Here is a 53,868-nt window from a genome sequence, read left to right as displayed (position 1 = left end):
ACCCGGCCCAGGCGGCCAGCCGACCGACCCCGGCCACGACCACGGTCAGCCCGGATACCGGCCCGCACCCTCCCCAACGCCCCGTTCCGGCCACCTGCCGGTCACCGGCTGACCCGCTGCTGTGGTCCGCCAGCAACCGGCGGACCACAGCATCCACCCGACGTGACGCCCCTCCCCCGTCACCGCAGCAATCCCAAACCCGCGGGAGGAACCATGACCGCTACACAACCCGAAACACAGTCCGCAGACGCCACGAACCCCACACGCACCATTCACTTCGTCGGCTCCCTGCCGCCGCAACTCGCACCGACACCGCAAGCGGGCATGCAGTGGATGCTCGACCAGACTCGCGACCACACTCTCGGAAGTCTTCCCTGCGACGCCGATCCGCGGTGGATCGTCGACTGGCTCTACGCCCTCGAACACGTCGACGCGCTCGAACCCGTCCGCACCGGCGACGCCACCAGCTACGACGACTACCCCCGATACCGCATCACACCCGGCCGGAAACTCGCACCCGAAGACGTGTCCCTCCGCCGGACGAGCCACACCGCCACCGTCATCGCCGCCCGCCAAACCCTCCACAACCCACACGAGCTGCCACCGGCACAGGTATCAATCCCCGGGCCGCTCGACCTGGCCTACATCTGCTTCGGTGCCCCGTTCCGCACCCTCGCGAACGTCGGTGTGCTGCGCGAGGCCCTGCTGCACGACATTAACGAGATCCACCACCGCTGGGGAGACGAGATCGTCTTCCAGCTCGAAACCCCAGCCTCCCTCACGCTTCTCGACCGCGCCCCCCGATCCCTGCAAGCCGCCGCAGCAGGTCTCCTAGCCGAGCAGATCACCCGCATCATCCGAGACAGCCCAACCAGCGCGAAGTGGATCCTCCACCTCTGCCATGGCGACCTCAACCACGAGCCGCTCGTCACCCCTCCCAGTCTCGCGCCTGCCGTGCGCATTGTCCGGACCGTCCACCGGCAGCTGACCCAGCTCGGGCTGCCCATACCGCGCGTGCACATCCCCATGTGCACCGGCACGAGCGCGCCATCCACTAACGCCGCCTACTACCGCGCACTCCGCCGAGTGCCCGATGACGTCGAGATCGTCGCTGGACTCGTCGACGAGCACCACGCTTCCGAGTCAGCCCGCGCACTTGAACTAGCCGAGAACGCCCTCGGACGTCCGTTCACCGCTGTCGCCGCCGCATGTGGCCACGGCCGCCGCACTCCCGACGATGCAGAAGCCAATGCTGCACTCGCCCGCGAACTCGCTTCCGCGCCGCACCGCACCTTCGCGCGGCACGGCAAGCCAGGGAGAGCAGCATGACCACTCCGAACAATGCCGTGCTCTGCCGACCAAACGGAGCGAATACTCGTCCGCTACCAGCCGGAGGGCTGACCACCTTGGTGCTGCATGCACCGCCGGTACCTGTGCGAGGTTTTTCCGCAGCACGGTTGCTCCTGCCCGGCGCACGAGCAGTGCCGCCGCGACGCCATCGCACCGCCGAAAGCGCACTCGTTGCGCTGAGCGGATCTGCCGCCGTTCTGTCGGGCCAAGGAATGGTCCCCGTTCTTCCGGCGGCTGGCGACGTTGTCTACATCCCGGTCGGCACGCCCTACGCGATAGTCAACCTCAGCCTCAACGCGACGGTGCTCTCCCTCATGATCACCACCGACCCCGCATTCGACAGCGACGTGGTTCCGCTACCCGAACTCGCCGAACTGGCAGCCACTCGCGCGAATGCCCTTCGCACCGAACATCTGCGCCGGATAAGGGCCGCCCCAGCCAGCAGGCTCCGCACACGGCGGCAGTAAGGGACCACCTGCTTTGACTGTCGGCGGTCGCAACCGCCTCACTCAGCCCTCCCTGCTGGCCAAGGCTCTCGGCATCCAGCCGATGGCGTCGTCTCAACCAGGGAGAACACAGTGCGCGACCAAATCTTGCGCGCAGCTCGCGAGTTGCTCACAGCACAATCACCAGCCTCATTGCCGCCAGTCACCCTTGACGAGATCGCCGCTCAAGCTGGGATCACCAGGACCCAGCTTCGCGCCTACTACACCTCCGTCGCGGCAATCGAAAACGATCTCCGCGCAGACGCCGGCGGACGGTACTGAGATGCAGTGGTCATCCGTCCACATCCGTGGGATCGGCGCCACGCTGGGCAAGCTTGTCCCAGTCGCTCCAGGCCATCGGACTGGACAGCAATCCATTTCGATCGCGGATCAGAGCACGGGCATGGACCTCGCAGTCAGCTCCGCGAATGCCGCGCTCTCCGCTTTGGCTCAGATCACGAACGGCCCCTTGCCGGTCCCCGAACTGCATCTGCACAGCGCGATATGGCGCGGCAGCCGCGGCATCGACTTCTGGTCCCGCGCCAACTACATCCGTGCCAGACTCGGACTGCCTCCCGGACCAGGCATCACCGCCGAACTGAACGCCATGTCGAACTCCCTCGTCGGCGGCATCGACCTCGGTTCCCGAATGCTCGCTGGCAGCGCCGACCTCAACCACATCCTGCTGACCGGCGGTGAAGTCTTCGGCCCACCGGCGTTCGACCACCTCGACGCCGACCACGGCATCGCCTACGGCGACGGCGGCTCTGCCCTCATCCTCGGAAGGCTCCCTGGTTTCGCCCGCATTCTGTCCACCGCCTCCTACACCGACCCCACGCTCGAGCAACTCCACCGAGGACACAGCCGCTTCCCACCGGCTGGCACGACGGACTCGGGGCCTGAACGCGTCCGCGAACGCAAGCGCCAGTACCTCGCAGCCGTGGGTGCCAGCTCCATAGACCTCCGCAACGCGCACGGCATTCGGCACGCCTTCAACCACGCTCTCGCAGACGCCGACCTGATCGCTGACCAACTCGCCTGGATTCTCCTGCCGCACTACGGCCAGCATCTGCTCGACGCTCATTGCCTCCGGCCCCTGGGCATTTCGGCCGAACGCACGCTCAGCCAAGATGGCAGTCGTTGGGGCCATATCGGTCCCAACGACCAGATCATCGGCCTGGCCCGGCTTCTCGCGCGCGCCGATGTCCGAACCGGCGACCACGTCGCCTTGGTGGGCGTCGGCGTCGGCATGACTTGGACCGTTGCCGTCCTGCGGATCGAAAGGGTTCCAGGGAACCCCCATTTCCAGGCGTCCCTGTTCCACGACGCCGAGCAGCGCGACGACCTTCCGCCGGTCCTCGCGCGCCTGCCTCACACCGCGCGGCTGTGACAGGCGACGCGATGAATCCCCCAGCTGGAACGCGCAACGTTCGACCACACGACCTGGACACCATCGGCCCGCCTCAACAAGTCGACAAAGAGTCTCCGCTGTCACCGATCATCGAAGCTCTGACCCCCGACGTCCGTGAACGGGGCAGGTCACGAGTTGCCGAGCCCCTTCCGATGATTGCACTGATCAGCGAAGCCAACTCGTCTTCCATCGCCTATGCGATCTGCCGCATCGATGAGTCGGGCAGGTTTCACGACAAGGACATCATCGAGACCGCGTCCTGGTTACCTGGAGAGCGGCTGCAGGTCCAGTTCATTCGCGGTGTCGCAGCCTTCACACCGACACCATACGGCCCCCTCTCCGTACCGCGACGCCGAAGCGTTGCCGTTCCCTCGCACACCCGAAGACTCCTCGGACTCGAACCGAGAGACAAAGCGCTCCTTGCCGCCGCACCTGAATCACGCATTGTCATCGTCTACCCGAAATCGGCGATCGATGAGATGGTTCGCCGCTTCCACAGCACCGGGCTAAACCGATGACCGCAGAAGCGGGGTTCAGCGCGGCCCATGAAGCGAATTCGCACGTCGCAGACGTAGTAACAGCACAAACCGTTCTTGAGCGTCTGCAGGTATCTCCGCTCGAACTGATCGAGACGCCCGCCAAGATCTACATTCCGACGTTCACCGAGTACGTTCCCGTCGTCACCGCCGCTACTTCCCCAAGTTCCGTGCAAACATGGAAACACTACTGGCGAGTGCTCACGAAAGAATGGGGCGACCGAAGGATCGACGAGCCGACCTCCACCGAAATCGCCAAGCTCGCCAACGACGTGCAACAGACCTCATCCCATCGGAACAATTCCCGGGACGGACGGGGCGCGAAGATGACTTTCATCGACGCGGTCCGGGCTCTCTACAACCACGCGGTCAGCGACAAGCTAATCGGACAGGCCGAGAACCCCGCCGCAAGCGTGAAGAAACCGCGCCGCCACAACAGCCTTCGCCGAGCGCTGTCATACCAACAGCTTTCCGATATCAATGAGGTCGCAGCCACGACAGGGAACGACCCGCACCTGGACACGCTCTTGATCCGGCTGCACACCGAAACGGCCTGTCGCCGCGGCGGAGCCCTCGCATTACGGCCAGTCGATCTCAATGACGCCGACTGCACAGCCCGGCTCCGCGAAAAAGGCGGCACCAGCCGCGAGCAGCCAGTGTCGCCTACTCTCCTGGCCGCCCTGACCGAGCACACAGCACTGCGCAACCCGGACGGCACCAGCGGCGAAAGACTGCTGCGCACACGCAAAGGAACGCCCATGCGGGCGTCACGGTACGACGCTCTGTGGACGAGACTGGGCCAGCACCTCCCCTGGATCGGCGCAGCCGGAATCACCGCTCACTGGCTTCGCTACACCACGCTGACTTGGGTCGAACGAAACTTCGGCTACGCAGTCGCGGCCGCCTACGCAGGCCACGCAGCCGGATTCCAGACCGGCACCACACTCACGTACGTCTCGGCGACGATCGAAGAGATCGCCACCGCACTTGCAGCGCTGACCGGCGAGCCGCATCCGCTCGCAGCCTGAGGCTCGTCATCCCCTCAGACATCCGATGAATGCGGCAGGACTGCACATCCGACTCGGCCTCGATGCCGGTGGTCCATGGGCGAGCCTGTCGACGGCGGAGCAGACCCAAAGGTGCTATTTCCAGCCTCATCAGCCCGGACAGCGGTTAGGCTAATCGGCATGACATCCCCGAATCAGGGATGCATCACCGGTTCTCTGCCTAAAGCGGCCGCTTAGTCGCAGGATAACGGCGAGGCTCGCATACGCAACCTCTGGCCGCGACATCGACGGTCACAACACAGTGAGTCACCCGGGTTCGAGACTCTGCGTATCCGGTGAAGATCGTCGCCACCGGCACCGTCGCCGACCGGAGCCGCTCGGCAGCCCGGGGCATTACTCCCTCGGTCCGGCCGACGCCGCCGCCATCACTCGCTCCCGGATCGCGGGCCGTAGGAGACCTGCATCCGTGCGTCGCGTTCCAGCTGCCGTAGCGCGGTTTCGAGTCCGAGTGCGACGGGCAGCCGGCCGCGGCCGAGCAGCATCACGCCGTCATCCTCGACGCGCTGGGCGACGGCGAACAGGCCGAACCCGCGCTCCATCGAGCTGGGCACCGGCATCACGGACACCAGCACGGCGTCGTCGGTCCGCTCGAGCACCCGCACGCCGGCCAGTGCGGCGAGCGCAGCCGTGAAGTCGGCGTGCGCACCCGGCCCGGCCAGCTGGCTGACCACCGAGGCGCCAGACACGAACCCGGCCAGCGAACAGGTGGCCATCGCCGACCACAGAAAGAGGCTCGTCATGACCACGAGCCCGATGATCAGCACCGTCACGGGTCAGCCCGCCACGGACGCGGAGGCGTCCAGCCGCTGGACGTGCGACAGGAAAGCGTTCATCCGCCAGCGCAGGGTGTAGGCCTTGGTCGCACCGCCGAGCACCTTCTTGGAATAGCGCGTGACCGCGAGGTTCGCGACCGACCGCCCGTTGTTCTCGACAACATTCAGCGCGATTTGCTGGCGAATCCCGGCAAGCAGGGCGGACTGAGCCACCATTGGATTCCCGTCGTCCACAATGGACCAGCCGTGCCCGGCCACCTTCTCGGCGAAGATGCCCCGCAGCTGCTGGGCACTCAAGCTGGTTTCGACCCGGCGCGGCCGGAACCCGCGGGTCTTGAACGTGTTGTAGCCAAGGCAGAGACCTATGAGGACAATCAGGACGACGATCCCCAATGCGACGTTTCCGCCCTCGGCGCCCGCGGCGATTTCCATGTCTTCTCCTCCGATTGCCGGTACGACAACCGGAGCAATCGAGGCGAGGGCCGGCGATGTTGCAAGCGAGTGGTTCTTGTCCAGGAATTGTCCGTTAACCGGAAACCGGTCTTCCAGCTTACCGGGCGGTCGGTACCGCATTACAGGTCAAATTCTTGACAGTTCCCTCCGCTGAACGGAAAGCGGTAGCAAAACCGCGCCGTGGGCCGACCCACCGCCTGTATTGCCGCTGAACACCTGGACCCTCATGCCCCATGAACGACGCCGCCGGAGTCGCCCGATGACGGATCCCGATCTGCCCGGCACTCGCACGGCGGACCGATTCGCCGTCTTCTTGTGTTTCGCCCGCGATCGCCGGTTACCGCGTGCTGGCGATCAGCCCGGAACCCGGCACCGGGCGCCGGTCGAGCGCGCGGACGCGAAGTTCTTCAGCGGCCCAGTGAACGCCGGGACGACGGCCTCCGCCCCGGCTCGTCGCTCGCTGCCCGGCGCTGCGGGCCGTCCACAGTGCACCGCGCGCGGCGGAATTTCCCGGCGCGACCGTCGAACGGCTGATCCGGCCGGCCGCAAGAAAGGCGAATGACCATGGAACGTCCGCTGGCCGACCGCTACCGCCTCGGCGCCCTCATCGGCCGGGGTCCGCTCGGCGAGGTCGTCGCAGGCACCGGTCCCGACGGCCGCGAGTACGCCGTCAAACTCCTCGACCCGGCCCTGACCGGGAACCAGGAAACCGTCGGCCGCTTCCTGCGGGCACAGGCACCGCTGGTGGGACTGACGCACGAGCACCTGGTGACCTTGCACGACCTCGTGGTCGAGGCCGGCGTGGTGGCGTTGGTGGCGGACCAGGTGCCGGGCGGCTCGCTGCGCGACCGGCTCGAAGCGTCGGGCACGCTGCTGCCCGCCGAGATCGCCCGGATCGGCGCCGGGATCGCGGCGGCCCTGCACGTGATCCACGAACTCGGAGCGGTGCACGGCGACGTCAAGCCGTCCAACGTGCTGATGGACGACACCGGCTCGGTCCGGATCCCGAAGCTGACCGACACCGGCCTCGCGCTCCTCGCCCCGCCACGGACGCACACGTCGCTGGCGACCGCGTCGAAGTACGCCGCGCCCGAGGTCGTGCGCGGCGAGGAACCCGGGCCTGCCGCCGACCTCTACTCGCTGGGGGTCGTGCTCTACGAGCTCTACTGCGGGGTCGCCCCGTTCGCCGGCGGGTTCGTCCGCGACGCCGGCGAGGGCCCGGGACGGCCAGGGGAAATCCCGGCTCCGCTGTGGGACCTGATCCGCCTGCTCCTGGCCGTCGAGCCGGCGTTGCGGCCGCTGGCGGACCCGGTCGCGACCGTGCTCGCCGCGATGCTGCCGGACCTCGTCGGGGCCCCGGTCGGACAGCGGCTCGACCGGCCCCCGCCCACCGAACCCGCGCAGCGGCACCGCACCGCGGCAACCCCGATCGGAGACCAGATGTTCGGCGAACAGTTGTACAGCCCGCCCCCGAAGAAGCGGAAGAAGTGGATTCCGGTCACCGTGGCCGCCACGGTCCTGGTCGCTGCCGGCGTCACGACGGTGGCACTGGTCAGTTCGGGGAGCGCTCCCGCGGCCGGGCCCGCCGCCCCGGTAACCGTGACGGCCGCGCCGGGCACCGCCACGGTGACCGCGTCCGTGCCGTCCAACGCCGCCGCCGCGGCGTCGACGACGGCCACCGCGCCGACTGCGGCAGACTCGGGCGCGACCGTCGAGCAGTACCTCTCCGAACTGCGACCGGTGGAAGGCACCTCCGCCAACGACCACGAGACCGGCAACGTCGCGGGCAAGGCGTATCCGCACACTGTCGCGGCGTCGCTTTACGAATGCTCCGAAGCGGAGACCGTCGAGTACAACATCTCGAAGGGCTACCGGAAGTTCGTCGCCTCGGCAGGCCTGGACGACAACTCGTCGGATTCGGCGCTGAAGGCGCAGCTGGAAGTCTTCGGCGACGGCAAGAAGCTGATCTCGACGACCCTCGAGATCAACAAGCTGACTCCCCTCGACGTCGACGTGACCCAGGTGCTGCGCCTCAAGATCAGCTGGCAGCCGGTCAAGTCCGGGGAGAACTGCGGCCCATCCGGCAACTACCTGGACCTGGGCGAGGCGAAACTGCTCGGCGTGCCGGGAGAGGTTCCGACCTCGCCGATCCCGACCAGCTGAGCCCGGTCGCGGGGCCGGGCTGAGCCCGGCTCCGCGGGCCGTCGGACGCTGCGGGCGAATCGAGCGGCCAGGTGCTGGAACCGGACGGTCACCTGGCCGCCATCGCGAATGCCGCAGCGAACGGATCGGGATTCCCTTTCTTCGGGTCAGCGAAAACAGGAAACTCCTTGTCATCCTTCCCCGCCAACCGCATTCTTGGCGGGCCGCAACGATTCCGCGGCGAGAAATCGGGAGACTGCGGGCATTCCCGGGCCGCCAGTGCGCACTTCCGGTGTTCCGGCTCCATCACCACGGCCCCTGGCGGCCCTCAGACCAAGGCGGTGGCCGATGAGCGGGCCAGCAACGTTCGGCGCGGAACTGCGCCGGCTGCGCCGGGCAACCGGCCTCTCCCTCGCCGAACTGGCGGACCGCGTCCACTACAGCAAGGGCTACCTGAGCAAGGTCGAGACCGGGCTCACCAGGCCCAACACCGCGCTGGCCGCCCTGTGCGAAGCCGAGCTGAACGCGGCTGGGGCGCTCACCGCGTTGCTCCCCCGCGAGCCGGTGCGACGGCGCACCCGCCCGGATGTCCGGCCGTCCGGGCTGCCGCCGGCGGCCGCGGACTTCACCGGCCGCTCCGCCGAGCTGCGGGCCGTCCGCGACGCTCTGGAAACCGAAGCCGGGGTGTGTGTCGTCTCCGGGATGGGCGGGGTCGGCAAGACGGCGCTGGCGGTCCGCTGCGCCCACCGGCTCGAAGCGACGTTCGCCGACGGGTGCCTGTTCGTCGACCTCCGCGGTCAGGGCGACACCGCCGTGCCGCCCGCGGCGGTGCACGACCGTCTGCTGCGCGTGCTGGGCGTGCCCGCGGAACAGATTCCGGCCGATCCGGACGACCGCGCCGCGCTCTACCGCTCGCGGCTGCGCGGGCGCAGCCTGCTGCTCGTCCTGGACAACGCCGGCTTCGCTGCCCAGGTCCGGCAGTTGCTGCCGGCCGAACCGAAATGCCGGGTGCTCGTCACCAGCCGGTCGCGGCTTAGCTCGCTCGACGAGGCTCGGCACGTCTCACTCGACGTCTTGCCGCCCGACGCCGCGGCCGAGTTGTTCGCCGCGCTCACCGGAGCGAGCGCGGACGACGCGGCGCGGGTCGCCGTCCGCTGCGGCCGGCTGCCGCTGGCCATCAGGATCGCGGCGGCCCGGCTGCGAGCGCACCCGGCGTGGGACGTGGCCGAACTCGAGCGCAGGCTGGCCGTCGAAACCGACCGGCTCGGCGTGCTGGACGACGGCGAGCGCAGTCTGTCCGCGGCCTTCCGGCTGTCGGCCCGGCACCTCAGCACGGCCGAAGCGCGGTTGTTCGGTCTCCTCGCCCTGAACCCGGGCAGCGACCTCGACGTCCACACGGCGAGTGCGCTGAGCGGGCTCGAACCGCGGGAGACCGACCGGCTGCTGGACCGGTTGCACGACGCGTACCTGGTCACCCAGCCCGCCGCCGATCGTTACTGCTTCCACGATCTCCTCCGCGCGTTCGCCGCCGCAACCCCGCTCGAACCCGGTGAACGGGAGGACGCCGTACGCCGGCTCACCGCGTTCGCCGTCCGAGAGGCCGAGCAAGCCGACCGGATGCTGACTCCGCAGCGCTACCGCCCGGAGATCAGCTATCCCGGCGAGGTTCCCCAGCCGCCGCCGCTCGATGACGCGGTGGCGTGGTTCCGGGCCGAGTGGCCGAACCTGGTCGCGTTGTGCCGACAGGCGGGCGAACTCGGCCAGCACGACCGGTGCTGGCAGCTGGCGTTCTGTCTGCGCAGCTACTTTTTCCTGGCCAAGCTGTGGGACCCGTGGGTCGCCACGCACGAGTGGGCCCGCGCGGCCGCGGAAGCGGCGGGCGACCGGTGGGCACTCGCGACAACGACGGTCAACCTCGGCATCGCCCTGGTGGATCGCGGTGATTTGGACGGCGCGGTCGGGTGCTACCGCAAAGCCCGGCGGGAATACGGCGCGATCGGCGACGAGCACGGCGAAACCACGGCGCTCGCGCATCACGCTTGGGCCGACCATTACCGCGGCGAGCACGCGGCGGCCCTCCGGGATCTCCGTACGGCGCTGGAGTTCTACGAACAGACAGGCGATCGCCGCGACACCGCCATCACCACGCGGGGCATCGCGCTCGTGCTCGTCGCGCTCGGCAAGGCGGCCGAAGCGGCGGCACTGGCGGCGGGCACCCTCGCGGAGTTCGACGAACTCGGCCTCGACTTCGACGCGGCGATGGCGCTGAACTGCGTGGGCTGGGCCCGGTTCCACACCGGCGAGCACGACCTGGCGACGGCCGCCTACCGGGAAGCCGCGGCACGAGCGGAAGCCTGCGAGAGCGATCACGAGGCGGCACGCGCGTATGCCGGTCTCGGCAACATCGCCGCGGCTCGCGGCGCAGCCGGGGAAGCCGGGTCGCTGTGGGAACAAGCGGACGAGATCCGCCCCGGTCTCGATCCGGCTGTGGTCGGCGAAGCCCGCGTCCGGCTGGTGTAACAGGAATCCGGGCCTCATCGACTCTGGTGTCGCCCACGACCGCACGGAGGAAACCGGTGCCGAGCCGCCCCCGCGTCTTCATCTCGTACTCCCACGACGACGAGGACCACAAGACACTCGTACGCCGCTTCGCCGAGTTCCTCTACAAACACGTCGGCCTCGAAGTGCACCTCGACCAATGGGTCGACGGCGCCCGGATCGACTGGTCGAAATGGGCGCTGCGACAGCTCAAAGCGGCCGACTACACCCTCGCGATCGCATCGCCGTTGTACCGGCGGCGCACCGACGGCGAAGAGCACCCGCACGTCGGCTGGGGCTCGCAGTTCGAGGGCGCGGTGCTGCGCGATCAGCTGACCGGCGACATCGACGAGTACACCGCGCGGATCCTGCCGATCGTGCTTCCCGGGCGGGCGGTCGAGGAAATCCCGCAGTTCCTCAACCCGCATTCGACGACGCACTACCCGGTCCGCCGATTTTCGGCCGACGACGACGGCGTGCGGAGTCTTGTCCGCGCGATCGCCCGGAAGCCCGAAAACCCCGGCCCCGCCGAGGAACCCGGGGTCTTCGTCGGCGGAACGTTCACGCCGTTCCCTGCCCGCCGGAAACTCCTGCTCACGACCGAACTCAAACCGGTGGCGAAAGGGCCGGACGTCCGGCTTTCGGCGGTCCGGCTCAACGGCGTCCACTACGGCAACGGCATCTCCTACCGCTGCTCGATGTTCTGCAGCGAACCGCGAGGCCAAGTCGAATACGACCTCGGGCGGCGCTACCGCGCATTCGAAACCACAGTGGGCGTGCTCGACGACGCGGCGGACGCCGGACAGACCGGCCACTTCGAGGTGTTCCTCGACGACGTCGCGCAGCCGGGAGCCGAGGTGAAGCTCGGCTCGCCGGCCACGCTCACGCTCGACGTGTCCGAAGTGCTCCGGCTCCGGCTCGTCGCCTACCGGACCGACACCACGGAGCACCCGATGCTCGCGGGTGCGCGCATCGCAGGCGGGCTGTCGAACGGCCTGCCCGAACTCGGCTGGGGAGATCCGGTGCTGTACACGTGATCATGGTGCCTGACTGCGGATTCCGGCCAGCACGGAATCGGCGAACGCTCCCCCGGTGTCGTCACTGGTGAGGTCTAGGCGGGCAAACCGTCGCGGTCCGTGCCGTCTTGGCAACCCTTGCGCAGACGCCGCATCGGCTCGCCTTGGCTCCTCACCGCCGACGGCGCCCGCTGCCGCCGGGATCCTGCCTGTCATTCAGGCGATGACGTCGAATGGTGACCGGCGTCGGCCGCCATTCGATATGGATACGCGCGTCGTAAACATTGATCGTGTCGCCGACGTTCGCGACACAGGACGCCCCGTCGTGCGCGCAGAGATGCACGGTGCCGTTGCCTCGGCTGAAACCGGTTTCACCCACGGGTCCTCAGTGGACGGTGAACCCACCATCCACCGGAAGCGCTGTCCCGACCACGAAACTGGCACCAGGACTGCACAGCCACAACACGGCCGCCGCGACCTCTTCCGCTTTGCCCAACCGCCCGATGGGCTGTTCCTTGATGATCCCGGCCATGGCCTCGGCCTGATTCTCGATCATGTCGGCGACCATCGGGGTGTCGATGACCCCAGGGCACACCGCGTTGATGCGAACACCCCGAGGCGCGTACTCGACCGCGGCGCTGCGGGTCAATCCGATGACCCCGTGCTTGGACGCGTGGTAGGCCGCCCGCTCGGGCAGTCCGACGAGACCGCCCAGGGAGGAGCAGTTGACGATGGCACCGCTCCCCTGCTCGCGCATCTGCTGCAGTTCGTGCTTCATCGCCGCCCAGACGCCGCGCAGGTTGACGGCGTTGACCTGGTCGAAGGCGTCGGCGGTCTCGTCGGCCGCGTCGGTCGGCGGCACCTGGATGCCGGCGTTGTTGAACGCCATGTCCAGGCGGCCGAACTCCGTCACCGCGCGGTGCACCGCCGCTTCGACCTGCTGTTCGTCGGTGACATCGCAGACCACGCCGATGGCCCGCGACCCGATCTCCTCGGCTGCCTTGCGGACGGCATCCTGGTCGCGGTCGGCCAGAACCACTGCGGCGCCGGAGTCGGCGAAGGCGCGGGCGGCGGCCAGGCCCATGCCGGAGGCGGCACCGGTGACCAGGGCTACTTGCCCGGAGAAATCGTAGGTGGGGTTCATGGTGTTCTCCTTGGGAAAAGTCAGGGCTTGAGCAGGGTTTTGACGGCGCGCCGCTCGTCCATCGCCCGGTAGCCCTCGGCGGCCTCGTCGAGCGGGAGGGCGAGGTCGAAGACCTTGCCCGGGTCGATCTCGCGGTCCCAGACGAGCTGGATCAGCTCAGGCAGGAACCGGCGCACCGGAGCGGGGCCGCCCAGCAGATGCACCTCGGCGAAGAACAGTTCCTCGCCCGGAAGCTCCACGCCGTGCGCCACCCCGACGTACCCCACGTGGCCGCCGGCGCGGGTCGAGCGGATGGCCTGCATCATCGATTCCTGGGTGCCGACGGCCTCGATCACGCTGTGGGCGCCGTATCCGCCGGTGAGTTCCTTGATCCTGGCGACGCCCTCATCGCCGCGCTCCTCGACGAGGTCGGTCGCGCCGAACTCGCGGGCGAGCTTCTGCCGCGAAGCGTGCCGCGACATCGCGATGATCCGCTCCGCGCCCAACTGCTTCGCGGCCAGCACAGCGAGAAGACCCACGGCACCGTCGCCGACCACGGCCACGGTCTTGCCCGGCCCGGCCTCCGCGGCCACGGCGCCGAACCAGCCCGTTCCGAGCACATCGGACGCCGCCAACAACGACGGGATCAGGTCGTCGTCCGGCATTCCGGGGGTGGCGACGAGAGTGCCGTCGGCCAACGGCACCCGCAGGTACTCCGCCTGCGCCCCGCCCGCGCCGACGTATTCGGCATGCACGCACCGTGACTGATAACCGGCTTCGCAGATTTCACACGTGTTGTCCGAGGCGAAGAACGATCCCACGACAAAGTCCCCGGCCGCGATGTTCTTCACCTCGGCACCGATCTCGGTGACCACGCCGACGTACTCGTGCCCCATCGGGGTCGGCTCGGTCACTTCGTTGACGCCGCGGTAATCCCACAGGTCAGAACCGCACACACAGCTCGCCGACACCCGGACGATCGCATCCGTCGGCGCGACGATGGCGGGGTTTTCGCGCTCTTCCACCCGGACCTCGCCCGGGCCGTACAGGACAGCTCCACGCACTTGGCACATTCCTTTTCAGACAGTTCTTCTGGGTGCCTGTTCACCGTCCGTCATCTCGCGGCCGCCTGCCAGGTCCTGTCAAGGACCCCCAGAACCGGAATAGGCGGCTTAGCCTGGGGGCATGGAGTTTCACCAGGAGATCAGGGGCTTCCTGATGAGCCGCCGGGCGCGGATCACGCCCGCGCGGGCCGGGCTGCCCCACGTCGGAGGCGACCGCCGGGTCAAAGGCCTGCGCCGCGAGGAGGTCGCGATGCTCGCCGGCCTCAGCGTCGAGTACTACACCCGCCTGGAGCGCGGCCAGCTCGGCGGCGCGTCCGAGAGCGTTCTCGACGCGATCGCCCGTGCGCTGCAACTCAACGACGACGAGCGCGCCCATCTTTACGACCTGGCCCGCAATGTCGCGCCCGGCTCGCGCCGCAAACGCGCCAAGCGCACCTCGCCGATCACCGCGTCCGTGCAGCAGGTGCTCGACTCCATGAGCGTCCCCGCCGTCGTGCAGAACGGCCGCCTCGATCTCCTCGCGGCCAACGACCTGGGCCGCGCGCTGTACGCCGACCTCTTCGAGATGGCCAAGCAGCCGCCGAACTTCGCCCGGTACGTCTTCCTCGACCCGCGTGCCGGGGATTTCTACGCTGACCTCGACGAGGCGAAGAACCAGCTCGTCGCGATCCTCCGCGCGACCGCCGGGCGAGACCCGCTGGACCAGCAGACGACCGAACTCATCGGCGAGCTTTCCGCGCGCAGCAACGATTTCAGTGCTCGCTGGGCCAAGCACAACGTGCGCCGCCACTCGCGCGGACGCAAGACCGTCCACCACCGGGCCGCCGGGCGGATGGACCTCGCGTACGACGACTTCGCGCTGCCCGGCGACCCGCACGTCTCCATCACCACCTACACCGCGGATCCCGATACGCCCAGCGCTGACGGTCTCACCCTGCTGGCGGCCTGGGCCGAGACGCGGAAGCAGCCCGCGCACCCCCGCGAGTCACGCACCGCCACGAAAGATCAGATGTAAAGTTCGCCATCACCCACCAGGCGAAACCTCTCGCGAACTTTGCCAAGCGCGGGCAGTTCCACCCGAACATGCTTGATTAACAGCCACTTCCCCACCTCCGGAGAACACCCGGAGGACTCCTTGACGCCCGATGCACCCTCCTGCATAGTCTCCTAGACATCGGATGTCCTGGCGTTCAGGACCTGCGATGCCTGGTCAAGGAGGACCTGAATGGCCAACCGCCGGCTTCTGAGCATCGTCCTGTCCGCCGTCGCCGGGTTAGGCGGCACGCTCGCCCTCGGCCCGCCTGCCGCCGCGAGCGGGCCGCCGCCCATGACGGTCTACGCCGCTCCGGGTGCCGACGCTCCGCCTGGGAATCCCTGCGCTCAGCCGCGGCCGTGCTCGCTTTCGCAGGCGCAGCAACGGGTTCGGCACCTGCTCAACACCGGCGTCGGCAACCATCGGGACATCGTGGTGAAGCTGGCCGGAGGCTCCTACTACCTTTCCGCTCCGCTGGCGTTGGGCCCGGAGGATTCCGGACGCAACGGCCACACCGTGACCTGGCAGCCAGCGACCGAAGCACCGGTGACGATCAGCGGCGGCCGACCGTTGCGTCCGGCCTGGCAGCCCACGGCTCACGGCAGCAAGATCATGGCCGCGACCCTCCCCGCCGGACTGGACTTCGACGGCCTGTTCGTCAACGGGCAGCGCCAGATCCTGGCCCGCTATCCGAACTACGACCCGAACGCGGCCCGGCTGCAGGGCTCGACCTCGCTGGCCGACCTCGAGCGGGAATCGGCGAAATGGTCGGATCCGTCGACCGCGCTGGTGCGCGCGATGCATTGCGGCGACTGGGGTTCCGTCTCGTTCACCGTCAGCGGGCGCACCGGCAGCGGTCTCGGCCTGCACTACGTCGGCGACAACAACCGGCCGCAGGATTGCGGGCTCACGAAGGGCAACGGGCCCGGCCGGATCGGACCCGCGATGGTCGAGAACGTCAAGGAGGAACTGGACGCGCCCGGCGAGTGGTACTACGACCGGGCGAGCGGCCAGCTGCTCTACTACCCGCCGGCCGGTGCGGATCTTTCCGCCGCGACGGTCGAAACCGCGGAACAGAACCAGCTGATCACCCTCGCCGGGACGTCGGCAGCCAACCCCGTCCACGACATCGCGCTGCGCGGGCTGCACTTCACCGCGACTCACCGCACGCTCTTCAACAGCCCCTTCGAAGCCGACGCCAAGGGCGACTGGGCAGTTGTCCGCAAAGGCGCGGTATCTCTGAAGAACGCCGCTGACATCTCAGTCACCGGGTCGTTCTTCGACCAGCTCGGCGGCAACGGCGTCTTCATAGACGGCTACAACCGGCACAACACGGTCAGCGACAGCAAGTTCGAGTCCGACGGCGCCAGCGACGTCCAGATCGTCGGCTCGCCGAGCGCGGTGCGCGACTACTCCGGCAACTACTACGACAACGTGGCGGTCACCGACACCGCGCCCGGGCCGAAGACCGACGACTATCCCCGCGACATCCTCGTGCGGAACAACCTCATGCAGGACATGGGCCGGTTCGAGAAGCAGTCCTCCGGCGTCAACATCTCGATGAGCGCGGACGTGACGGTCGACGGCAACACCATCTCCGACAGCCCGCGCGCGTGCCTCAACATCGAGGACGGCACCTGGGGCGGGCACGACATCAAGAACAACGATCTTTTCAACTGTGTCGAGGAAACCGGCGACAACGGGTCCGTCAACGTGTGGGGCCGCGGCCGGTTCTGGGCCAGCTCCGGCAACAACACCCTCGCGCCGGGCACGAGTTTCGAAGGCTCCACCGGCACCGCGCTGACCAACGCGCAGGCGAGGCACCTGATGAAGCTCGACGTCGTCCGGCCGATCACCATCCAGCACAACCGGTTCTGGCACGCCGGCGACTGGGCCATCGACCTCGACGACGGATCGTCCAACTTCCGCCTGCTGGACAACCTCGTCCTCAAGGGCGGCATCAAACTGCGCGACGGCTACGAGCGCACCGTGCGGAACAACCTGCTCGTGGACGGCTCGGTCTACGAACAGGTCAGCCATTCCGATTGCGGCGACGTCATCGAGCACAACATCACCCTCGGGCCGCAGGCGTACAACAACGTGCTGAACAATCCGGCCACCGCCAAGTACGGCGTCGACCGGAACCTCTTCTGGAACGACCACTACCCGGTCTACGTCAATCCAGACGGCAGCGGCAACGAGGCGCTTTCCGCGGACGGCGCGACGATCAACCCGCAGTCGGCCTGGGTTCGCGCAGGCATGGACCCGCATTCGCTCGTCGCCGACCCGAAATTCTCCGCGGCGGACCCTCTCGGCAGCTACGACTTCACCGTCGCCGCCGACTCGCCCGCGGTCAGCCTCGGGTACGCCAACTTCCCGATGACCGGCTTCGGTTCCGCGGGCGCACCGCTTCCGCCCAAGGCAGTCTTCGCCTACGGTCCCGGCTCCGGCGGGCCCGCCAACGGGATGATCGTCCAGCCCGAAATGCTGATGGGAGCCACCGCCACCAACATCCCGTCCCTCGCCGTCCAGTCGTCGCTTGGCCTGACCAAGCCGTACGGCCTCTACCTCCCCACGGTGCCGCCGGGCAGCTACGCGGCGCAGAACGGGCTCAGGTCCGGTGACGACATCACAGCCGTGAACGGCACCTCGGTAACCGACGATCGCAACACTTTTTGGCTCAGCTACAACAAACTCGCTCCGGGCGCGCCGATCACGCTGACCGCGCGGCGCGGGCAGGCCGACGTCACCGTCCGCCTCGCCAAGACGCAGGAATCCGAAGTCCTCAACAACACCTCCGGCGTCGTCTACACCAACACCGGCGCCCCGTCGACGGGGTGGATCTGGCGCGGCAGTTCGGCAGGGGGCGCGAATTCCTATCTCAACGACATCTGGGCGACCCAGAACGTCGGCGATTCGTGGAGTTTGACGTTCTATGGAACGGGAATCGATATCATTTCCGAAACCAATACCGACGAGGGCGACGTCGACCTCGCTCTCGACGGAGCGCCTTATCGGACGGTCAGTTTCGTCACGCCGACCCGGCAGTACCAGTCGACGGTGGCGGCTGTTTCCGGCCTGCAGCCGGGGGTGCACACGATCAGCGGCACGATGAAGAACGGCAGTTACCTGATTGTGGATGCTTTCCGGACGCATCCGTAGGCGCCTCAGGCGGATGCCGTGCTCGCACGGCACCCGCTTTATGTTTCTGAGCAGCGCCAGGCCCCGCCGTGTCCGCGGGACTCAAGGTGCAGGCTGTCACCGCCGCAGCGATCAGCACCAGCGCCCGCGCACCCAGCACTGATCTTCGGATTCTCAACTCAGTCATGGCAAATCCCCGGCCGGATCTTCGCGGTCCGGCTATGGAGAGAATGGCGCGCAGCCTCCGAGAGGTTGCGCGCCACCCAACCCGCCAACCCAGTCCACAAAGGACAGATCACCGCACCCGCAGCCGCCGCCGGGCAAACGCCAGCGCACTGAGGCTCACCACCGCCAGCACCATCACGTAGTAACTCGGCGCGAGATTGCTCCCGGTCAGCTGAATCAGCCAAATCACCACCAACGGCGTGAAACCGCCGAACAGCGAAGCGGTGATGTTGTAGCTGACCGACAACCCCGTCGCGCGGGTCCGGGTCGGGAAGACGTCGGCCATCATCGTGCCCAGCGGGCCGACGTACCAGACCTTGACCAGCCCGATCGCGGCCATCACCGCCGTCATCACCGCGAACGTCGGCTGGCTGTTCAGCGCGAGGAACAGCGGGAAGATCGCCAGCAGCATCACCGAACCGGCCGCGGCCATCAGCGGGATCCGGCCGGTCCGGTCGGACAGGCGCCCGGCGACCGGCGCGAGGACGGTCAGCACGATCTGGGTGACGATCGTCGTGGTGAAGGCCAGCGATTTGGGCAGGCCGAGGTTCCGGATGGCGAAGGTCGGCATGTAGATGATCAGGTAGCTGATCGCGGTGGACACCGCCATCGCGCCCATCGCGACCAGGATCCGGGTTTTCTGCGAGCGCAGGACCTCCCGCAGCGGGGCCTCGGCGGCCTCCTCCTCGAACGCCGGGGATTCCTCCACGTGCCGCCGGATGTAGTAGCCGATCGGCGCGATCAGCAGCCCGAAGGCGAACGGGATCCGCCAGCCCCACGACCCGAGCTGCTGGTCGGTGAGCACCGCGCTCAGCACCGCGGCGAACACGATGCCCAGCAGCGTGCTCAGCCCCTGGCTCGCCGCGCCCCAGCTGCCCATGAACCCGCGCCGTTTCCGGTTGCTCTCCACCAGATACGCCGTCGCGCTGCCGAATTCGCCGCCCGCCGAGAAGCCCTGCAGCAGGTTGGCGAACACCAGCCCGATCGGGGCCGCGATCCCGATCGTCGCGTAGTTCGGCATGATCGCGATCAGCAGCGAGGCCACCGCCATGATCCGGATCGACACCACCAGCGCGGCTTTGCGGCCCACGCGGTCGGCGTAGGACCCGAGGATCATCCCGCCGAACGGGCGGATCAAATATGCGACCGCGACGCTGGCGAAAGCCAGCATCAGCGAAACCGCCGGGTCCGACGCGGGGAAGAACTGTTTCGCCAGGACGTCGGCGAACAAGGTGTAGGCCCCGAGGCTGAACCATTCCAGGGTGTTGCCGACCGTGGCCGCGAGCACGATCCGAGACGAGCGCGGCGAGGGAACTTCTTCGGGAGGATTGTCTTTGGTGGCGGGGGAATCCGGAGCGGGAATCGACATGGTCGCCTCCGAGGCGGTGCGTCAGCGGTTCGGCATCATTGGTGAATCGCGGCTCCGGGCACACCGGCCCGGAGCAACCATGTGCGGGAATTCAGCGGAGCTTGCCGAGTTCGAGCAAAACGTTGGCGGCGGCGGTGATCCCGGCGTGGAAACGAGCGAGTTCGAAGTTCTCGTTGGGGCCGTGGTTGTGCTCGTCGACGTTCGCCAGCGGGATTCCGTAGCACGGCAGCCCGAGGCCGTCGGACAGCGCGGCGATCGGCAGGCTGCCGCCCATCGCGGGCACCAGCAGCGCCGGACGTCCGGCAGCCGCGCTGACCGCGTCGGTGATCACCTGGGTGTAGGGCGATTCCGGCAGCGTCCGGGACGCTTCCATCAACCCGCCCGGGACGTGCAGTTCGGCGTGCGGCAGGTGTTCGGCGAGGTGCGCGCGCAACGCCTCGATGACCGTCGAGGCGCGCTGGCCGCCGACCGTCCGGATGTCGCAGCGAGCGACGGCGGTGGCCGGGATGACCGTGCGGTGGTCGCCTTCGTCCAAACAGGACAGTGAGTTGATGCTGAACGTCGGCAAGGCGAGGCGATCGTTGAAGCCGACGCCGTCCGGCACGTCCATCCGGTCCAGCCCGACTTCGGCGAGCGCGGCGGGCACGTCGACCGGGAGCGCGTCCAGCGCGTCTCGCTCCGACGGGCTCAGCGGGACCATGCCGTCGGCGATTCCCTTGACCAGGACCTCGCCTTCCGGAGAGCGCATCGTCGACAGCAGCCACACCAGTTCCCACGCCGGATTCGGCCCGACGCCGCCCCAGTTTCCCGAGTGCAGCGCCGCGGGCGCGCCGTGCACCCGAATCTCGAACCGGACCGCGCCGCGCACGCCGAGGCTGACCGTCGGCTCGCCGCTGTCGTGCACCGGGCCGTCGCTCCACAGCACCAAATCCGCGTCCCATTCGTCGCGCAGACCGGCGAGCGCGGACTCCAGGTTCGGGCTGCCGATTTCTTCCTCGCCGTCGAGCAGAACGGTCACGCTGCACGGCAGTTCGCCGGTTTCCGCGAGTGCCCGCAACGCGAGCAGTTGCGCGAGGTGCTGGCCCTTGTTGTCGCCGGTGCCGCGCCCGTACATCCGGCCGTCCCGAATGCTGGCCTGGAACGGCGGGCTGTCCCAAGCCGCCAGTGGCCCGGCCGGTTGGACGTCGTAATGGCCGTAGATCACCACGTGCGGAGCGCCCGCCGGGCCTTCCGCGCGCCCCACGACCAAGGGCCAGCCACCAGTTTCGACCTGCCGCGCTTCGAGCCCGCTTCGCCGCAGCAACGCGCACGCGAATTCTGCCGCGTCGGCCATGCCCTCGCCGGTCGCGCTCACGCTGGGAACGGCGATCCACTCGGCCAGCTCCGCCTCGTGCCGCTCCCGGTACTGCTCGACGTACGACTCGATGCGGCGCACCCGACCTCCAGTGATTTCACTTTCTGATATCGATACCATCGAAGCAAATCGGCTAAGCTGCTGTCAATGGACGACCGTCTCCCGCGCCAGGCGACCGCCGACGACCTCCGCGCGCTCGCCCACCCGCTGAGCTGGCGGATTCTGCGGCTGTGCCTCGACACCGCGCGGACGAACCAGCAACTGGCGAACCGGCTCGAAGAATCCCCCGCCACGGTCCTGCGCCGGGTGCACGCGCTTGCGGAAGCCGGATTCCTGGTCGCCGAACCGGCTCGCCGCAGCGACCTCGGCGCCTGGGAACGCCCCTACCGGACGACGCGGCGGACCTGGCACCTCGACCTCGACCAGGCGGGCGATCCGGCGCTGACCGCACGCGTCGAGTTGGCGACTTTGGACGCGCACCGCGCGGAAATGCTCGAAAGCGACCCGGCGTCGATCCAGCAAACCCGCCGCGGCGTGGTCCGGCTCAGCGAAGAGGCGGCGGCCGAACTCCACTCCCGGCTGGACGCGCTGCTGGACGAATTCGTCGCGCGCGAGGAGCCGACCGGGCGCAGGCATTCGTTCCTGTGGAGCGTGGTCGAACGCCCGGGGGAACCCGACACTGCCGAGGACTGACCGGCACCGCTCGGATTGTGACCCACCTCACGTCCGCTTTGTCTGATTACCGGACCCTCCCGCGAGGCCATGCTTCAGCTCCGAACCCGAACGTGAGGAGCTTCCATGACCGACGGCGAAACCTTCCCGATGGCGCGGGCGGCGGGGTGTCCCTTCGCCCCCGCGCCCGGATTGACGAGCCGGGCACCGGTGTCGCGCGTGCGGCTGTGGGACGGCACTGAACCCTGGCTGATCACCCGGTACGCCGAGGTCCGTGCGGTGCTGGCGGATCCGCGAGTCAGCGTCGACGTCACGCAGCCCGGTTTCCCGCACACCAACGCGGTCAGCAAGGCGCGCGACGCGCAGATGAAAACGTTGATGCAGATGGATCCTCCGGAGCACACCGCGCAGCGGCGGATCCTGGCCCCGGAGTTCACCGTCCGGAAAATGGCGGCGCTGCGGCCCCGCATTCAGCAGCTGGTCGACGATCTCCTCGACCGGCTGCTCGCCGGGCCGAACCCGGCCGATCTGGTCGAGGCGTTCGCGATGCCGCTCCCCTCGCTGGTGATCTGCGAACTGCTCGGCGTCCCTTACGCGGACCGCGATTTCTTCCAAGGCGTGGCCCGAACGCTCGTCATGGACGACCCCGATCCGGCGCGAGCCGTGGCCGCCAGCGAAGAGCTGAACGCGTATCTGGAGGACCTCGTCGCCGCGAAAGCCGCCGAGCCGGGCGATGATCTGCTCAGCAAGCTGGCCGTCGAACAAGTCGGCACGATGACCCGGCACGAGATCGCTGTGCTGGGTCAACTTCTTCTGGTGGCAGGTCACGACACCACTGCTGCCATGATCGCGTTGGGCACAGCGGTGCTGTTGACGCATCCGGAGCAGTTCCGCGACGCGTCAGCGGACCCGGTGGAAGAACTGTTGCGCTATCTGTCGATCACGCACACCGAAGCGCGCCGAGTCGCGTTGGAGGATCTGGAGATCGGCGGGCAGCTGATCCGTGCGGGCGAGGGCATCGTCGCGGTGAAGAGCACGGCGAACCGGGATCCGCTGGCTTTCCCGGATCCCGACCGGGTCGACGTCCGCCGGTCCGCGCGCCACCACGTCGCGTTCGGTTACGGACGGCACCTCTGCCTCGGCGCGCCGCTGGCCCGGCTCGAACTGGAGATCGCGTACTCCGCTTTGCGCGGGCGGGTGCCGACGCTGGAGCTGGCCGTGCCGCTGGACCGGTTGGAGTTCAAGGAGAACGCGATCTTCTACTCGGTGCGCGAACTGCCCATCACGTGGCGAGGTGGGCGAGCACGTTGACGACCGTGCCGCCCGGATCCTCGACGAAAAACCGCCGCACGCCCCAGGATTCGTCGGTGAGCGGATAAACGACGCGCAGCCCGCGCCGGACCGCTTCGGCGTGGGCTCGCTCGACCGCCTCCGGTTCGCCGAGGTCGATCCCCCAGCGCGGCACGGGATCGATGCTGCCTGGCGCGAGGACGAGCACCTGGGCGGCCGGGTTGTCGCTGCTGCGGAGGCCGAGAACGGGATTGTCCATGGCGACGTCGAGTCCGAGGACGTTGACGTAGAAGTCGCGGGTCTCGGCGTCGTCGGAGCCCTCGGCGTAGGCGATGATGCGCTTGATCACCCGGTCAGCGTCGCAGATCGATGCGCTGGGGGCTTGGAGAAATGGGAGCTAGCCGCCGGCGGAGTAGGCGATCCGGCGGTGCCGTCCAGGGCGTTGGACTCGCCAATGCCGCCCGCGCGACGACGACCGGCCAGAGCCGCGAACCGCCGCCAGCGCCAGGTTCCGCGCGGCGAACTGTTCGGCGGTGATGCTCATCAGGACCGGATACTTGATCTCCCCGCGCAGCAGCTCGGCGTCGCGGAGCCGGGCCTCTTCCCGGAAGCCCAGCTCGCCGTGCAGCGACAACGAAGCGAAATTGCTGCCGTTGACGCTGACCTCGCACGCGCGGTACCGGCACCGGTCGAACATGAACGCCAGCAGCAAAGCGACGGCGTCGGCGGCGTAACCGCAGCGGCGGTGCTGCGGGCCGATCCCGATGCCGTAGCTGAACCGGGCGGTGAACGGATCCGTTTCGACCCAGACGGAGCCGACCAGCGTCCGGTTGTGCAGCGTCTCGATCGCGAAGTGGAAGCCGTCCGGCGTGGCGTGCCCGCGATGGGTCGCCCAGTGCCGGTAGCCGCCGACCTGGGGATCCTGGACGCGCACGGAGTCCCGGTCGAATCCGGCGAGGGTGCGCTGGTCGCCGGGGCGGACCTCGCGCAGCCGCACTTTGCGCCCGACCTCGTCGACCCGCCACGGGGCGACGGCGCCGGACCAGGACCGCCGAGACACATTCGTGATCATCGGGAGTGATGGTACCGGGCCGCGCCCCGGCGGCTTCGAGGAGAATCCCCGATCGGTTCCGGGCGTCGTTACTCTGTGCAGTTTCCCTTGACCGAAGCGGGTTTGCTCGGATCGAACTGCCCCGGCTCCGGCTTCATCGAGGGACCGGTGAAGTACGGGTCAGCGAACGCGGGGGCGAGCAGGCTCTTCTTGGCGGCGTCGCACGCGGCGCCGGTGGTGTACCCGCCGAACTCGCCCAGCCACAGGCCGCGGCTGCCGGGTCCCCAGCCCGTGCCGCTGCGCATGACGTAGTCGGCGTCGGTCCGCACGAACGGCTCCAGGTCGGCCGGGCCCTCGATCACGTGGCTGCCGGGGTCGAAGGCGTAAGCCACCACGTACGAGACGTGCAGGTACAACTCCCCGGCCTTGCCCGGCCGCACGGTCATCTTCCCCGTCATCCTCGGCCGCACGGGCAGGAGGTGGTAGCCGTCCTCGAGGTAGGGCAGGTACCGCTGCGGGTCGACGTGGAGATCCGCCCGGGAGTCCGGCGCGAAAAGCCCGATGTAGCCGTCCGGGTGGTGCCCCTCCAGGACGTCCTTGTCGAACTGCGCCAGCTCGACCGCGTGCTTGACCTGTTCCTGCGCGTCGCCGACCTGCTTCTCCGAGAACGAGCCGACCTTCGCCGGGGCCGGGACGGTCAGCCCGGCGATGCCCTCGGGCCAGTTCTGCGCCGGCGTGTTGTCGAACGGCCGCTTCAGGTCGACGTGCCCGGAGTCGGGAAGGTCGGTCGGCGCGGGTGCGGTGGTGGTCGGCGTGAGCACGGCCGGGCTGCTCCCGGCGATCTCCTCCGGGCTCGTCCCCTGCTTCCACAGGTAAAACCCGGCCGCCGCCACGACGATCACCACCGCGGCCGAGATGGTGACCAACCTGCGCCGCCGCGCCCGTCGCCGGTTGCGGCGCAGGCCGGTCCAAGCTTCTTTCTCGGCGTGCCGCTGCCAGTCCGGATCCATCAGGTCCGGGTGGTTTTCGATGTTGTGCTCGTCCACTCGCTCCGCCTGTCTCGTCGATCTCGCAACGAAAGATCGACAGCCGGGAGCAGGCGTTACGAGCGGCGGGCCTTCGCAATCAATTCGGAATCCAAACCGGGTCTCAAATCAATTTGCACGGAATGTCGGCATTTTCGTCCAGGTGATACGAAGCGCACACGCGGTGGTAACCGTCCGCGATGACCAGATCGTCGGCCGTCGCGAAGCCGGGGTGGCCGTGCCCGCGGACGAGCAGGACCGGCGAGAGAGCCTTGCCGTCCTTGACCTTCTCGAGGTCCTTCGCGACGTGCGCGTTGTCCTCGGGCAGCAGCTTCAATCTGCTCGCCCGCAGGATGTCCTTCGCCTTGCGGTGCGTCAGTTCCGCCCGCTTCAGCTGATCGACCAGTCCGGTCACGGTCTCCTCGGGCGTGACGAGCGTGAGATAGTCGAATGCTGCCGGATAATCATGCTCGTCCGGTTCGTCTTTCCAGTGCTCTTTCATGACGCCTCCCTCGATTCGAACTCCTTGACCGCACGGGATGCGGCCCAAGCGGTCACGCCGACGCTGATCAGCGCCGCGGCGAGAATCGCCCCGCCCTCGCCCGGAGCGAGCAATTGTTCGCGGGTGCCGATCGTCACCGCCGCGACCGGCACTCCCAGTTGCGCGCCCGCGAGCACGGCCAGCGGCAGCGGCTGTCCCAGCAGTCGCGTCGCACCGTGGACTACGACGGAACCGGCCGCGAGCAACGCGGCCAGCACGAGCATCACCGGATGCTGGCCGAGCGCGCGCAAGTCGAGCGAAGCGCCCAGCCACACGAAAAACACCGGCCCGAGAAAGCCGTCGGTCACCGCGAACAACTGCCGGGCAAGGCGACGCGGCTCCCCGACCGCGGCCAGCGCGAGCCCCGCGACGAACCCCGCCAGCATCACCGACACCCCGACGAGCTGAGCCAACCCGGCGAGTCCGAAGAGGACAATCAACGCGATCCGGAGTTCGATGCCGAAATGCCGGGACTTGCTGAGGTCGTGCGCTTTGTCGACGAGCCCGCGGGAATGCAGCCACCGCAGCACCACGAACCACACCGCCCCGGCCGCGATGACCGCCAGCGCCCCGAGCGCCGCCCGCCCGGCCTTCTGCGGCGCGGCTGCCAGCGGAAGCGCCACGATGCACGCGGTGTCCGCGATCGCGACCTGCACGATCAAGGCCAGCGCGGGCGGTGTGCCGAGCTTCGTCTCGTCCAGGACCGGCATCACCAACGCGGCGGAACTGGACGCGAGCAGGACGGCGTAAAGCAGCCCGTGCCCGGTGCCGACGAGCGCGGCCACCCCGAACCCGGCGGGCACGGACAGCACGCCCACCAACGCGGCCAGCAAGGCCCCGCGCCCGGCCGCGACGCGCAACGCAGCGTCCCGCAACGGCACGTGGCTGCCCGCGACCAGCATCACCAGCGCGAACCCGGCGGAGGCGACGTACGAGAGGATCGGATCGTCGGCCTTCACCCAGCCGAACCCGGTCCGGCCGACCGCCACGCCGAGCAGGATCTCGCCGACGACGATCGGGATCCGGGCGCGTTTCGGGGTGGCCAGGAGAGGTCCGGCCAGTCCGGCGAGAAGGACGACGGCCATCGCGAACAGGGTCATCGGCGCCTCCTCCCGCTGGGTATTGTCGCCGGGCTCGGGTGGTCGGGCTACTCCCGTCACCCGCCTGCGGCGCGGGAATTCCACCGAGCACAAGGCGGCTAGCGGGTCCGGTCGCCAGGCTCGCGGTCCGTGAGGGGAACCCCCACGGACTCTGATTCCCAATGCCAGGGACTTAAGGCGGCGCTGCGGCTGCGGTGTGAGGTGTCCGTGCTGGTCGCCGGGGGGTTGGCGAGACAGGTACGGAGTGTGCTGTCCGTGAGGGGAACCCTGAGGGACTCTGAGTCCCTCAGGGTTCCCCTCACGGACCTGAGGCGGCCTCCGCACGCACCGGCCGCGAACCGTTAGCGGCGGATCAGCCCCTGTGCCTTCCCCGCCGCCACCGCGGCCGTCCGGGAATCGACTTCCAGTTTCGTGTAGATGTGCACCAGATGCGATTTCACCGTCGCCTGGCTCAAAAACAGCCGCTTGCTGATCTCCAGGTTCGACAATCCGTCCGCGACCAGACCCAGCACCTCGATCTCCCGCGGCGACAACGCGGCCGCGGGAGTGCGCATGCGATTCATCAGCCGATGCGCGACCGCCGGGGCCAGGACGGTCTGTCCGGCGGCGGCGTTCCGCACCGCGGCGGCGAGGTCTTCCGGCGGGGCGTCCTTCAACAAGTATCCGGTCGCGCCTGCTTCGATGGCGGCGAGGATGTCGCCGTCGGTGTCGTAGGTCGTCAGGACCAGGACTTTCGGCGCGTCCGCCGCCGCGGTGATCTCCGCGGTCGCTTCGGAGCCGTGCATTCCGGAGCCGAATTGGAGGTCCATCAGCACGACGTCCACGCCAACGGCCAACCGCACGGCGTCTTCGGCGGAGGAAGCTTCCGCGACGACTTCCAGGTCCGGTTCGGTTTCCAGGACGGCGCGCAATCCGGCACGGACCACCGGATGGTCGTCGGCCAGCAGGAGGCGGATCATCGCGCATCCACGGGGAAGCTGACGGCTAACGCGGTGCCGTTGCCCGGTGAAGATTCCACTGTCCACGAGCCGCCGAGGGAGCGGGCACGGGCGCGCATCGCGGGCAGGCCGAAGCCGCTGCCGCTGCGCACTTCTTGCGGGTCGAAGCCGATACCGTCGTCCACGGCGTCCAGGGTGACGCTCGTGTCCATGTAGCTCAAGGTCAGCTCGGCCCGGCCAGCCGCGGCGTGCCGGACGGTGTTGGCCAGCGCCGATTGGGCGATGCGGAGCAAGGCGACCTCGTACGCGGTCGGCACGTCGAACGGGGTGCCGCTGAGGTGAAAGTGGACAGTCAGCCCGGAACGTTGTTGTGTGGTCGCGCAGAGGCGTTCCAGAGCCGCCGGTAAGGAAGCGCCTTCCAGTTCCACCGGGGCCAGGGCGTAGACGAGGCGGCGGGCTTCGGTGAGGTTGTCCTGGGCGGCTTGCCTCGCCTGCGTGACGTGTGGGACCGCGGCGTCGGGACGGTCCGGCAGGGCGCGTTCGGCGGCGCGGAGCAGCAGATGGATGCTCGAAAGGCCCTGCGCCAGCGTGTCGTGGATTTCCCGGGCAAGGCGTTCGCGTTCGGCTAGGACTCCGGCGGAGTGTTCCATCGCGGCGAGGTCGTTGCGGGTCTCGCGCAGCTCCTCGATGAGGTGCCGCCGTTGTTCGCTTTCGCGATAGAGCGCCTGGTAACCGAGCACGGTGGCGATCGCGACCGCGGCCCCGAGCGTCGGGCCGATGATCACGCCGACGCTGAATCCGCCTTGGTGGCGCGTGAAACCGGCGATCGCCAGGACAGTGGTGAGCGCGACGACGGCCGGGCCCCAGCGGGTCGGCAGCAGGTGCATTTGCAGGAAATACAGCGGGAAAGCCAGCCACACCCCGTCCGGAGTGAGCCACAGCAGCACGAGCCACGCGACGCCCAGCACGACCAGCCATCCGGCCGTCGCGCCCGGCAACCGGCCGACGCGGGGCAGCAGCGGGCCCGCGGTGTAGACGCCGCCCATCACCAGCGCGCCCGCCAGTACCGCGGGCGCGTGCGGCAGGCCGTCGGCGAACGCGCGCGCGACGGCGAGCACCAGGAGCCCGGCCAGCAGGAGGTGCAGGCAGACGCGCAGCACGCGCAACGGCCGGTCGAGGGTGTGCGGGTTCACGAAAGCCTCCTGCGGTCAATTGTCCGTGCTCCCCCGGGAATTCGCATCAATCGAAAGGTTGAGCGGCGAGTGCGTCCATCGATTCCCGGGAGGCCATCCGCGGCGCGATGTCCCCGCGCCCCGGCCGGACGAGGCTGGAAGGCACACCGAGAAGGAAGGTACGCACATGTTCGTCGCGTGGCGGGATCTGCGCTTCGCCAAGGGGCGGTTCGCGTTGATGGGGACCGTCGTGGTGCTGATGACGTTGCTGGTCGGGCTGCTGTCCGGGCTCACCGCGGGGCTGGCCGCGCAGAGCACGTCCGCGATCACCGGGTTGAAGGCCGACCACTTGGTCTTCGCCGAACCCGGCAGCGGTTCGCTCTCGTTTGGACAGTCCACAGTGACCCGGGAACAGGCCGATCAGTACGCCCGGACTCCGGGAGTGACCAGCGCGGAGCCGATCGCGATCAGCACGGCCAGCGCCGCGGTCGGCGAGCGCACCGCGACCTTGGCGGCGTTCGGGGTCCAGAACACGAGCCCGGGCACAGCTGCGTTGTCCACGGGCGCGGCTGACGCGTTGAAGGCTCACGAAGGCGACCAACTCACCCTGCAAGGCCAGAAAGTCACCGTTACAGCCGTCTCCGGAGACGCGTCATACAGCCATCTCCCGGTCGTCTGGACGCACTTGACCGGTCCAAACGCGACAGTGCTCGCGGTGACCACCGACAAATCCGCCGATCTCGCCGCAGCTGACACACGTCTCGGCACCCGCACTGTCACGAAGGACGACGCGTTGTCCGCGATCGGTTCCTATTCGGCGGAAAACGGCTCGCTCCAGCTGATGCGCGGCTTCCTGTTCGTGATCTCCGCACTGGTGATCGGCGCGTTCTTCACCGTGTGGACGATCCAGCGCAGCCGTGACATCGCAGTCCTGAAAGCGCTCGGCGCGACCACGAAGTACCTGCTCCGGGACGCGCTCGGCCAAGTTGTCGTACTGCTGGTCGGCGGGACCGCGCTCGGAACTGGACTCGCCGCCGCGCTCGGAGCGGTCGCATCGGGGACGGTGCCGTTCGTGCTGAGCGCGGGCACGTTGCTCGGTCCGGCCGCGGTGCTGGTGGTCCTCGGCGTGCTCGGCGCCGCGCTGGCGGTCCGCCGCATCACCTCGGTCGACCCGCTGACCGCCCTCACCTCCGGAGCGCACTGATGAGCCTGCACCTGTCCGGCATCACCCTCACCTACCCCGACGGCGATTCTCGCCTCACCGCCCTCGACCAGGTCGACCTTCACGTGCCCGCCGGAAGCGTCGCCGCCGTGATCGGACCGTCCGGGTCGGGCAAGTCGAGCCTGCTGGCCGTCGCCGCGACGCTCATCCGGCCCGATCACGGACGCGTGGTCGTCGGCGGCGCCGACACCACCGGCCTGGACCGGGCCGCCCTCGCGGAACTGCGCCGCACCAAGATCGGGATTGTGTTCCAGCAACCGAATCTGCTCGCGTCGCTCACTGCGGTGGAACAGTTGGAAGTCATGGCGCACCTGAGCGGAACACCGCGCGGCGAGGCGGCGAAACGAGCGAAGGAACTGCTCGACGCGGTCGGGCTCGCCGATCGGGCGACGCACCGGCCGGGACGGCTTTCCGGCGGACAGCAGCAGCGGGTGAACATCGCGCGCGCCTTGATGAACGAGCCCGCCGTGCTGCTGGTCGACGAGCCGACGAGCGCGCTGGACCAGGACCGAGGCGCGGCGGTCGTCGATCTGCTCACTACGATCACGCACCAACAGGCGACGGCAACCGTACTGGTCACCCACGACCGCTCCCACCTCGAAGGGGTCGACTCGGTGCACGAGGTCGTCGACGGACGGATCCACCAGCCGGCCCGCGCCGGAGCCGAGGAGAACCGATGACGAAGAAGATCTACTGGGCCGCCGCGATCTACACGATCCTCGGCCTGCTCGGCGGGCTGTACTACCGCGAGCTGACCAAGGCGAAGAACTTCACCGGCGACACCCAGCTGTCCATTGTGCACACCCACCTGCTCGCGCTCGGGACGCTGGTGTTCCTGATCGTCCTGGTGCTGGACAAGGTGTTCACGCTGTCGGCGACGAGGTCGTTCGCGCCGTTCTTCTGGATCTACCACGCCGGAATGCTCGTCACGGTCGGCGGGATGGCCGTGCACGGCACGCTCACCGTGCTGGGCAAGGAATCCGGCGCGGCGATCGCCGGAATCGCCGGGCTCGGGCACATCCTGCTGACTGTCGCATTTGTACTGTTGTTCGTCGGCCTGCACGGACGGATCTGGAAGCCCGCCGAGTCGAAGGCGTGACGTGAAGGACTCCTTGAGGGAATCTGATTCCCTCAAGGAGTCCTTCACGGACTTACTGGCGGCGGAAGGTGACGGCTGCCAGGACTGCTCCGGCGAGGGCGAGCACTGCCGAGCCGATGAAGGCGACCGAGTAGCCGTTCGTCAACGCCGCCGGGTCACCGAGCGCACCCGCGCCGGAAGCAGCCGCCAGCGCGGTCATCACGGCCAAGCCCAGCGCCGATCCCACCTGGTAGCCGGTGTTCACGATCCCCGACGCGAGCCCGCCTTCCTCCGGCCGGGCCGCGGAAATCGCCGTGCTGAGCGACGGGATGAACGCCAGCGACATCCCCAGCGCCTCGACGAGCGACGCGGGCAGGACGTCCACCCAGAAGCTGCCGTTCGCCCGCACCAGCGCGAGCCAGCCCAGTCCGGCTGCCAGCAACAGCAATCCGGCGACGATCGGCAGCTTCGGGCCGAAGCGGCCGATCACTCGCGGGGCCAAGGCGATCATTCCGAGCATGATCAGCGCGGTCATCGGCAACAACGCGGCACCTGCGGGGAAGGCACGAAAGCCGAGTACCTGCTGCAGGTAGAGGTTCAGGAAGAACCACATCGGAATCCACGCCGCGCCAAGGAAAACCTGCGCCAGGTTCGCCGCACCGAGTCGCGGAGCACGGAAGATCGACAACCGCATCAGCGGAGTGCGGGCTTTCGCTTGCCGGAGAACGAAACCGGCCAGCAGTACGACGCCGGCACCGAGCGCGATCCAGGTTTCCGCGGCTGCCCAGCCCGCTTCCGGAGCGCGGACGATCCCGTACACCAGCGTTCCGAGGCCGAGCGTGACGGTCAGCGCGCCGATGACGTCAACGGTGCCCCGGGTTCCGGACGCTCCCCCAGGCAAAACCGCGCGAGTGGCGAACAGTGCGAGCACGGCGATGGGCACGTTGAGGTAGAACACCCACGGCCACGACAGGTACTCCGTGATCACTCCGCCGAGGAACACTCCAGCGGTACCGCCAGCCGGTGCCGCCGCGCCGTACAGCGCAAGGGCTTTCGTGAGTTCCTTCGGGTTGCTGCCGAAGAGCATCATCAACAGAGTCAGCGCGGACGGGGCGATGAGCGCGGCTCCCGCGCCCTGCACGATCCGGCCAGCGAGCTCGATCGGGACGTTTCCAGCGGCTCCGGCGAGCACCGAACCTGCCAGGAGAATCGCCCACCCGGTGGCGAAAAGCTTTCTGGCGCCGAACAAATCCGATAGTCGTCCGCCTAGCAGCAGCAGGCCGCCGAAGGCGATCACGTACGCGTTGAAGACCCAGGACAGCGTGCTGGGGGTGAATCCGAGCGCGTCGCGCATGCGCGGCAGTGCGACGCCGATGATCGAGGTATCCATGATCACCATGAACTGGGCCAGGGCGATCAGTCCGAGCGCCCACCAGCGGAGGGTGTTCGGCCGGGTTTCTGGTGCGGTGGTCATCGTTTTTCGCTTTCTCTTCAAGGGGAACGGCAGCACGGCATCCGGCGGCCGCTCAGTGGTGGCCGTGGTGTTCGTGGCGGCCCGGCGCGGCGAGCCCGGCGTCGAGGACGAAGGCGGCGGCGCGGACGACGCCCTCGGCCTGGAAGTCGAGGTACAGCAGGTACCGGCCGGTCGTCGGAGCCTCGGCGTGGAAGCGGATCTCCGGCCCGGGTTTCTCGTCGTCGAGCGCGTGGATGTGCAGGTAGGCGAGGTCGCCCTGACGCAGCGCGACCAGGTGGCCGAACGAACCGAGGTACGGCTCCAGGTCGGTGACCGGCTGTCCGTCGCGGGTCACGCGGGCAGTCAGCAGCGTTCCCGCGCCGGCTGCGAGCGTGCCGTCGAGGGTCACTTCGTAGCCGTCGACCACGCTCTTCGCGACCGGTTCCGAGGCCTGCGGCTGGTAGTCACCGGCGACCTCGACGGTCCGCGACAGCGTGACGCTCTCGCCACCCGCCGGGGTGAGGTCGGTGAAGACGCGGTACGTGCCCGCCGCGTCCCAAGTCCACGGGATCGTCCAGACGCCGTTCTCCGGATCCAGCACTGGATGGCGGTGTCGGAAGTGCGCGCCGTCGTTGCGAACCACGATCAGGTGTAACTGCTTGCCGTGTGCCTCCTCGTATTTGGTTATCGGCTGTCCGTCGGCGGTGGCGACGGTGAACGAAAGCTCGCCGTCTTCCCCGGCCCGAGCGGGGGCGTGCACCACGCCGAGCTGGACTTCGCCGGTCGAAAGCGCGGTGCCGTTGACGTTCATCGGTTTCTCCTTCGTTCGCTGGTGACGCGACGAACTTTATACCCCCTAGGGGTATTTGGAAGTGTGTCCTGGGTCTCCTTTCGGGCGACGTCGACCCTTGTCTCCCGCTGAACCCGGCGTTACGCTTCGTCGACGGCGGTGTGCCTGCACCGCTCGTTCCGTTCGCTCTCGAGGAGGTGCGCGATGCTTCTGACTTCCGGACAGCTCGCCGACCTCCGTCAGCGCACGCGCCAGTCCGCCTGGAACAAGGGGCGCGTCGCGCACGGCTGGCCAACGCGCCCCTGAGCGGTCTCCCCCCGCTCGGTCGCGCACGCGCACGGGTCCCGAGTCCCGTTGCCGCGAACTTCCCCACGGTCCCCCTGACCTGCGCCGATGCGGCGCGTCGGCGGCCGTGGCCCCAGCCGAGAAAAGACGAGAGGAACTCCGATGGTCGACCCCGAGGTGACCGTCAACGGGAAACGCACCGCGATCGGCGCCGTTCCCGTGCACACCACGGCACTGGACTGGCTCCGCGGACAGGGCCTGACCAGCTGCAAGGAGGGCTGCGCCGAGGGCGAATGCGGAGCGTGCGCGATCCTGGTCGCGCGCCCCGGCGTCGAATCGCCGACGGATCTGGTCGCGATCAACGCGTGCCTCGCCCCGGTCGGTTCGCTGGACGGGCAGGAGGTGTGGACCGCCGAGGGGCTCGGGTCCACTGAGGACTTGCACCCGGTGCAGCACGAAATGGCCGTGCGCGGCGGATCCCAGTGCGGCTACTGCACTCCCGGGTTCGTCTGCAGCATGGCCGCCGAGTACTACCGCAGCGACCGCGACGCGACCGGCGACGACCACGCGCCGAACGGCTTCGACATCCACGCGCTGAGCGGAAACCTCTGCCGCTGCACCGGATACCGGCCGATCCGCGACGCCGCACACGCGCTCGGCACTCCCCCGGCCGAGGATCCGCTGGCACAACGGCGAACTTGCGGGGCACCGGAACCCGTTGCGACACAACTGCATGACGAAGGACGGGACTACCTCCGACCAGCCACCTGGACCGAAGCGCTGCAGCTGCGCCACGACCGTCCTAACGCGACTTTCGTGGCCGGGTCGACTGACTGGGGCGTCGAGGTGAACATCCGCGGCGTCCGGGCGGACTGCGTCGTCGCCATCGATCGGGTGCCGGAGCTGCAGATGCTGGACATCGGCGCGGAGACGATCGAAATCGGGGCCGGGCTGAGTCTCACCGAGATGGACCGCCGCCTCGACGGCCGGGTGCCGCTGCTGAGCCAGCTGATCCCGCAGTTCGCGTCGCGGCTGATCCGGAATGCCGCGACGCTCGGCGGAAACCTCGGCACCGGGTCGCCGATCGGCGACTCCGCACCGGTGCTGCTCGCGCTCGGCGCTAGCGTCGTGCTGTCCTCTGTGGACGGAGACCGCGAAGTGCCGCTCGACGAGTACTTCACCGGTTACCGGCAGAGCGTCCGGCGGGCCGACGAGCTGATCCGGTCTGTGCGGATTCCCTTGCCACTAGCCGGAACCACGGCGTTCCACAAGGTCGCCAAACGGCGGTTCGATGACATTTCCAGCGTCGCTGTCGCGTTCGCGCTCGACATCGAAGACGGTCTCGTGCGCACCGCGCAGATCGGGCTCGGCGGGGTCGCCGCGACGCCGATTCGCGCTAAAGACACCGAAGCGGCGCTCGTCGGACAGTCCTGGAACGAGGAAACCGTCCGCGCCGCCGCGGAAATTCTGCGCGGCGAGGGCACGCCGATGGACGACCATCGCGCGAGTGCGGCCTACCGCGCCGCGACTTTGGGCCGCAGCCTGCTGAAACTGCACGCCGACTCTCTTGAGGGGGCACAAGCATGAGCGCAGCTTGCAAGCGAATCATCACTATTCATGCCGTCGCCTCCCCAGCGACCAGCGTGAAACTCGTCAAGGAGGCGACGGCATGAGTGCATTGTCCGAACGTCCGGAAAGCCCGTCCATCGGGATCGCCCGGCCGCACGAAGCCGCCGCGGCGCACGTCCGGGGCACCGCGCTGTACACCGACGACCTCGTCGCCCGCACCAAAGACGTCCTGCACGCATACCCCGTACAGGTAAACGAGGCGCACGCGAAGGTGCTGGCCATCCGCACCGAAGCGGCCGAAGCCGTACCCGGCGTGGTTCGGGTCCTCACGGCGGCGGATGTCCCTGGTGTCAACGATTCCGGCGTGCATCACGACGAACCGCTGTTCCCGTCCGAGGTGATGTTCTTCGGCCACGCGGTGGCCTGGGTGCTCGGCGAAACGCTGGAAGCGGCGCGGCTGGGCGCGGCGGCCGTCGAGGTGGACACCGAAGCGCTGCCGTCGCTGGTGACAGTCGGCGAGGCGATCGCCGCGGGCAGTTTCCAGGGCGAGCCGCGAGTGGTGGCGCGCGGGGACGTCGACCCGGCGATGGCCGGTTCAGCGCACGTCTTCCGCGGCGAGTTCGACTTCGCCGGCCAGGAGCACTTCTACCTGGAAACCCAATGCGCGCTGGCGCACGTGGACGAGTCCGATCAGATTTTCGTCCAGAGCAGCACGCAGCATCCGTCGGAAACGCAGGACATCGTGGCGCACGTGCTGGGCAAGCACAGCCACGAGGTCACCGTGCAGAGCCTCCGGATGGGCGGCGGCTTCGGCGGCAAGGAATGGCAGCCGCACGGGTACGCCGCGGTCGCCGCGCTCGGCGCCACGCTCACCGGACGCCCGGTGCGGCTGCGGCTCACCCGCACCCAGGACATGACGATGACCGGCAAACGGCACGGTTTCCGCGCTGAATGGAGCGTCGGCTTCGACTCCGACGGCAAACTGCAGGCGCTGGACGTCGTGCTGACCGCGGACGGCGGCTGGAGCCTCGACCTGTCCGAACCGGTTCTCGCCCGCGCGCTGTGCCACGTCGACAACGCGTACTGGATCCCGCATGTCCGCGCGCTGGGGCGGATCGCGAAGACCAACAAGACGTCGCAGACCGCCTTCCGCGGATTCGGCGGCCCGCAGGGAATGCTGGTGATCGAGGACATCCTCGGGCGCTGCGCACCGCTGCTCGGCATCGACCCGATCGAGCTGAGGCGGCGCAACTTCTACTCCGAAGGCCAGGACACGCCGTACGGGATGCCGGTGCGGCACCCGGAACGCATCCACCGGATCTGGCGGCAGCTCCTCGACTCGGGCGACGCCGAGCAGCGGCAGGCCGAGATCGCCGCGTACAACGCGAAGCATCCGCACTCCAAGCGCGGCCTCGCGATCACGCCGGTGAAGTTCGGGATTTCCTTCAACCTCACCGCGTTCAACCAGGCCGGCGCGCTGGTGCACGTGTACAAGGACGGCTCGGTCCTGATCAACCACGGCGGCACCGAAATGGGCCAGGGCCTGCACACGAAGATGCTGCAGGTGGCCGCGACCGCGCTGGGCGTGCCGCCGGAGAAGGTGCGGCTGGCCCCGACCCGGACGGACAAGGTGCCGAACACCTCGGCCACCGCGGCGAGTTCGGGCGCGGACCTCAACGGCGGCGCGGTCAAGAACGCCTGCGAGCAGATCCGCGACCGGCTTCTGACCGTCGCGGCGGGCAAGCTCGGCGTGCCGGAAAGCGACGTCCGGATCGTCCGCGGTGCCGCGCGCACCCCGTCCGGCGAGGAAATCGGCTGGGACGAACTCGTGCACGCTGCCTACTTCGACCGGGTGCATCTGTCGGCCGCCGGGTATTACCGGACCGAGGGCCTGAGCTGGGATTCCGCAACGATGAGCGGAACGCCGTTCAAGTACTTCGCCTACGGCGCGGCGCTGGCCGAGGTCGAGGTGGACGACTTCACCGGCGCGTACCGAACGCGGCGGGTCGACATCGTGCACGACGTCGGCGACAGCCTGTCCCCGCTGATCGACATCGGCCAGATCGAGGGCGGCTTCGTGCAGGGCATGGGCTGGCTGACGCTGGAAGACCTGCGCTGGGACGAATCCGACCGGCCGTCGCGTGGACGGCTCGCGACGCAGGCGGCGAGCACGTACAAGCTGCCGAGCTTCTCGGAGATGCCGGAGGAATTCAACGTCACGCTGCTGACCGACGCCGCGGAAGAAGGCGCGGTCTACGGGTCGAAGGCGGTCGGCGAACCGCCGTTGATGCTGGCCTTCGCGGTGCGGGAAGCGTTGCGGCAGGCGGTCGCCGCCTTCGGCGAGCCCGGACACAGCGTCGACCTCGCTTCCCCGGCGACGCCGGAGGCCGTGTTCTGGGCGATCGACCACGCTGTCACGGCCGCTCCGGTGGTCGAGGCGCAGGTACCGGACCTGGTGGGCCAGCCATGAACTGGCTCAGCGCGGTGCAGCACCTGCGGGACGCGGGGCTGCCGGGCGTGCTCGTCACGGTGACGTCCTCGCGCGGGCACACCCCGCGCGAAGGCGGCGCGAAAATGGTGGTCGGTTCTTCGGAAACCCACGGCACGATCGGCGGCGGCAACGCCGAGGCCGTCGCGATCGAGCGGGCCCGGGAACTGTTGCGGGACAACGCGACCGCGCCGGAGCTGCAAACGCTTTCGTTGTCCGACAAGGCTCCTTACCAGCACGGCGTGCAGTGCTGCGGAGGGACGATGACGCTGTTGTTCGAGCCGCTGCCGGTGCGTCCGGCGGTGGCGGTCTTCGGGGTCGGGCACGTCGGCCTGGAGCTGGCGCGAGTGCTCGCCCGGCACGAGGTTTCCCTGCACCTGATCGACAGCCGGCCGGCGCAGCTGACTGCGGAACGACTGGCTGTGCTCGACGACGCGGTGGCGAGCGTGCGCGTCCACCAGGTCCCGCTGCTGCCGGAAACGGTGCTGTCGGAGCTGCCCGCGGGCACGCACGTGCTGATCATGACGCACGACCACGCCGAGGACATCGCGCTGTGCGACGCCGCTTTGCGCAGCGGTGCCTGCGGGTCGATCGGGCTGATCGGGTCCGCCGGGAAGTGGTCGCGGTTCCGGAAGCGCCTGACCGATCTCGGCCACGACGAGGCGGCGCTGTCCCGGATCACGACGCCGATCGGGCTTCCGGAGCTGACCGGCAAGGAACCGGCGGTGATCGCGGTGAGCGTCGCGGCGGCATTGCTGCAGAAGTTCCAGGCGCGCGTCCGGCCGGGCGCGCTTCGGGCGTAAATCGCTTGCCTGCCCCCGGGAGTGCGGCTGGGATACGGTTGAAACACCGTCAGCTCCCGGGGGCCTCCGCGATGGAAATTCGGCACGACAACGACTACGACCTCTACTTCAGCACCGTCCAAGCCGCGTTCGGCCGGTATTGGCCCGAGTCGGCGGGCAGCGGTGTCCTGGGCGCTTACGAGCGAGAACGGAGCCTGGTCGCCTTCGCGCCGGACGGGAAGCCGGTCGGCACCACCGGCGCGTACTCCTTCGATCTCACGCTGCCGGGCGACGTGGTCGCCCCGACCGCTGGCGTGACCGCCGTCGGCGTGCTGCCGACGCACCGGCGGCAAGGCGTGCTCCGCACGATGATGCAGGAACAGCTCGCCGACGTCCGTGCCCGCGGCGAGTTCCTGTCCGTCCTGCTCTGCAGCGAAGCGGTGATCTACCGGCGGTTCGGCTACGGACCGGCGACCTACACGGAGCGGCTGACCGTCGAGCGGCACCGCACCGATTTCGCCGCACCGCGCGGGGCCGGCGTCGAGACCGGCTCCGTTGAGCTGCAGCGGCGGGTTGACTGCGGGGAGCTTCTGGAGGAGATCTACGACCGGTACCGCCGCACTCAGCCTGGTGCGTTGTCGCGGCCGCACCGCTGGTGGGCGCTGGGCGCGGGACACCCGCCGACCGGCCCGGAGCCGCGCTACCTCGCCGTGCACCGGGACGCGGACGGCGTCGCGAACGGGTACGCGAGTTACCTGGTCACCGACGCCACGCTGACGGTCGACGAGGTCATCGCGGTCGACGACGCGGGGTTTACCGCGCTCACCCAGTTCCTGCTCGGGCACGACCTGGTCAAGAAGATCGAGTTCAAGCACCTCCCGCCGGGGAACCCGCTGCGCTGGCAGCTGGCGGACCTGCGCGCGGCCGAGCCGACCGAGACGGACTGGCTGTGGGTGCGGCTGCTGGACGTCCCACGCGCCCTGACCGCGCGCGGCTGGTTCACGGACGGTTCGCTGGTCCTCGACGTGACCGACTCGTTCCTGGAGCAGGACGGCCGGTACCAGCTGACCGTGCGGGACGGGAAGGCCGAGTGCGTGCGGACGGACCTCGCGCCTGACTTGTCGATGGACGTGAGCGATCTGGGGTCGATCTATCTCGGCGGGACGCTGCCGAGCGTGCTCGTCCGGGCCGGGCACGTCCGGGCGCATCACGGGGAGGCGGCTGGGCGGGCGGATCTGCTGTTCCGGTCCGATCGCGCGCCGCACTGCGTGCACTGGTTCTAAGCCAGCACCTCAGCCGCCAACCGGCGGGCGTAGGCGGCGTCGAGGCCGTCCGGGCGGAACAGGATCCGGTACATGATCGGCGCCACCACCCGGTCCATCACCGTCTCGCCGGACGGTGCCGCTTCGCCCCGGGCGACCGCCCTGGCCAGGACGACTTCCACCTGGTCAGCGGCGTACGCCGAGCACTGTCCGGCGTTGCTTCCGTCCGGATCGCCGAGGAGCGCGTCGCGGATGTAGGCCCGGCCCGCGGGCGAGGACATCTCGTCCAGGAACAGTTCGGTCCACGCCGCCAGGTCCTCCGCGAGGGAACCGTGGTCCTCCGGCGGCGCTTCCGGGCGCAGCCGCTCGACCGCGACGTCGGACAGGAGTTCCTGCAGGTCGCCCCAACGCCGGTAGATCGTCGACGGCGTGACGCCCGCCCGCGCGGCGACCTGGGGCACGGTCAGCGCGTCCCGGCCCGATTCGGCGATCAGGTCGCGGACGGCGGCGTGCACCGATTCCTGGACTCGTGCGCTGCGCCCGCCGGGACGCACCATCCGCTTCTGGCTCACCGTGACACAGTAAGCCGCGTCCGTTCCAGTGCGTGGCCGGTCCGCAGCAGCACCGGCTCGCCGTGCGGTCGGGCGAGCAGTTGCAGGCCGATCGGCATCCCGTCGGGGTCCTCGCCGATCGGGAGCGTTAGGGCTGGTGCGCCGGTGATGTTGGCGGGGGCCGACAGTCGCACGTAAGCGTCCGAGACTGCTTCGACGGTGCCGTCGGACCAGGTGACCGTCTCCTGTCCAGCCGGGACTGCGGTCATCGGGACGGTCGGTGCGGCGAGGACGTCGATCTTCTCGAACAGCCGCGTCCATTCCTCACGCATGAGGGTTCGGGCGCGTTGGGCGCGCAGGTAGTCGCCCGCGGTCATCAGTTCGCCAGCTTCGAGCAGGACGCGGACGTCGGCGGCGTACTGGTCGGGCACGGTGCGCAGGCTTCGTTCGTGGTACGCCGTGGCCTCGGGGACCATCAAGCCCCAGTGCGTCGCCTGGAGATAGCGGGTCATCGGGATTTCGACGTCGACCAGTTCGGCCCCGAGTTCGGCGAGGTGGTCGATGGCTTCGCGGACTGCGGCTTCCACCGCCGGGTCGAGGTGGTCGAAGTAGTAGTTGCTCGGGACTCCGACGCGCAGCCCGGTCAGGTCCGAAAGCCCGATCGGAACTGGTTGTCCAATGAGGACGGACAGCACCAGCGCGGCGTCCTCGACGGTGCGGGTGAGCGGGCCGACGTGGTCCAGCGACCAGGACAGCGACGTCACTCCGTTCCGCGGGATGAGGCCGTAAGTCGGTTTCAGGCCGACGATTCCGTTCAGCGCGGCGGGGACCCGGATCGAGCCGCCGGTGTCGGTGCCGAGGGCGAACGTCGCGGCACCGGCGGCGACGGCTACTGCCGAACCGCCGCTGGATCCACCGGCCACGCGGGACGGGTTGCGGGCGTTGTGCGTCTGCGGAGTCGTGAGGCCGTAGGCGAATTCGTGCGTGTGGGTTTTGCCGAGGAGGACCGCTCCGGCGGCCTTGAGCTGGGCAGCGACGGTGCTGTCTTGCTCCGCGCGATGTCCGGCTCGGACCTGTGAACTGGCGGTGGTCGCGGTTCCGGCGACGTCGATCAGGTCCTTCAAGCCCATGGGAATGCCGTGCAGCGGGCCGCGGATCGGCCCAAGCTCTGCGGCTTCGGCGCGGGCCCGGTCGGCGTCCACCGCGACGTAGGCGTGCAGCCGGGGCTCTACCTCGTCGATGCGGGTCAGGACGTCCTCGACCAGTTCGACCGGCGACACGCGCCGGTCCCGGATCGCGGCGAAGGCTTCGGCGAGGGTGAGGTCAGCCAGCGACACGGACGTCCTCCTCCGCTTGGTAGGTGGAAGCCGGGGCGGTGTCGCCGAAATCCAGGTCGCGCAGGACGGATACCACGGAGTGGATGTGGTTGGCCACGGCGGCGACGTTGGTATGTCTGGCGGCTTCCAACGGCAATCCGGCTCGGGCGGCGAGATGCGCTGCCTCGTCGGGGGTCAGGTCGGGCACGAGGTCTCCTAAAAGCTAAGCGTTTGCTTTAAGCGACAGTAGCGGCTACTGTCGCTTAAAGCAAACATGTTGCGTTAAGGAGGCACTGTTCATGTCCTGGACCGTCGGTGAGGTCACCGTCCATCGGGTCGACGAGATCGAATTCCCTGCCGCAAACGGGCCGTGGCTGCTTCCCGGCGCGACCGCTGAGGTCGTCTCGGGCGAGGGCTGGTTGCGTCCGGACTTCGCCGACGGCGGCGCGATTCGCTTGCACAGCCACAGTTTCGCGTTCGAGAAGGACGGAATGAAGATCCTCGTGGACACCGGCGTCGGCAACGGGAAGACCCGCGCCAACCCGGCGTGGCACGACCTCGACACCGGATACCTGGACGCGCTGACCGCCGCCGGGTTCGCGCCGGACGAGGTCGATCTGGTGCTGCTCACCCACCTGCACACCGACCACGTCGGCTGGAACACCCGCGAGCAGGACGGCGAATGGGTGCCGACGTTCGCCTCCGCCCGCTACGTCACCGCCCGCGCCGAACGGGAGTTCTGGGCGGGTTACGAGATGGACGGACCGCGTCGGCAGATGTTCGAGGATTCCGTGCTGCCGGTGGAGCGCGCGGGACTCCTGGACCTGGTGGACGTCCCTGCCGAGGGCGTGGAAGTCGTGTCCGGCGTGCGGTTGCTGCCGACGCCCGGCCACACCCCGGGACACGTCTCGATCGAACTGACCAGCTCCGGCGAAACCGCGTTGATCACCGGGGACGCGGTGCACCATCCCGTGCAGTTCGCGCACCCGGAGATCGGCGCGTCGGTGGACATCGACCCGGCGGAATCCGAGAAGACCCGCCGTCGTCTCCTGGCCGAACTAGCCGATTCGGGCGCTCTCGTGCTGGGCACGCATTTCGCCCCGCCCACCGGCGGGCGCCTGGTCTCCGATGGCTCCGGCTACCGGCTCTCGGAAAGGCCGTGAAGGACTCCTTGAGGGAATCTGATTCCCTCAAGGAGTCCTTCACGGACCTCAGGACAGGTGGGCGGGCAGGCCTGCGACGGCCTCGCTGATGGCGGCGTCGAAGGCGTCGGCGAGCGAGTCCGGGGTGATTTCCGTGCTGTACACGACGATCGACCGGACCGCATCGATTTCCAGGACATCTACGGTGCCGAGGTGAGCGGTGATGGGAAGATCGCCGCCGGTCACCCGGTACTGCAGCCGTCGTCGGGCTGGATCGTGAGTGACGACAGCTTCTTCCAGGACCGATCCATCCCCTAGGACCACGGTGCGATGCTGCGTATCGCCAGCGGAGGACTTCATCAACGGGAACCAGTCGGCGACGGACGCGACGTCGCCGATCACCTGCCACACCGCGTCGGCGGGAGCATCGAGCAGGACGTGGGAGCGAAGGGTGGCCATCAGCTGTCCGAGAAGAGCTTGCCCGCCCGCGCCCAGTTCGCGGTGTCGACGTCGGTGAACACGATGCCGACCGACTCCGGGGCGCACTTGCCGATCCGGCAGATCTCGCGGGTCAGCACCTCGGCCAGCTCGCGTTTCTGCTCGGTCGTGCGACCGGGAAACCAGTCGATCTGAACGTGGGGCATGAGAACTCCTTGTCAGCTCAGGGAATCAGCGGCTTGCTGAGTGCGGGCGCGGTAATCGCGGCGGATGGAGAGGGCTTCGTCCAGATCGACCGCTACGAAACGGGTTTTGGTATTCGGAGCGGACTGCGCCACCAGGTCCAAGTCTCCGCTGAGGACAGTGCCCACCATCATGTACCCGCCGCCGGACACCGCGTCTCGGTGCAGGATGATCGGTTCCACACCGCCGGGCACCTGGATCGAGCCGATCGGGTAAGGCGCGTCCACGATATTCGACGGGTCCTGTCCGGCACCGAATGGCGGCGTGCGCGGTTTGGTCTCCAATTGTGCGCCCTGGTAACGGAAACCGACGCGGTCGGCGACCGGGGTGAGCGTCCAGTCGGTGTCCAGGAACGTCGCCCGGCCCGCGTCGGTGAGCACGTGGTCGTAAAGACCCATCACGACGCGGACTTCGATTTCCTTCGACAAAGCCGGACGCAAAGATTCCGGCAGCGAACGCCCGGGAACGCCAGCGCCGGTGCCCACCGGAATGACATCTCCGGCGACGAGCGGCGCACCGGTGATCCCGCCGAGTTTTCCCAGCCCGTAAGTGGATCGGCTGCCCAGTACCAAGGGGACATCAATGCCGCCGCTCACCGCGAGGTATGCGCGAGCGCCGCGTTTGCAGAACCCGAAGGTGAGGACATCGCCCGCTTTCACCGCGAACGCTTCCCACAACGGCCGTTCCTCGCCGTTGAGTTTCGGCGGAAGCTCGGCACCGGTGATCGCGATGACCGTGTCCTCGGTGAAGTGCAGCTCCGGTCCCAAATAGACACACTCAAGTGCGGCTTCGCCGGGATCGTTGCCCACCAGGCGGTTCGCGACCGAGTATGAGTACTGGTCGAGCGCGCCGGAGGGCGGGATGCCGACGTCGTAGTAGCCGTTGCGGCCGGCGTCCTGGATCGTCGTGGCCAGTCCGGGCTGGCGGACCTCAATCGGCACGGAGCACCTCCATCAGTCCCGCGGTGAAGCCGTCCGGGTCGTCGAGGTACTCGCGCAGCCCGAAGTCGACCGGGCGCGAGCGGATCCGGAACGTTCCGGCCTCGACCTCCTTGACGTACTCGTCGTAGGTCTCCCGGTCGATCGGCCTGAACCGCACGATGTCGCCGGGCCGGAAGAACACCATGAAATCGTCGAAGTCCGGAAGTTCCTGCGCCGGATCGTAAATCGGCGCGGGCGTGATGCCGAACATCTGGTACCCGCCTGCCCCGCGAACCGAGTAGATGCAGCTGAAACAGCCGCCGTACCCGACTGTCTGCTTAGGAGTGTCCGTACGCGGGCGCAGGTATTTCGGCACGACGATCTGCCGTTCCCGGGGCACCATCTGGTACATGAACGGCAGCCCGGCGACGAACCCGACCATCGAGACGAACCACGGCGCCCCGCTGTGTGCCGCGATGAACTCCTCCGCCCCGGCGAATCCGTTGATCCGCGCGGCGTACTCGATGTCGGTGGCGTCCGGGTCTTGATGCCGGTCGCGGAATCGCATCAGCGTTTCGGTAGTCCAGGGATCCTGATACAGCACCGGAATCTCGACCACGCGGGTGGCGAGGCTGAAATCCGCCGCGTCGCCGACCTTCTCTTCGATGTCGCGCAGGTGCGCCATCAAGGTGCGCGGTTCGATCACGTCCGGGTCGTAGCGGACCTGGTAGGACGCGTTCGCCGGGCAGATCTCCACGACGCCGTCCGGCCGGTTCTCGCGCAGCGACGTGGTGATCGCCATCGCGCGGAAGTTGGCCTGCAGGCTCATTTCCTCGGCCAGCTCGACGAAAATGTGCTCGTCGCCGCCCCAGCTGTACCGGGCGGGCGTCGCGCCGCTCATGCGCCCGCCTCCGCTCGCTGGGTGAGCCACTCTTCGAGCGTCCCGGTGGTGAACGCGCCGTCGGCGAACCATTGCTGCCCGAGGAGTTCGATCAGCAGCGTCGTGGTGGTGGGAACGCCTTCGACGACCAATTCGGACAGTGCCCGCTTCGCCCGGCGCAACGCGGTCGGCCGGTCGTCGCCCCACACGACCACCTTGGCCACCAAGGAATCGTAGAACGGCGGCACCTGGCTGCCCGGCGCGAGCCACGTGTCGGTACGGACCCACGGCCCGCCCGGCAAGCGCACGTCGCCGATTTTTCCGGGACCAGGAAGGAAATTGCGCTCCGGATCCTCGGCGCACACCCGGAATTCGACGGCGTGCCCACGCTTGGTCACGTCCGATTGCTTGAACCGCAACGGTTCCCCGGCCGCGATCCGCAACTGCTCGGCGACCAGGTCGATCCCGGTGATCAGTTCGGTGACCGGGTGCTCGACCTGGATCCGGGTGTTCATCTCGATGAAGAAGAACTCGCCGGTCTCGTCGTCCACGAGAAACTCGCAGGTGCCCGCGCTGCGGTAGCCGACCTCCTTGCACAGCCGCACCGCCGCGGACGTCATCTCGGTCCGGATCCGCTCGTCGATGCCCGGCGACGGAGCTTCCTCGACCACCTTCTGCCGCCGTCGCTGCAGCGAACACTCGCGCTCGAAGACGTGCACCGTCTCGGAACCGTCGCCGAGCACCTGCACCTCGACGTGCCGCGCGGCCCGCACGAATCGCTCCAGGTACATCTGCCCGTCGCCGAAAGCGCTCGCCGCCTCGCCGGACGCCTGCGGGAACGCGACCTTCAACTCGGCCTCGTTCGCGACCACCCGAATCCCCCGGCCGCCGCCGCCGGCCGCGGCCTTGAGCATGATCGGATACCCGATCTCGCCCGCCGCCGCGACCGCTTCGGCCACATCGGGCACTCCGCCGGGTGTCCCGGGCACCGTCGGCACCCCGGCCGCCTGCGCGACCTGCCGAGCGCGGACCTTGTCCCCCATCTGCTCGATGACCGAGGCCTCCGGGCCGACGAACGTCAGTCCCGCATCCGCCACCGCCGCGGCGAATGACGCGCGCTCGGACAGGAACCCGTAGCCCGGATGCACCGCGTCCGCACCGGATTCCTTTGCCGCGGCGAGAATCGCGTCGGCCACCAGATAGCTCTTCGTCGCCGGGGCCGGGCCGATCGGGACGACCTGGTCGGCGAGCAGCGCGTGCGCGGCGCTCCGGTCCGCCTCGCTGACGACCGCGACCGTCTCGATCCCGAGGTCGTTGGCCGCGCGGATGATCCGGACCGCGATTTCGCCGCGATTGGCGATCAGCAACCGTTTCATGCGTCCACCTCGAGCACCAGGAGCGGCTGACCGGCGTCGACGACCGCCTCGGCGTCGGCGGAGAACTCCACGACGGTCCCGGCCGCGCCCGCGGGCACCGGGTAGAAGGACTTCATCACCTCGACCAGCCCGACCGTGTCGTCCGCGCCGACCTTCTGGCCGGGCTTCACGAAATCCGGGCTGTCCGGATCGGGCCTGCGGTAGAAGACCCCGGGAATGGGCGAAACCACTTCGAGACGGGACATCAGCGTCACCTCGCGCTCGGTTCGGCAGGAACAGTTGAACAATCAGGTCAGGTAGGGCGTGAGAGCTTCGTGCACGCTTTTCGCCAGATCCACCGCGCCAGGAGTGTCGGAGTGCACGCAGATGCAATCCGCGCGCATCGGGATGTCCTGACCGTCCACAGAGGTCGCGAGCCCCTCAGTCACCGCGCGCACGGACCGTTCGGCGGCGATCGCCGGGTCGTAGGCGACGTGCTCGCGGGTGATGATGAGCGAACCGTCCGCGCGGTAGTCGAGGTCGGTGTAGTACTCGGCGATGAAGCCCTTGCCGCGCTTGCCCCACACCTTTTCGTGCATGGTGTTGGCCATCCCCATCAGCGGCACGTCGAAGACGTCGGCCGCCTCGGCGATCGCCCGCGCGACCGTCTCGTCCCGCGACGCCAGGCCGTACAGCGCGCCGTGCGGTTTGATGTGGTTGAGCGGCATGCCGTGCTCGGCCAGGAAGCCGGTCAGCGCGCCGACCTGGTACACCACCGCGGCGGTGAGTTCCTCCGACTCCATCTTCAGCTCCCGCCTGCCGAACCCGTCGCGGTCCGGGAACGACGGGTGGGCGCCCACTTTCACCGAATGCTCGTGCGCCAGCGCGACGGTCCGCCGCATGACGACCGGGTCTGCGGCGTGGAAACCGCAGGCGACGTTCGCGACCGTGATGTAGGGCATGATGCCCTCGTCGTCGCCGCAGCGGTAGATGCTGTAGGCCTCGCCCATGTCGCAGTTGATGGCAACCATGAGTGCTTTTCCTTGTCTTTCAGGAGTTCTTTCGGGAGATCCGTCAGGAATGCGCGATCTTCGGGGTGTCCCCGTCGGGGTCGATGTAGACGTCGTCGCCCTCGAGCCGCACCGGATACCGCGCGAGCTGCGCGTGGCCGGGGTTGATGCCCTGGCAGGTGGTGAGGTCGAACGTCCACAGGTGGCTTTTGCACATGAGGGTCTTCTTGTCCAGTTCGCCCTCGACCAGTTCGACCTGCTGGTGCGGGCAGATCGCCTGGGTCGCGACGACGTCGCCGCCGTCGAGGTGGGCGATCAGCACTTCCTTGTCCCCCACCTCGAACGACTCCATGTCGCCTTCCCAGACGTCGTCGAGGCTGCACACCCGCACGTAACCCATGCGGAAGCTCCTTTCTCAGCTGAACCGGTCGAAATGGAGCCGGTCGGCGGCCAGCCCGCCGTCCAGCACCAGCGCGCGGGCGAGCGCGTCGGTCATCGCGGGCGGCCCGGCGGCGTAGTAGGTGAAGTCAGTCAGCGTCTCGCCCAGCTTCGCGACCACGGCCTCGTGCACAAATCCTTGGTGCGATTCGGAATCCGCGGTGTCCGGTTCGGACACTGCAGTGTGGACATGGAGTGCGCGCAACCGGCGTTGCGCCATCGCCATCGCTTCCGGAATGTGCAAATCGCGCGGAGCCCTGCCGCCGCAGAACAAATGGACGGTGCGTTCACCAGCGTCGGCCTGCGCGGCCGCGCCGAGCACGACGCTCGCCATCGCGCCGAGCCCAGAACCCCCTGCGACACAAACAATGTCGCGATCGTCGCCAGCCCGGTAATACGCCTGTCCGTACGGGCCGTCCAGCTCGATCGTCTCGCCGAGGTCGAGTCCGTCGAACAGGATCGACGTCGCTTTCCCGCCCGGCGACCGTTTGACGACGAATTTCCATTCCCGCTGGCAGTTTCCGAGATTGCTCATCGAGTACGCGCGTTCGATGCCGCTGGGGAACCCGAGCATCGCGTACTGTCCGGCGCTGAACGCGGCGTGCTTTTCCGCGGTGAACACGAATTCGGCCATGTCGTGGGTGAGCCGGTGCACCTCGCGCAGCTGGGCGCGCTGCCGGATCGGCCGGTGCGGTGCGGGTTCCTGGACTGAACTCAGGTCGACCACGCAGTCGCTGGCCGGTTCGCTCTGACACGCCAGCCGCCGCCCCTTGCGCCGGTCGCGGGCGCTGAGTCCGGGTGCGTCCGCCCAGCGCGTGCGGACGTCGCCTTCCAGCAGCTCGTACCGGCAGCTTCCGCAGGCTCCGCTGTTGCACTCGTAGCTGAGACCGACCCCCGAGCGGAGGGCGGCACGCAGCAGCGTGTCGCCCTCCGCGCAAGGAAAGCGAACGCCGGTCCCCCGCAGGAGGACTTGGTGTTCGGTCGTCATGGCCGGTTCAGCCTCCGATGCCGAGCTGCCGCTGGAACGCCCGGACCGCGCCGATCGCGTTCTCCGCCGCTTCGGCGTTTTCCGCGACCTCCGCGCCGTACGCCTCGATCGCGGCGACGGCGAGCGGCTGCCATTTCGCGACCCACTCGCGCAGCTGCGTGACGTTCGAGTCCACTTCGGACATCTGGGTGACCAGCGCTTCGGTCCAGCGCCGCGAACGCTCGCTGTCCCGCAACGCCGATTCGGCCAGCAGCGCATGCAGCACGTCGCCGTGTCGCCTGGCGCTGACGCCGAGCTGACGCAGCACGATCTCGTCGTACGCCGGCTTGGCCACGACGTTGAGCGCGACGAACGCCTCAGCCCAGTCGAACGTGGTCAGCTGGCGTTCCATCAGCTCGCGGAAGCCTTGCCAGGCAGGCAGTTCCTCCCACAGCTCGCGTTCGCGTTCGCCGAACCCGGCGGTCGGATGCGCCTGGCGCAGCTCCGCGGTGCGGTAGGCCACATTGGACAGCCAGCGCAGCGAGTCCGCGGCCTGGAACGCCGCGCAGTTGGCGATCGTGCTGGCCGGGGCCATGTGCACGAGGTACGCGCTGGCCATCTGAATGGTGTGCAGCAGGTACCGGCTCGGCGTGTACAGCTGCGCCAGCATCGCGACCCACTCCGGGGAGAGGCCCCGGTCGTGGCCCTCGGCGTCGTGCTGGTCGAGCAGCCCGTCCACATAGGACTCTTGGCCGTCCTGGAGGATGTTGTACGTGCGGTACACCAGCTCGTCCGGGTCGCGGAAAGCGTTCCAGTCCGGGTGCGTGATCGGGCTCTGGTTGCGGTAGCGGCGGTAGAAGTCCGCCATGAAGCCGGTGTGCCCGACGTCCCACGGCTGCTCGGGGTCGCGGGTGTGCCAGAGCAGGTTGGTGGAGACGATCTCGTACTCGCTCGGCTTGCGCCGGCGGGCGGCGAGGTGCCCCCAGGTCTTGAGCGGCTTGAGCGGGGTGCTCACGAGCTGGCCTCCTTGCGGGCTGCGGTGCCCAGGTAGAAGCGGAAGACGTCGCCGCCGGTCTCGATCCGCCCGACGAACGAGGGCATGATCAGCTCCAGCTCGGACATCTTGAACGGGCGGCCGAGTTCCTCGGCGATGGTCTCGCGGCGGAGAACGCATTCGCCGCCCTCGACCTCGACCCGCACGTACGAGCCGCGGTCGCGGATGTCGACCCGGCAACCGGGATTGTCGGTCACGGCGGCGTCGGCGACGGCGCGCGCCACCTCGCCGACCTGGAGGACCGGGCCGACCGGGTCGGCAATAGGTTCAGCGGTGCTCATCGGTCCTCCTCACTCGAAATAGACTTCGACGCATTCGGTCGGCTCGAGACCGGCCGCCGCGACGGTGCTGGCGCGCTCGAACGGCTGCGCGTCGCCCTGGCGGCGCACTCGCAGCGTCCGGCCGGGCTGGTCGGGCACGTGGATGCCGACCGAGTTCTCGGCCGCCGCGGCGGCAAGTTCGTCCATCGTGTGCTCGCTGTCCGCGGGGAGCAGCTTGAGCACGAAGTCGCCGTCGAAGTGCACGGCGAGCGGAATGGTGGCCATCAGCGTTCCTTTCAGCCGGCCTTGACGAGCTGCTTGCGGTAGGTGTCGACCCAGGCGAAGCCGTGCGCGTCCTCGCCGCCGGGCCCGACCGAGCCGAGGCCCATGTACTCCAGGACGCCGCCGAGGTCCGCGGGCTGGATCTCGCCGCCGAGGAACCGGTCGACCAGGTTCTTGTGGTGCCGGTAGCGTTCCGGGTCGTCCTCGAAGATCCACTTGTCCACTTCGGACGCGAAGTGGTAGCGCCGTCCTTCGTGGACCAGCGAGATGTCGCGCAGCGTCTGGGAAGGCGTGCCGACGATCGGCAGCTGCGAGACGTTGCAGATGATCGGCAGCGTGCCCGGCACCGTCTTTTCCGGACGGTCGTGGGCGAAGTTGTCGATCATGACGTCCCACACCTTGCCGAAGGTGCCGTTCCAGCCCGGGTACTTCTCCTCCAGCCAGTCGCGTTCCTCCGGGCTGACGCCTGCCGCCGGGTCCCACCACAGCGTCGGCCGCCACGAGTAGGTGCCGAGATGCTGGCCGTGGTGGTGCTCGGAGATGTCGCGCAGGAAAATGTCCCAGTACCACGGCTTGGAGAGCCCCAGGTCCTCCAGCGAGCGCATGAACTGGGTGACGATCCACTCCTCCATGAACTCCTTGAAGGACGCCTCGCGCACGTCCAGCGGGACGTAGTAGTCCATCGGAATTCCGGACAGAATGGTGAACAGCCGGTACGAGCGCCAGAACGCGATGTCGATCTTCTTCTGCGCCACGTCCTTCTGGCCGTTCTCGATCAGCATCTGCAGCAGCGGCGTGCCGAGCTGCGCGTGCCGGGCCTCGTCGGACTGGATGCTCTGGATCAGCTTCGAGAACGTGAAGTCTCCGGCCTTCGCGGCGTCGCCGGAAAGGCCGATGAACTGCAGATTCGTGAAGCCGGTCTCGAAGGAGAAGTTCGCGAAAATCGAGGTGGATACGGCGTCGCGGGTCATCATCACGTCGTCGAAGAAGTGCCTCGCGCCGAGGGTGACCCAGTTGTCGGTGAACATCGCCGCGTGCGACCACTCGAACTGGCGGTCCTTGTTCACGTACTCGTGCGGGAAGTACAGCTGGATCTGGCCGTGCCGGATCTCGTCCAGCATCCCGAAGGTCGCCATGTTGCGCATGCCGGGAGCCTTCGACCAGCGAACGAAGCGGGACTCCTGGAACGACGCGCCGTACTCGACCAGCGCGACCGCGGCGTAGTGCTCCTTGAGAATGGAAATCCAGCCCGGGTCGGCTTTATTGTACAAATCCGCGCGCTCCAGCGCGGCCTTGACCGAATACGCCCCGGCGTCCTTCTGCCGCTGAATGTCGACGTATTCGCGATAACTCACCTTGTACGGCTCGTCATAGGTCGCCCACACCTCGTCGGGCAACCCCTCGCCGCCGGACAACTCCGGCGGGAACAACTCCTCTTCGGTAACGTAGCGCGGAGTCCATTGAGTGTCGCGGGCGATGTCGTACCACTGTGCTCGGTCCAGCAGAGCCATGCGGGTGCTCCTTGTGGTTTCTTAGCTGCCGTGCTCGGAACCCAGCGGCCCTTCGCCGCCGGGGTAGACGAAGGACATGGCGGGGGCGTAGAACCCGAACGTCACCTGCAAGGGTTGGGCAGGCCGCAACCGGTAGGTGGGGTGCTCTTTGTCGAGAAACTCGAAGGATTCGACCGCGAATTCCTCGGCGATGTCAGCGACGTAGGCGTACCGCCCGCTGACGAATTCACCACCGCGACTCGTGATGTACCGCAACTGCCCGGTAACCCGCTGCGGCGTGCCGATCGTAAGACGCGCGGTAGTGCGAATAATGGGCCGCCCTTCAACGGAAGTAGTGGCGACCAGCCGATCCCCGTCGAGATCGAGCGTCGTCTCCCCCGGCGCGCCAGCCGGAACACCGTGCTCCCGGGCGTAACGGATCATCGGCTCGGAACTGTTGTGGTAATCGGTCCACCACCGCCCCGGAACTCCCGCTTCGGTGTCCAACCCGGACAGATTCACGCCGAGATACGTCAGGGAGTAAGCACCGAACGCGTCGTCCCCGTCGCTGGCCGACGTCTGAGCGTCCCCCTCGACCACGTACTGGTTGATGTAGCACGATCGATCGGCAGCCGACGTGAGCCCAGCCGGAACCAGCTCCGCGACGGCGTCGGGATCCTCAGGCACCCACACGAGGTAGAGGGTCCGCGACCCGGTCACCAGCTGCGGCGGATGCAGCGACGTGCCCATAGGGGCACCTCCAGTTCACCGTTGAACTTCCCCCGCTCCGGCCCTGAAGCGGTGCCCAAAGACTGCGCGACGCACTCGCGACCGGATAGTGCGCAAGTTGGACAACGACTGAGCCCGGGATGCCAAACCGGAGCACCGGCGGACATCAGTGCAGGTCAGCGACCCGCACAACGATCACCGCCGATAGCTTCTGAATCCGTCAAGCACCGCAGGGACGTGAGGGGAACCCTGAGGGACTCTGAGTCCCTCAGGGTTCCCCTCACGTCCCTAAAACCGCACCGACGCACCCAACGCACGAGGCACCCACACCACCCCCGCACCCCGATACGAAGCCAAAATGCGGACGGCGGGTGCTTGTCAAGGCATCTTTCCCGCCTTGACAAGCACCCGCCGTCCGTCATCACAATCAGCTTCGGGGTGCCCCACGCGCGCCCGGGCGCAATGTCGCCGCCAGGCGACGAGCAGCCCGAGAACTCACAACTGATCATCCAACTGCAAAGCGATCCACAACTCCGCCCGAACAGCCGGATCATCGACCTCCCTCCCCAACGCCTCCGCCACCTTCCCCATCCGATACCGCAACGTATGCCGATGAATCCCCAACGCCGTAGCCGAAGCATCCGACTGCCCGTTATGCGCCAAAAACGTCCGCAACGTATGCCGCAAATCGATCTTCGCCGCCCCGGTCTTGTCCGTAACCGGCTCCAGCAAAGCCCGAGCCCACCCCCGAACCTCGTCATTGTCGAGAAACCGCATCAACCCGCTAGTAGCCACATCCCCAGCACAAGTCAGCACCCCAGCATCCCCGCGCGAACTGGTGAAAACCGACCGCACCTGCTCCCAGGCACCAGCCAACTCCCCCGGCGATGTCGGATCACTAACCGCCCCCCGAGCCAACGGAATCCGCCGCAACAAAGCTTCCAACGTCCGCGTATCCCCCTCCGCAGGCCGCATTAACACTCCCACCCTCCCCC

54 protein-coding genes are annotated in these 53,868 nt (G+C 68.3%); 20 read left to right on the top strand and 34 right to left on the bottom strand.

Annotation, left to right across the window (positions count from 1 at the left end; genetic code table 11):
* Window positions 1-213 precede the first annotated feature (213 nt).
* The 5 genes from D0D37_RS24010 to D0D37_RS23995 all read left to right on the top strand — a co-directional run bounded on the left by D0D37_RS24010 (window position 214) and on the right by D0D37_RS23995 (window position 4,810).
* Window positions 214-1,329, top strand: a complete 1,116-nt coding sequence (locus D0D37_RS24010) for a hypothetical protein (protein WP_116202824.1) — start codon at window positions 214-216, stop codon at window positions 1,327-1,329.
* Between the two features lie 233 nt (window positions 1,330-1,562).
* Window positions 1,563-1,817 carry a hypothetical protein gene (locus D0D37_RS24005; protein WP_116202823.1) on the top strand — a complete coding sequence of 85 codons (255 nt, stop codon included), beginning with the start codon at window positions 1,563-1,565 and terminating at the stop codon, window positions 1,815-1,817.
* Window positions 1,818-2,238: 421 nt separating this feature from the next.
* Window positions 2,239-3,225, top strand: a complete 987-nt coding sequence (locus tag D0D37_RS24000) for a 3-oxoacyl-[acyl-carrier-protein] synthase III C-terminal domain-containing protein (protein WP_162834439.1) — start codon at window positions 2,239-2,241, stop codon at window positions 3,223-3,225.
* A 173-nt stretch (window positions 3,226-3,398) separates the two neighbouring features.
* On the top strand, window positions 3,399-3,764 hold the full coding sequence (locus tag D0D37_RS46805) for a hypothetical protein (RefSeq protein ID WP_162834438.1): 366 nt from the start codon (window positions 3,399-3,401) through the stop codon (window positions 3,762-3,764).
* Window positions 3,761-4,810, top strand: a complete 1,050-nt coding sequence (locus D0D37_RS23995) for a tyrosine-type recombinase/integrase (protein WP_116202821.1) — start codon at window positions 3,761-3,763, stop codon at window positions 4,808-4,810. Before D0D37_RS46805 ends, D0D37_RS23995 begins: the two co-directional genes overlap by 4 nt.
* A gap of 404 nt (window positions 4,811-5,214) precedes the next feature.
* On the opposite strand, the gene D0D37_RS23990 is transcribed toward D0D37_RS23995, so the two are convergent.
* Both D0D37_RS23990 and D0D37_RS23985 read right to left on the bottom strand, forming a co-directional pair.
* Window positions 5,215-5,619, bottom strand: coding sequence for a hypothetical protein (locus D0D37_RS23990; RefSeq protein ID WP_116202820.1), 405 nt, complete (start codon window positions 5,617-5,619; stop codon window positions 5,215-5,217).
* Window positions 5,620-5,622: 3 nt separating this feature from the next.
* Window positions 5,623-6,054 carry a hypothetical protein gene (locus D0D37_RS23985; protein ID WP_116202819.1) on the bottom strand — a complete coding sequence of 144 codons (432 nt, stop codon included), beginning with the start codon at window positions 6,052-6,054 and terminating at the stop codon, window positions 5,623-5,625.
* Window positions 6,055-6,633: 579 nt separating this feature from the next.
* Here D0D37_RS23985 and D0D37_RS23975 point away from each other — a divergent pair.
* The 3 genes from D0D37_RS23975 (at window position 6,634) to D0D37_RS23965 (ending at window position 11,792) form a co-directional block, all read left to right on the top strand.
* Window positions 6,634-8,238: a protein kinase domain-containing protein gene (locus D0D37_RS23975; RefSeq protein WP_116202817.1), complete on the top strand. Its 1,605-nt coding sequence runs from the start codon at window positions 6,634-6,636 to the stop codon at window positions 8,236-8,238.
* A gap of 327 nt (window positions 8,239-8,565) precedes the next feature.
* Window positions 8,566-10,737, top strand: a complete 2,172-nt coding sequence (locus tag D0D37_RS23970) for an ATP-binding protein (protein WP_116202816.1) — start codon at window positions 8,566-8,568, stop codon at window positions 10,735-10,737.
* A gap of 56 nt (window positions 10,738-10,793) precedes the next feature.
* Complete coding sequence (locus D0D37_RS23965) at window positions 10,794-11,792, top strand: SEFIR domain-containing protein (RefSeq protein WP_116202815.1); 999 nt, start codon at window positions 10,794-10,796, stop codon at window positions 11,790-11,792.
* Window positions 11,793-11,943: 151 nt separating this feature from the next.
* Here the strand turns inward: D0D37_RS23965 and D0D37_RS46800 are convergent, their stop codons facing one another.
* Genes D0D37_RS46800 through D0D37_RS23955 form a run of 3 tightly spaced genes read right to left on the bottom strand, consistent with a single transcriptional unit; the run spans window position 11,944 to window position 13,958 of the window.
* Window positions 11,944-12,150: a hypothetical protein gene (locus D0D37_RS46800; protein WP_162834437.1), complete on the bottom strand. Its 207-nt coding sequence runs from the start codon at window positions 12,148-12,150 to the stop codon at window positions 11,944-11,946.
* 6 nt (window positions 12,151-12,156) lie between these two features.
* Entirely contained in the window at window positions 12,157-12,915 is a 759-nt protein-coding gene (locus tag D0D37_RS23960) for a glucose 1-dehydrogenase (protein WP_116202814.1), read from the bottom strand.
* Window positions 12,916-12,935: 20 nt separating this feature from the next.
* Window positions 12,936-13,958, bottom strand: a complete 1,023-nt coding sequence (locus D0D37_RS23955; RefSeq protein ID WP_116202813.1) for a zinc-dependent alcohol dehydrogenase family protein — start codon at window positions 13,956-13,958, stop codon at window positions 12,936-12,938.
* 121 nt (window positions 13,959-14,079) lie between these two features.
* Between D0D37_RS23955 and D0D37_RS23950 the strand changes: the two genes are divergently transcribed.
* Entirely contained in the window at window positions 14,080-14,973 is an 894-nt protein-coding gene (locus tag D0D37_RS23950; protein WP_116202812.1) for a helix-turn-helix transcriptional regulator, read from the top strand.
* A gap of 210 nt (window positions 14,974-15,183) precedes the next feature.
* Complete coding sequence (locus tag D0D37_RS23945) at window positions 15,184-18,153, top strand: PDZ domain-containing protein (protein WP_116202811.1); 2,970 nt, start codon at window positions 15,184-15,186, stop codon at window positions 18,151-18,153.
* A gap of 274 nt (window positions 18,154-18,427) precedes the next feature.
* Here the strand turns inward: D0D37_RS23945 and D0D37_RS23940 are convergent, their stop codons facing one another.
* Window positions 18,428-19,726 carry an MFS transporter gene (locus D0D37_RS23940; RefSeq protein WP_116202810.1) on the bottom strand — a complete coding sequence of 433 codons (1,299 nt, stop codon included), beginning with the start codon at window positions 19,724-19,726 and terminating at the stop codon, window positions 18,428-18,430.
* Window positions 19,727-19,817: 91 nt separating this feature from the next.
* Window positions 19,818-21,161, bottom strand: a complete 1,344-nt coding sequence (locus tag D0D37_RS23935; protein WP_244223646.1) for a M20/M25/M40 family metallo-hydrolase — start codon at window positions 21,159-21,161, stop codon at window positions 19,818-19,820.
* A 66-nt stretch (window positions 21,162-21,227) separates the two neighbouring features.
* Here D0D37_RS23935 and D0D37_RS23930 point away from each other — a divergent pair, with 66 nt between their 5' ends.
* Complete coding sequence (locus tag D0D37_RS23930) at window positions 21,228-21,773, top strand: winged helix-turn-helix domain-containing protein (RefSeq protein WP_208720111.1); 546 nt, start codon at window positions 21,228-21,230, stop codon at window positions 21,771-21,773.
* Between the two features lie 105 nt (window positions 21,774-21,878).
* Window positions 21,879-23,063, top strand: coding sequence for a cytochrome P450 (locus D0D37_RS23925; RefSeq protein WP_116202807.1), 1,185 nt, complete (start codon window positions 21,879-21,881; stop codon window positions 23,061-23,063).
* Here the strand turns inward: D0D37_RS23925 and D0D37_RS23920 are convergent.
* The 7 genes from D0D37_RS23920 to D0D37_RS23890 all read right to left on the bottom strand — a co-directional run bounded on the left by D0D37_RS23920 (window position 23,035) and on the right by D0D37_RS23890 (window position 28,890).
* Window positions 23,035-23,391, bottom strand: a complete 357-nt coding sequence (locus D0D37_RS23920) for a VOC family protein (RefSeq protein WP_116202806.1) — start codon at window positions 23,389-23,391, stop codon at window positions 23,035-23,037. The two genes, D0D37_RS23925 and D0D37_RS23920, sit on opposite strands and share 29 nt — an antisense overlap.
* 48 nt (window positions 23,392-23,439) lie before the next feature.
* Window positions 23,440-24,039 (bottom strand): GNAT family N-acetyltransferase, encoded by a 600-nt coding sequence (locus tag D0D37_RS23915; protein ID WP_116202827.1) that lies wholly within the window; start codon window positions 24,037-24,039, stop codon window positions 23,440-23,442.
* 143 nt (window positions 24,040-24,182) lie between these two features.
* On the bottom strand, window positions 24,183-25,139 hold the full coding sequence (locus tag D0D37_RS23910; RefSeq protein WP_116202805.1) for a hypothetical protein: 957 nt from the start codon (window positions 25,137-25,139) through the stop codon (window positions 24,183-24,185).
* A 103-nt stretch (window positions 25,140-25,242) separates the two neighbouring features.
* Window positions 25,243-25,620 (bottom strand): hypothetical protein, encoded by a 378-nt coding sequence (locus D0D37_RS23905; protein ID WP_116202804.1) that lies wholly within the window; start codon window positions 25,618-25,620, stop codon window positions 25,243-25,245.
* Window positions 25,617-26,759, bottom strand: coding sequence for a cation:proton antiporter (locus D0D37_RS23900; RefSeq protein ID WP_116202803.1), 1,143 nt, complete (start codon window positions 26,757-26,759; stop codon window positions 25,617-25,619). Before D0D37_RS23900 ends, D0D37_RS23905 begins: the two co-directional genes overlap by 4 nt.
* A 341-nt stretch (window positions 26,760-27,100) precedes the next feature.
* Window positions 27,101-27,718 (bottom strand): response regulator, encoded by a 618-nt coding sequence (locus tag D0D37_RS23895; RefSeq protein ID WP_116202802.1) that lies wholly within the window; start codon window positions 27,716-27,718, stop codon window positions 27,101-27,103.
* Entirely contained in the window at window positions 27,715-28,890 is a 1,176-nt protein-coding gene (locus D0D37_RS23890) for a sensor histidine kinase (protein WP_116202801.1), read from the bottom strand. The genes D0D37_RS23895 and D0D37_RS23890 overlap by 4 nt, the downstream gene beginning before the upstream one ends.
* A gap of 166 nt (window positions 28,891-29,056) precedes the next feature.
* On the opposite strand from D0D37_RS23890, the gene D0D37_RS23885 reads away from it, so the two are divergent.
* The 3 genes from D0D37_RS23885 to D0D37_RS23875 are packed head-to-tail and all read left to right on the top strand — an operon-like array spanning window position 29,057 to window position 31,190.
* Window positions 29,057-30,073 (top strand): ABC transporter permease, encoded by a 1,017-nt coding sequence (locus tag D0D37_RS23885; protein WP_116202800.1) that lies wholly within the window; start codon window positions 29,057-29,059, stop codon window positions 30,071-30,073.
* The gene (locus D0D37_RS23880) at window positions 30,073-30,771 is read left to right on the top strand and encodes an ABC transporter ATP-binding protein (RefSeq protein ID WP_116202799.1); all 699 of its coding nucleotides are present in this window, start codon (window positions 30,073-30,075) and stop codon (window positions 30,769-30,771) included. Before D0D37_RS23885 ends, D0D37_RS23880 begins: the two co-directional genes overlap by 1 nt.
* The gene (locus D0D37_RS23875; RefSeq protein ID WP_116202798.1) at window positions 30,768-31,190 is read left to right on the top strand and encodes a DUF2871 domain-containing protein; all 423 of its coding nucleotides are present in this window, start codon (window positions 30,768-30,770) and stop codon (window positions 31,188-31,190) included. The genes D0D37_RS23880 and D0D37_RS23875 overlap by 4 nt, the downstream gene beginning before the upstream one ends.
* Before the next feature lie 52 nt (window positions 31,191-31,242).
* Here D0D37_RS23875 and D0D37_RS23870 read toward each other — a convergent pair whose 3' ends face one another.
* Together D0D37_RS23870 and D0D37_RS23865 are read right to left on the bottom strand one after the other, a co-directional pair.
* Complete coding sequence (locus tag D0D37_RS23870) at window positions 31,243-32,643, bottom strand: MFS transporter (RefSeq protein ID WP_116202797.1); 1,401 nt, start codon at window positions 32,641-32,643, stop codon at window positions 31,243-31,245.
* A 52-nt stretch (window positions 32,644-32,695) separates the two neighbouring features.
* Window positions 32,696-33,433, bottom strand: coding sequence for a hypothetical protein (locus D0D37_RS23865; RefSeq protein WP_116202796.1), 738 nt, complete (start codon window positions 33,431-33,433; stop codon window positions 32,696-32,698).
* Between the two features lie 426 nt (window positions 33,434-33,859).
* Between D0D37_RS23865 and D0D37_RS23860 the strand changes: the two genes are divergently transcribed.
* The 4 genes from D0D37_RS23860 (at window position 33,860) to D0D37_RS23845 (ending at window position 39,819) form a co-directional block, all read left to right on the top strand.
* A complete protein-coding gene (locus D0D37_RS23860) occupies window positions 33,860-35,284 on the top strand; it encodes a xanthine dehydrogenase small subunit (RefSeq protein WP_116202795.1) in 1,425 nt (474 codons plus the stop codon).
* Between the two features lie 82 nt (window positions 35,285-35,366).
* A complete protein-coding gene (gene xdhB / locus D0D37_RS23855; RefSeq protein WP_116202794.1) occupies window positions 35,367-37,736 on the top strand; it encodes a xanthine dehydrogenase molybdopterin binding subunit in 2,370 nt (789 codons plus the stop codon).
* Window positions 37,733-38,557 carry a xanthine dehydrogenase accessory protein XdhC gene (xdhC, locus tag D0D37_RS23850; RefSeq protein WP_116202793.1) on the top strand — a complete coding sequence of 275 codons (825 nt, stop codon included), beginning with the start codon at window positions 37,733-37,735 and terminating at the stop codon, window positions 38,555-38,557. Before xdhB ends, xdhC begins: the two co-directional genes overlap by 4 nt.
* Window positions 38,558-38,628: 71 nt before the next feature.
* Entirely contained in the window at window positions 38,629-39,819 is a 1,191-nt protein-coding gene (locus D0D37_RS23845) for a GNAT family N-acetyltransferase (protein ID WP_116202792.1), read from the top strand.
* Here the strand turns inward: D0D37_RS23845 and D0D37_RS23840 are convergent.
* Genes D0D37_RS23840 through D0D37_RS23830 form a run of 3 tightly spaced genes read right to left on the bottom strand, consistent with a single transcriptional unit; the run spans window position 39,816 to window position 41,873 of the window.
* Window positions 39,816-40,370 (bottom strand): TetR/AcrR family transcriptional regulator, encoded by a 555-nt coding sequence (locus D0D37_RS23840; protein WP_116202791.1) that lies wholly within the window; start codon window positions 40,368-40,370, stop codon window positions 39,816-39,818. The genes D0D37_RS23845 and D0D37_RS23840 overlap by 4 nt on opposite strands.
* A complete protein-coding gene (locus D0D37_RS23835; RefSeq protein ID WP_116202790.1) occupies window positions 40,367-41,686 on the bottom strand; it encodes an amidase in 1,320 nt (439 codons plus the stop codon). Before D0D37_RS23835 ends, D0D37_RS23840 begins: the two co-directional genes overlap by 4 nt.
* The gene (locus D0D37_RS23830; protein WP_116202789.1) at window positions 41,673-41,873 is read right to left on the bottom strand and encodes a hypothetical protein; all 201 of its coding nucleotides are present in this window, start codon (window positions 41,871-41,873) and stop codon (window positions 41,673-41,675) included. The genes D0D37_RS23835 and D0D37_RS23830 overlap by 14 nt, the downstream gene beginning before the upstream one ends.
* 91 nt (window positions 41,874-41,964) lie before the next feature.
* Here D0D37_RS23830 and D0D37_RS23825 point away from each other — a divergent pair, with 91 nt between their 5' ends.
* Entirely contained in the window at window positions 41,965-42,828 is an 864-nt protein-coding gene (locus D0D37_RS23825; RefSeq protein ID WP_116202788.1) for an MBL fold metallo-hydrolase, read from the top strand.
* Window positions 42,829-42,876: 48 nt separating this feature from the next.
* Here the strand turns inward: D0D37_RS23825 and D0D37_RS23820 are convergent, their stop codons facing one another.
* The 15 genes from D0D37_RS23820 to D0D37_RS46795 all read right to left on the bottom strand — a co-directional run bounded on the left by D0D37_RS23820 (window position 42,877) and on the right by D0D37_RS46795 (window position 53,650).
* Entirely contained in the window at window positions 42,877-43,266 is a 390-nt protein-coding gene (locus D0D37_RS23820; RefSeq protein WP_208720110.1) for an SRPBCC family protein, read from the bottom strand.
* On the bottom strand, window positions 43,266-43,451 hold the full coding sequence (locus D0D37_RS23815; RefSeq protein ID WP_116202787.1) for a tautomerase family protein: 186 nt from the start codon (window positions 43,449-43,451) through the stop codon (window positions 43,266-43,268). Before D0D37_RS23815 ends, D0D37_RS23820 begins: the two co-directional genes overlap by 1 nt.
* Window positions 43,452-43,463: 12 nt before the next feature.
* A complete protein-coding gene (locus D0D37_RS23810; RefSeq protein WP_116202786.1) occupies window positions 43,464-44,429 on the bottom strand; it encodes a 5-oxoprolinase subunit C family protein in 966 nt (321 codons plus the stop codon).
* Window positions 44,419-45,309, bottom strand: a complete 891-nt coding sequence (locus D0D37_RS23805) for a 5-oxoprolinase subunit B family protein (protein WP_116202785.1) — start codon at window positions 45,307-45,309, stop codon at window positions 44,419-44,421. The genes D0D37_RS23810 and D0D37_RS23805 overlap by 11 nt, the downstream gene beginning before the upstream one ends.
* Window positions 45,306-46,664, bottom strand: coding sequence for an acetyl-CoA carboxylase biotin carboxylase subunit (locus tag D0D37_RS23800; protein WP_116202784.1), 1,359 nt, complete (start codon window positions 46,662-46,664; stop codon window positions 45,306-45,308). Before D0D37_RS23800 ends, D0D37_RS23805 begins: the two co-directional genes overlap by 4 nt.
* Window positions 46,661-46,909 (bottom strand): acetyl-CoA carboxylase, encoded by a 249-nt coding sequence (locus tag D0D37_RS23795; RefSeq protein ID WP_116202825.1) that lies wholly within the window; start codon window positions 46,907-46,909, stop codon window positions 46,661-46,663. The genes D0D37_RS23800 and D0D37_RS23795 overlap by 4 nt, the downstream gene beginning before the upstream one ends.
* Before the next feature lie 42 nt (window positions 46,910-46,951).
* Window positions 46,952-47,674: a 5-oxoprolinase subunit PxpA gene (gene pxpA / locus D0D37_RS23790; RefSeq protein WP_116202783.1), complete on the bottom strand. Its 723-nt coding sequence runs from the start codon at window positions 47,672-47,674 to the stop codon at window positions 46,952-46,954.
* A gap of 43 nt (window positions 47,675-47,717) precedes the next feature.
* Window positions 47,718-48,053 carry a monooxygenase system ferredoxin subunit gene (locus D0D37_RS23785; RefSeq protein ID WP_116202782.1) on the bottom strand — a complete coding sequence of 112 codons (336 nt, stop codon included), beginning with the start codon at window positions 48,051-48,053 and terminating at the stop codon, window positions 47,718-47,720.
* A 15-nt stretch (window positions 48,054-48,068) separates the two neighbouring features.
* Window positions 48,069-49,079: a 2Fe-2S iron-sulfur cluster-binding protein gene (locus D0D37_RS23780; protein ID WP_116202781.1), complete on the bottom strand. Its 1,011-nt coding sequence runs from the start codon at window positions 49,077-49,079 to the stop codon at window positions 48,069-48,071.
* A 7-nt stretch (window positions 49,080-49,086) separates the two neighbouring features.
* Window positions 49,087-50,073 carry a ferritin family protein gene (locus tag D0D37_RS23775; protein WP_116202780.1) on the bottom strand — a complete coding sequence of 329 codons (987 nt, stop codon included), beginning with the start codon at window positions 50,071-50,073 and terminating at the stop codon, window positions 49,087-49,089.
* A complete protein-coding gene (locus D0D37_RS23770; RefSeq protein WP_116202779.1) occupies window positions 50,070-50,393 on the bottom strand; it encodes an MmoB/DmpM family protein in 324 nt (107 codons plus the stop codon). The genes D0D37_RS23775 and D0D37_RS23770 overlap by 4 nt, the downstream gene beginning before the upstream one ends.
* A 9-nt stretch (window positions 50,394-50,402) precedes the next feature.
* Complete coding sequence (locus D0D37_RS23765; RefSeq protein WP_116202778.1) at window positions 50,403-50,657, bottom strand: toluene-4-monooxygenase system B family protein; 255 nt, start codon at window positions 50,655-50,657, stop codon at window positions 50,403-50,405.
* Window positions 50,658-50,668: 11 nt separating this feature from the next.
* Window positions 50,669-52,165: a YHS domain-containing protein gene (locus D0D37_RS23760; RefSeq protein ID WP_116202777.1), complete on the bottom strand. Its 1,497-nt coding sequence runs from the start codon at window positions 52,163-52,165 to the stop codon at window positions 50,669-50,671.
* A 21-nt stretch (window positions 52,166-52,186) separates the two neighbouring features.
* A complete protein-coding gene (locus tag D0D37_RS23755) occupies window positions 52,187-52,894 on the bottom strand; it encodes an acetoacetate decarboxylase family protein (RefSeq protein WP_116202776.1) in 708 nt (235 codons plus the stop codon).
* A 474-nt stretch (window positions 52,895-53,368) separates the two neighbouring features.
* Window positions 53,369-53,650, bottom strand: a complete 282-nt coding sequence (locus tag D0D37_RS46795) for a PucR family transcriptional regulator (protein ID WP_162834436.1) — start codon at window positions 53,648-53,650, stop codon at window positions 53,369-53,371.
* Window positions 53,651-53,868: the final 218 nt, after the last annotated feature.

Source organism: Amycolatopsis circi (assembly GCF_003385235.1).
In the GTDB taxonomy this organism is placed as follows: domain Bacteria; phylum Actinomycetota; class Actinomycetes; order Mycobacteriales; family Pseudonocardiaceae; genus Amycolatopsis; species Amycolatopsis circi.
Note: the sequence above shows the minus strand (reverse complement) of the source record. Positions and strands in the feature narration are given on the sequence as shown.

Coding starts and splice junctions, on each gene's coding strand:
- D0D37_RS23970 (WP_116202816.1), top strand. CDS start 8,566: ATGAGCGGGCCAGCAACGTTCGGCGCGGAACTGCGCCGGCTGCGCCGG.
- D0D37_RS23820 (WP_208720110.1), bottom strand. CDS start 43,266: ATGGCCACCCTTCGCTCCCACGTCCTGCTCGATGCTCCCGCCGACGCG.
- D0D37_RS23875 (WP_116202798.1), top strand. CDS start 30,768: ATGACGAAGAAGATCTACTGGGCCGCCGCGATCTACACGATCCTCGGC.
- D0D37_RS23975 (WP_116202817.1), top strand. CDS start 6,634: ATGACCATGGAACGTCCGCTGGCCGACCGCTACCGCCTCGGCGCCCTC.
- D0D37_RS24005 (WP_116202823.1), top strand. CDS start 1,563: ATGGTCCCCGTTCTTCCGGCGGCTGGCGACGTTGTCTACATCCCGGTC.
- D0D37_RS23815 (WP_116202787.1), bottom strand. CDS start 43,451: ATGCCCCACGTTCAGATCGACTGGTTTCCCGGTCGCACGACCGAGCAG.
- D0D37_RS23765 (WP_116202778.1), bottom strand. CDS start 50,657: ATGGCCACCATTCCGCTCGCCGTGCACTTCGACGGCGACTTCGTGCTC.
- D0D37_RS23895 (WP_116202802.1), bottom strand. CDS start 27,718: ATGATCCGCCTCCTGCTGGCCGACGACCATCCGGTGGTCCGTGCCGGA.
- D0D37_RS23860 (WP_116202795.1), top strand. CDS start 33,860: ATGGTCGACCCCGAGGTGACCGTCAACGGGAAACGCACCGCGATCGGC.
- D0D37_RS23795 (WP_116202825.1), bottom strand. CDS start 46,909: ATGTCCCGTCTCGAAGTGGTTTCGCCCATTCCCGGGGTCTTCTACCGC.
- D0D37_RS23805 (WP_116202785.1), bottom strand. CDS start 45,309: ATGAGCGGCGCGACGCCCGCCCGGTACAGCTGGGGCGGCGACGAGCAC.
- D0D37_RS23800 (WP_116202784.1), bottom strand. CDS start 46,664: ATGAAACGGTTGCTGATCGCCAATCGCGGCGAAATCGCGGTCCGGATC.
- D0D37_RS23870 (WP_116202797.1), bottom strand. CDS start 32,643: ATGACCACCGCACCAGAAACCCGGCCGAACACCCTCCGCTGGTGGGCG.
- D0D37_RS23780 (WP_116202781.1), bottom strand. CDS start 49,079: ATGACGACCGAACACCAAGTCCTCCTGCGGGGGACCGGCGTTCGCTTT.
- D0D37_RS23845 (WP_116202792.1), top strand. CDS start 38,629: ATGGAAATTCGGCACGACAACGACTACGACCTCTACTTCAGCACCGTC.
- D0D37_RS23865 (WP_116202796.1), bottom strand. CDS start 33,433: ATGAACGTCAACGGCACCGCGCTTTCGACCGGCGAAGTCCAGCTCGGC.
- D0D37_RS23930 (WP_208720111.1), top strand. CDS start 21,228: ATGGACGACCGTCTCCCGCGCCAGGCGACCGCCGACGACCTCCGCGCG.
- D0D37_RS46795 (WP_162834436.1), bottom strand. CDS start 53,650: ATGCGGTTTCTCGACAATGACGAGGTTCGGGGGTGGGCTCGGGCTTTG.
- D0D37_RS23785 (WP_116202782.1), bottom strand. CDS start 48,053: ATGGGTTACGTGCGGGTGTGCAGCCTCGACGACGTCTGGGAAGGCGAC.
- D0D37_RS23825 (WP_116202788.1), top strand. CDS start 41,965: ATGTCCTGGACCGTCGGTGAGGTCACCGTCCATCGGGTCGACGAGATC.
- D0D37_RS23940 (WP_116202810.1), bottom strand. CDS start 19,726: ATGTCGATTCCCGCTCCGGATTCCCCCGCCACCAAAGACAATCCTCCC.
- D0D37_RS23770 (WP_116202779.1), bottom strand. CDS start 50,393: ATGAGCACCGCTGAACCTATTGCCGACCCGGTCGGCCCGGTCCTCCAG.
- D0D37_RS23945 (WP_116202811.1), top strand. CDS start 15,184: ATGGCCAACCGCCGGCTTCTGAGCATCGTCCTGTCCGCCGTCGCCGGG.
- D0D37_RS23900 (WP_116202803.1), bottom strand. CDS start 26,759: ATGACCCTGTTCGCGATGGCCGTCGTCCTTCTCGCCGGACTGGCCGGA.
- xdhC (WP_116202793.1), top strand. CDS start 37,733: ATGAACTGGCTCAGCGCGGTGCAGCACCTGCGGGACGCGGGGCTGCCG.
- D0D37_RS23985 (WP_116202819.1), bottom strand. CDS start 6,054: ATGGAAATCGCCGCGGGCGCCGAGGGCGGAAACGTCGCATTGGGGATC.
- D0D37_RS24010 (WP_116202824.1), top strand. CDS start 214: ATGACCGCTACACAACCCGAAACACAGTCCGCAGACGCCACGAACCCC.
- D0D37_RS23880 (WP_116202799.1), top strand. CDS start 30,073: ATGAGCCTGCACCTGTCCGGCATCACCCTCACCTACCCCGACGGCGAT.
- D0D37_RS23760 (WP_116202777.1), bottom strand. CDS start 52,165: ATGGCTCTGCTGGACCGAGCACAGTGGTACGACATCGCCCGCGACACT.
- D0D37_RS23885 (WP_116202800.1), top strand. CDS start 29,057: ATGTTCGTCGCGTGGCGGGATCTGCGCTTCGCCAAGGGGCGGTTCGCG.
- D0D37_RS23995 (WP_116202821.1), top strand. CDS start 3,761: ATGACCGCAGAAGCGGGGTTCAGCGCGGCCCATGAAGCGAATTCGCAC.
- D0D37_RS23905 (WP_116202804.1), bottom strand. CDS start 25,620: ATGAAAGAGCACTGGAAAGACGAACCGGACGAGCATGATTATCCGGCA.
- D0D37_RS24000 (WP_162834439.1), top strand. CDS start 2,239: ATGGACCTCGCAGTCAGCTCCGCGAATGCCGCGCTCTCCGCTTTGGCT.
- pxpA (WP_116202783.1), bottom strand. CDS start 47,674: ATGGTTGCCATCAACTGCGACATGGGCGAGGCCTACAGCATCTACCGC.
- xdhB (WP_116202794.1), top strand. CDS start 35,367: ATGAGTGCATTGTCCGAACGTCCGGAAAGCCCGTCCATCGGGATCGCC.
- D0D37_RS23950 (WP_116202812.1), top strand. CDS start 14,080: ATGGAGTTTCACCAGGAGATCAGGGGCTTCCTGATGAGCCGCCGGGCG.
- D0D37_RS23755 (WP_116202776.1), bottom strand. CDS start 52,894: ATGGGCACGTCGCTGCATCCGCCGCAGCTGGTGACCGGGTCGCGGACC.
- D0D37_RS23925 (WP_116202807.1), top strand. CDS start 21,879: ATGACCGACGGCGAAACCTTCCCGATGGCGCGGGCGGCGGGGTGTCCC.
- D0D37_RS23960 (WP_116202814.1), bottom strand. CDS start 12,915: ATGAACCCCACCTACGATTTCTCCGGGCAAGTAGCCCTGGTCACCGGT.
- D0D37_RS46805 (WP_162834438.1), top strand. CDS start 3,399: ATGATTGCACTGATCAGCGAAGCCAACTCGTCTTCCATCGCCTATGCG.